Raw genomic sequence first — 52,621 nt, 5'->3', positions numbered from 1 at the left:
AATCCTGCAATTCCAAAGCCACAATCGGCCCGGATCAAAAAGCCAAATCAATGGCTTGCGGATAGTTCACGGCCGACGATTTCTGGCAGCATCACGGTCGATGTCGGCGCCGGCGGGATCAAACCGCCGCGGTAGCCGACATGTCGCGGGCCGTCAGTACCTGCGCGTTCCCCCAAAAGAGCAGCCCCGCCGTGCTTTTAGCAAACAGACGGGGCTTTTCTGGATCTATAATCCAATCTTTCGCCGGGAATGTTTTACCGGCTTTGGATTTCGGATGCTTCGCGGCGTTCAGCCGACGATCCGACCAGTAGTCTCTGATTTTGGTGCATCCGGCAGGGTCACGTCGGAAGGCGCTCGCGTCTCCCTGGCATTCATCCCTGCCGCGGCTCCAGTCACTGCTGGAGCCTCAAGGGACTGTCCGGTGGCGTCATGCTCCACTCCTGTGTCCGTTGCGACAATCGTCGTCAGAAGCACTGATCGCAGTAGCCCGCGGCGTCTCGCAGGCCGCCTTTGGGCGGCGAGGCCATCGAAAGACAGCCGGCTTCATTGACGTGTGGAGTCTGCTCCCCTCAGCCGGGGACGTCAACCGCTCGATGTCCGATCGGAAAAATTGTGATCGAGCGACATATCCCCTGATGGGAACCACGCCGCCTGCTCCACCGCTTTTGTCAGGAGCGTGTTCGGTCTTTGTTCTTTCCGCTTGCCCGTTCGTGCGAAAGACGGTTAAACGATTTGGTCGAGAATTGTGGCGTCTCTCGACGCGGCGGCAAAAATACCTACATAGGGGACGGCCGGGGAAAACCCGCCGATCCCACAAATTCCAGATCTGAGGCGGCGACCGGCAATGGCCGACCATAAATATCTTTCCATTCGCGGGGCGCGCGAACACAATCTGAAGAATGTCGATCTCGACCTGCCGCGTGACAGCCTGATCGTCATGACCGGCCTGTCGGGCTCCGGCAAATCGTCGCTTGCCTTCGACACCATCTATGCCGAAGGCCAGCGCCGCTATGTCGAGAGCCTGTCCGCCTATGCGCGGCAATTCCTCGAAATGATGCAGAAGCCGGATGTCGACCAGATCGACGGCCTTTCGCCGGCCATCTCCATCGAGCAGAAGACCACCTCGAAAAACCCGCGCTCGACGGTCGGCACCGTCACCGAGATATACGATTATATGCGGCTTCTGTTCGCGCGTGTCGGCGTACCCTATTCGCCGGCCACCGGGCTGCCGATCGAGAGCCAGACGGTGTCGCAGATGGTCGATCGCGTGCTGGCGGTCGAGGAAGGCACGCGCCTGTTCATCCTGGCGCCGATCGTGCGCGGCCGCAAAGGCGAGTACCGCAAGGAATTGCTCGAGCTGCAGAAAAAGGGATTTCAGCGCGTCAAGGTCGACGGCGTCTTCTACGAGATCGCGGACGTGCCGCCACTCGACAAGAAATACAAGCACGACATCGACGTGGTCGTGGACCGCATCGTCGTGCGCGGCGACCTCGCAACGCGCCTTGCCGATTCCATGGAGACCGCGCTGAAGCTCGCGGAGGGGCTGGCGGTGGCGGAGTTCGCCGACAAGCCGCTCGATGCCAGTCAGACGGGCGAGGATTCGGTCAACAAATCGAAGAACGAGACGCATGAGCGCATCCTGTTCTCGGAAAAATTCGCCTGTCCGGTCTCCGGTTTCACCATTCCCGAGATCGAGCCCAGGCTGTTCTCGTTCAACAACCCGTTCGGCGCCTGCCCGACCTGCGACGGGCTGGGCAGCCAGCGCGCCATCGATCCCAATCTGGTCGTTCCCGACGAGAACGTCTCGCTGCGCGATGGCGCCGTCAGCCCATGGGCGAAATCGACTTCGCCCTACTACGTGCAGACGCTGGAGGCGCTCGGCAAGGCTTACAGCTTCAAGCTCGGCGACAAGTTCAAGGATTTGAGCAGGGAAGCCCAGGAAGCCATCCTGCGCGGCACCGGCGAGCGCGAGATCACCTTCCAGTATGATGACGGCCTGCGCTCCTACAAGACGACCAAGACCTTCGAGGGCGTCATCCCCAACCTCGAGCGGCGCTGGAAAGAGACCGAATCCGCCTGGATGCGCGAGGAGATCGAGCGCTTCATGTCGGCCACCCCCTGCCCGGCCTGTCGTGGCTACAGGCTGAAGCCGGAAGCGCTGGCGGTGAAGATCGCGGGCAAGCACATCGGCGAAGTGACCGAACAGTCGATCCGCAAGGCCGACCAGTGGTTCACCGACCTGCCGGCGCAGCTCAACGACAAGCAGAACGAGATCGCCGTGCGCGTGCTCAAGGAAATCCGCGAGCGGCTGCGCTTCCTCAACGACGTCGGCCTCGATTATCTCACCCTGTCGCGCAATTCCGGCACGCTGTCGGGCGGCGAGAGCCAGCGCATCCGGCTGGCATCGCAGATCGGCTCCGGCCTCACCGGCGTGCTCTACGTGCTGGACGAACCGTCGATCGGCCTGCACCAGCGTGATAATGCGCGCCTGCTCGACACGCTGAAGCACCTGCGCGACATCGGCAACACGGTCATCGTGGTCGAGCATGACGAGGATGCCATCCTGCATGCCGACTACGTCGTCGACATCGGCCCGGCCGCCGGCATCCATGGCGGCGAAATCATTGCCCAGGGCACGCCTCAGCAGGTGATGGCCAACCCGAATTCGATCACCGGCAAATACCTTTCGGGCGAGCTCGAAGTGGCGACACCTGCGGTTCGCCGCGAGGCGAAGAAGAACCGCCGCCTGAAAGTCGTCGGCGCACGCGGCAACAATCTGAAGAACGTCACCGCCGAAATTCCGCTCGGCACCTTCACCGCCGTCACAGGCGTATCGGGCGGCGGCAAATCGACCTTCCTGATCGAAACGCTGTTCAAGGCGGCCTCGCGCCGCATCATGGGCTCGCGCGAGCATCCGGCCGAGCACGACCGCATCGAGGGCCTGGAGTTCCTCGACAAGGTCATCGACATCGACCAGTCGCCGATCGGACGGACCCCGCGCTCCAACCCCGCCACCTATACCGGCGCCTTCACGCCGATCCGCGACTGGTTCGCGGGCCTGCCGGAAGCCAAGGCGCGCGGCTACCAACCGGGCCGCTTCTCCTTCAACGTCAAGGGCGGCCGCTGCGAGGCCTGCCAGGGCGACGGCGTTATCAAGATCGAGATGCACTTCCTGCCCGACGTCTACGTCACCTGCGACGTCTGCCACGGCAAGCGCTATAACAGAGAGACGCTCGACGTGCTGTTCAAGGGCAAGTCGATCGCCGACGTGCTCGACATGACGGTCGAGGAAGGCGTCGATTTTTTCGCCGCCGTGCCCGGCGTGCGCGACAAGCTCGACACGCTGAAGCAGGTCGGCCTCGGCTACATCCATATCGGCCAGCAGGCGACGACGCTGTCGGGCGGCGAGGCGCAGCGGATAAAACTCGCCAAGGAGCTGTCGCGCAAGGCGACCGGCAAGACGCTCTATATCCTGGACGAGCCGACCACTGGCCTGCACTTTCACGATGTCGCCAAGCTGCTGGAAGTACTGCACGAACTGGTCGACCAGGGCAACACGGTGGTGGTGATCGAGCACAATCTCGAAGTGATCAAGACCGCCGACTGGGTGCTCGACCTCGGCCCCGAGGGTGGCGACGGCGGCGGCGAGCTGGTCGCCTCCGGCACGCCGGAAGCGATCGTGCGCGAAAAACGCAGCTACACCGGCCAATTCCTCAAGGAATTGCTGGAGCGACGCCCCGGAGGCAAGCGCGAAGCAGCGGAGTGATGGCGGGCTGGCGTTGGGAACCTCCGGAATGAAGATCAGGAAAGCCCTCGCCCCGGATGTCACCGCCGTCATGACTCTGACCACGGATGCCTACGCGCCCTACACCGCGCTGTTGGGCGCGCCGCCGATCCCGGTCACCGAAGACTATGCGCCGCGCATCGAACGCGGCGAGGCCTGGCTGCTGGAGAGCGGCGGCGACCTGGCCGGGCTGATCGTCCTGGAGCGGCACGAAGACCACGCGATGATCTTCTCCGTCGCGGTGGCGCCAGGATTTCAGGGCAAGGGCTTCGGCATCGCATTGTTGAAACATGCGGATCAGCAGGCGCGCCTGTGGGGCGTGCCGGAGGTGCGGCTCTACACCAATGCGAAAATGGAGCGCAACATCGCGCTCTATTTGGCCTACGGCTATCGCGAAACGGGTCGCCGGCCCAATCCCTACCGGCCAGGATGGGTGCTCGTCGACATGGCCAAGCCGGTCGACGAGGTCACGGCGGCCTGATTTTTCTGAACGCGGCCAGATTTCTGAAACGGGAGGACGACAATGAGCAAATCGGGAACAATCCGCGCCGGCATGGGCGGCTGGACCTTCGAGCCATGGGACACGTCCTTCTACCCGGAAAAACTCCCCAAGGCCAAGCAGTTGCAATACGCCAGCCGGCAGGTACCGAGCATCGAGGTCAACGGCACCTACTATTCCAGCTTCAAGGAACCGACCTTCGTCAAATGGGCCAATGAGGCCCCCGACGGTTTCGTCTATTCGCTGAAGGGCAACCGCTTCGTCACCAACCGCCGCGTGCTGGGCGAAGCAGGTGAATCGATGATGCGTTTCCTTGGCTCCGGCGTCGCCGCGCTGGGCGACAAGCTTGGACCGATCCTTTGGCAGTTCGCGCCGACCAAGAAATTCGATCCCGACGATTTCGAGGCGTTTCTGAAGTTGTTGCCGGAAAGCCAAGACGGTATCGCGTTGCGCCACGCGCTCGAAGTTCGCAACGACAGTTTCATCGTGCCGGAATTCCCGGCGCTCGCGCGCAAATACAAGGCGGCCATCGTCTATGCCGATCACGCAAAATATCCTGATATCGCCGATATCACCGGCGATTTCATCTATGCGCGGCTGCAGACCGGCTCGGATGACAATCCCGACTGCTACACGCCAAAAGGCCTCGATGAATGGGCGGCGCGGGCCAAGGTTTGGGCGGAAGGCAAGCAGCCGGCCGATTTGCGGCGCGCCGACCCTGCCACCGACGCGCCGGTGCAACCGCGCGACGTGTTCGTCTACTTCATCACCGAGGGCAAGGTGCGCGCGCCCTTCGGCGCCATGGCGCTGATGAAGCGAGTGACAGAAACCAGCTAAGCGGCAAGCCTCTGCGGCTATCTCCATTTGCATGAATTGCCGGCGTCAACAGCCTCTGTCGGAACCTCAAGGCGTCATCATCGTTTTGCCTTGGTGGCGGGTTCCCGCGCGGGAAAACCAGCAGAAAAGCGAGGAAGGATGGCTGTCATCCTTATCGGTGCGTTTCTCATCGTCGCCGGCGTTGTGTATACGGCGGGCGCAGCTCTCAGGCGTGGACGGCTCAGCGATCCGGCACCTGCAGCTTCGGATCGACGGATGCCAAATCTCGCAACGCAGGCCCCGACGCTTGAGCCACGCCGCCGCGGCCTCGGTTTCCTAGGCGTGTCACAGAATTGGCCGGGTCTGCTGATGATGGCGGTCGGTGCCGTTCTGCTCCTGTCGGCGGTAGTCCTCTAACGCCGTGCAAGCTTGGCTTTTTCGCCGCGATCGTAACCTTATCGACACTTCCTTGCGTCATGACTCCAGCAACGTCAGGCTGCAGGGTCGTCGCGGGCAAGGAACGAGGGGCATGTCGCTCGACTACAACTCACTTCTGCTGGCGGTCGGTTTCTCCGCTGCCTGCCTGAGCCTGACGTTGTTCGGCACATGGCTCACCGCCCGCACCGACAAGTTCCTGCTCACCTGGGCGCTCAGCGCCATGCTGGTGGTGGGCGAGGTCTTCACCTATGACGCCTATATCAACGCGCCCAGGCGCGGCCTCGGCATCGCCACCTTCACCTTGCTGCTGGTCGGCTTCTCCATGATGCTGGGCGCCGCATACCAATTCAGAAGCGGCGGCTCGCCGATCCCCAGAGTTTTGATCGGCAGCGGCATTTCGCTGGCGGTGGCGCTGCCGCCCATGGCTCTCGGCTATGACGGGCTCGGCTTCATGTTCGAGAACCTGTTCGCGGCCCTGCTCCTGTTCGCAACCGCCGCCGAATACTGGAAGGGCCGCGCCGAGGCCCCAGCGCTTACCATCGGCGCCGCCGCACTCTATTCGGCGACCGCCATGTCCTTCCTGCTCTGCGCGACGGTTTTGGCATGGGACGGCAAGCTGATCCTGAGCCATGCGCCAAGGAACTGGGCCGAGGATCTCAGCCTCATCGTCGTCATCGCCAGCATGACCGGCATCGGCGCCTTGTCGCTGGCCCTCAACCAGGGGCGTCTGGCGGGGCATCACCGCCGCAACGCGCTGACGGATCAGCTGACCGGCCTGCTCAACCGCCGCGCGCTGTTCGACCTCTTTGGCGATTCTCCCGTCGGCGCCTTTACCGCCGTGGTCGTGTTCGACCTCGATAGCTTCAAGGCCATCAACGACCAGTTCGGCCACGCGACGGGCGATGAGGTGCTGAAAGTGTTCGCCAAGGAGCTTGCCGGCAACCTTCGCCCGACCGATGTCGCCGCGCGCATGGGGGGCGAGGAGTTCGCGGTGGTGCTGAAGCGGACTTTGCCCGAAACAGTGGAAAACACGGCCGAGGCGATACGAACCTCGTTCGCCGCGCGCCGCATCGACACCGAGAACGGTCCCCTGACGTGCACCGTCAGCGCCGGCTTTGCTTTCGGGACCAAAGAGGGCCTGAGCTTCGACAAGGTGCTCAGCGCCGCCGACAAGGCGCTCTATGCCGCCAAGCGCGGCGGCCGCAACCGCGTCACCGCCTCTCCATTCCGGCGCGCTAGCTGACCAAGCGCATCAATGCCGTGCCCATCATTGTTGAATGGCCGAATGCGGCTTTTACGCCGCCATGACAATTTCATTGAAGGCATCGAGGTCGACATAGAAGACCTTGGTGATCTCCTCGATCAGCTCGTCGTGGTCATAGCCCTGGGACTTCAGAATGTTGATGGCTGTGATGATGTCGACGCGCTCTGTGAGCCGCCGCTTCTGGTAGTCCTCGACGTAACGTTCCATGGCTGCCCCTTGGCCTGTATGCCCAAACGCGTTGAACGACAGAGATCGCAGGGAGGATGCTAGGAACGCATGCTTGCGCGGAACTTGCCCGTCGCCCACCTCGATCTGCGACAAACCAGACTGATACGGAAGCGGCCGACTCACAAAGCCATCGGAAGACTAGCATGTAGTATTGAGCCTGCCAGCGGGTGTTGAAGAAAGATTGAGTAATCTTTCATCAGGAGATGGATTTACACCGTCAGGAACTTCCTGACATCCGCCCGGTCGAGATCTTCGGCAGGACCAGTATGGACGATCTGGCCGCGGTCCATGATGTTGACCTCGTCGGCGAGTTCGCGGCAGAAGTCGAGATATTGCTCCACGAGAAGAACCGCAATGCCGGCCTGGTCGCGCAAATAGCGGATGGCGCGGCCGATGTCCTTGATAACGGACGGCTGGATACCTTCCGTCGGCTCATCGAGCACCAGAAGCTTGGGCCGCATCACCAGCGCCCTGCCGATGGCGAGCTGCTGCTGCTGGCCGCCGGAGAGATCGCCGCCGCGGCGGCCAAGCATCTGCTTGAGCACCGGAAACAATTCGAAGACATGCGCCGGCACGTTGCGGTCGGTCCGTTTCAGGGGCGAGAATCCCGATTCGAGGTTTTCCCGCACGCTGAGCAGCGGAAAGATCTCCCTGCCCTGCGGCACGAATGCGATGCCCGACCGGGCGCGGTCATACGCCGCGCTCCGGTCGAGCGCCTTCCCCTCGAAGGCAACGCTTCCGCTCGTCAGCCTGTGGTGGCCGACGATCGATCTCATCAAACTGGTCTTGCCGACGCCATTGCGGCCGAGCACGCAAGTGATCTTGCCGGCGCCCGCCTTCAGCGACACGCCGCGCAGCGCCTGGGCGGCGCCGTAGTGGAGCGTGGCATCGGAAACTTCGAGCATGTCAGCGCCTTCTCCAGAACCGAAGGAAGGCAAGATCGAAGCGATGGAATTGCACCCGCCAAACCATGCTCATCTCCCCAGATAGACTTCGACGACGCGTTCATCGGCAGATACGAAATCGAGCGTGCCTTCTGAAAGCACCGAGCCCTCATGCAGGCAGGTGACCTTGACGCCGAGCTCGCGCACGAAATGCATGTCATGCTCGACGACGATCACTGAATGGTCGCGGGCGATCTCCTTGAGCAGGCGCGCGGTTTCCTCGGTTTCGGCGTCGGTCATGCCGGCGACCGGCTCGTCGACCAGCAGCAGCTTCGGGTCCTGCGCCAGGAGCATGCCGATCTCCAGCCACTGCTTCTGCCCATGGCTGAGATTGGCGGCGAGCTCGTCGCGTTTGTCGCCGAGCCGGATGGTCCCGAGGATGTCATCGATCCGCCGCGTCTCGGCGGGCGAGCGTCGATGGAACAGCGCCGGGAAGATCGAGCGCGGCCCCTTCAGCGCCAGCATCAAATTTTCCTCGATCGTATGGCTTTCGAAAACCGTCGGCTTCTGGAATTTGCGGCCGATGCCCATCATGGCGATCTCGGCCTCGTCATGGCAGGTGAGATCGACCTGGCCGTCGAAGAACACCTCGCCCTCGTCGGGCCGTGTCTTGCCGGTGACGATGTCCATCATCGTGGTCTTGCCGGCGCCGTTGGGGCCGATGATGGCGCGCATCTCGCCCTTGTCGAGCACCAGCGACAGATTGTTGATGGCGCGAAAGCCGTCGAAGGAAACCGAGACGCCGTCGAGATAGAGAATGGTGTTCGACTTCGACATCGCTCGTTACTCCGCAGGCTGTGGTTCGAGGCTGGACGAGGACCATTCGCCGGGTGTTCTGGCCGCCGCCTGCACGACTTTGGATGGCGCGATTTCACCATCGGCGCCGGCCTCCTCGGCCAACGATGCCGCACGCAGCGCCTTGGCGTTGCCGCGCCGGCTATCCCACATGCCGATGATGCCTTTCGGCAAGAGCAGCGTCACGGCGACGAACAGGCCTCCGAGTGCGAACAGCCACAGTTCAGGCAGCACGCCGGTGAACCAGGATTTTCCGGCGTTGACCAGCAGCGCGCCGATGATCGGCCCGATGATGGTGCCGCGCCCGCCGACCGCCGCCCAGATCACCACCTCGATCGAATTGGAGGGTTCGAATTCGCCCGGATTGATGATGCCGACCTGCGGCACGTAAAGCGCGCCCGCGACGCCGGCCATGACAGCTGAAACCGTGAAGGCGAACAACTTCACATTCTCAGCCCGCCAGCCGAGGAAGCGGGTGCGGCTTTCGGCATCGCGCACCGCCATCAGCAGCTTGCCGTATTTGGAGGCGACGATCGCCCAGGTGACGAAGACGCCGAGCGCAAGCATCACCGCGCTGGCCGCGAACAGCGCCGAGCGGGTCGCGTCGGCCTGGACGTTGAAGCCCAGAATGTCCTTGAAATCGGTCAGGCCGTTGTTGCCGCCGAAGCCCATGTCGTTGCGGAAGAAGGCGAGCAGCAGCGCATAGGTCATCGCCTGTGTGATGATCGAGAGATAGACGCCTGTGACGCGGCTGCGGAAGGCGAACCAGCCGAAGACGAAGGCGAGCAGGCCGGGCACCGCGAGCACCATGAGGCCGGCGAACCAGAAATGGTCGAAGCCGGTCCAGAACCAGGGCAGCTCCTTGTAGTTCAGGAATACCATGAAATCAGGCAGGATCGGGTTGCCATAGACGCCGCGCGAGCCGATCTGGCGCATCAGATACATGCCCATCGCGTAGCCGCCGAGCGCGAAGAAGGCGCCGTGGCCGAGCGAGAGGATGCCGCAATAGCCCCAGACAAGATCGAGCGCCAAGGCAAGCAGCGCGTAGCAGAGATATTTGCCGGTCAGCGCCACGATATAGGGCGGGACGTAGAAGGCGCTCGTCGGTGACACAGCAAGATTGAGCAGAGGGCCGACGATCGCGGCCGCGAGCAGGATGAGGATGGTGATGGCGATGCGGCGGTCCGCGCCCGCGGCGAAGAAGCGTCCCGACATCATGCTTCCACCGCCCTGCCCTTGAGCGCGAACAGGCCGCGCGGGCGCTTCTGGATAAACAGGATGATCAGCACCAGCACGACGATCTTGCCGAGCACGGCGCCGGCATAGGGTTCCAGGAACTTGTTGACGATGCCCAGCGAAAAGGCGCCGACCAGCGTGCCCCACAGATTGCCGACGCCGCCGAAGACGACGACCATGAAACTGTCGATGATGTAGCCACGGCCGAGATTGGGCGAGACATTGTCGATCTGGCTGAGCGCCACGCCGGCAATGCCGGCAATGCCGGAGCCGAGCGCGAAGGTCAGCGCGTCGACCCATGGCGTCCTGATGCCCATGGAGGCGGCCATGCGGCGGTTGGCGGTGACGGCGCGCATCTGTAGGCCCCAGGGGGTGCGCTTCATCACATAGAGCAGCACGGCAAAGACGCTAAGCGCGAAGACCAGGATCCAGAGCCGGTTCCAGGTGATGGCAAGCTGGCCGACATCGAACGAACCCGACATCCAGGAGGGATTGCCGACCTCCTGGTTGGTTGGCCCGAAGATCGAGCGCACTGCCTGCTGCAGGATCAGCGAAACGCCCCATGTCGCCAGCAGCGTCTCCAGCGGCCGGCCGTAGAGGAAGCGGATAATGCCGCGCTCGATGGCGAGGCCGACAAGCCCCGCGACCAGGAAGGCAAGTGGCAGCGCGATGACCAGCGACCAGTCGAACAGGCCGGGAAACGACGTGCGGATCACCTGCTGGACGACGAAGGTCGTGTAGGCGCCGAGCATCACCATCTCGCCATGCGCCATGTTGATGACGCCCATGACGCCGAAGGTGATGGCAAGCCCGATCGCTGCCAGCAGCAGCACCGAGCCCAGCGAAATGCCATACCAGATGTTCTGTCCGGCGTCCCACAGGGCCAGCGTCGAATTGATGTTGGCGATAGCCGCCGTCGCGGCTTCCTGCACTGCGCCCAAGGCATTGGCCCCTGCCGAGGTGAGCAGCGATACCGCATCGCGGTCGCCGCGCGCGCCGATCAGGGCGATTGCCGCGAGCTTGTCGGCATCAGGCCGATCCGAGCTCAGAATCGACGCGGCACGAGCCTGTTCCAGCAAGGTCTTGACACTGGCGACCGTCTCATTGGCGATCGCAGCGTCGAGCGGCTCGATGTTTGCGGAATCGGGCGTCTTGAACATGGTGTCGGCGGCGGCGAGCCGCACGGCCGGATCCTTGGCGCCAAGCGTCAGCGTGCCCAGCGCATCGCGGATGGTGCGGCGCAGCGTGTTGTTGACCTTGATCTTGGTGATGTCGTCCTTGGCTGCTTCACCGGATGGCTCACCGCTCAGCGGGTCGAAAAGCTGGACCCGTTCGCCGCCTTCCTTGCCGACGAAGACCAGGGAATCGATCTTGCGGATGTAAAGACTGCCATCGGCGAGTGCCGCAAGAGGCCGCTCCACTGCCGGATCGCCGGTCGCCGCCAGGTCGTGAACGACAGCTCCCGTCTCCGAAAAACCCTTGGCGGCGGCGAACTTGGCGATGATGCCACGCAGATCGGCTTCGCCGGCGCCCGATGACGACAGCGTCGCCAGCAAGAACAGCAGTGTCAGGCCAAGTGCGCGGAAAAGGTTCATCGGCGTCAGGCGACTCTTCAGGGTTGAGTTGGACGTCCGGACGGCGAAGGAACCGTCCGGACGCTCGCGGTCATGGGCATGGACCTGAAGGTCCAGCCCGGGAGGATCAGTTTGTGCCCTTGCCGCCGCATTTGCCGGTGGCGACATTGAAGTTGCCGCAGGACAGAGGCGCCCGCCAATCGGAGATCAAGTCCTTGGAGTCGGGCAGGTAATCCGACCACTCGTCGCCCATCACCAGCCCCGCCGTGCGCGAGACCGTCTCGAACTGGCCGTCGGCCTGGATTTCACCGATCAGCACCGGCTTGGTGATGTGATGGTTCGGCATCATCGTCGAATAGCCGCCGGTCAGGTTCGGCACCGAGACGCCGACCATGGCGTCAATCACCTTGTCCGGATCGGTGGTGCCGGCCTTCTCGACCGCCTTCACCCACATGTTGAAGCCGATATAGTGGGCCTCCATCGGGTCGTTGGTGGTGCGCTTGTCGTTCTTGATGAACTTGTGCCAGTCGGCGATGAACTTCTTGTTCTCGGGCGTGTCGACGCTCTCGAAGTAGTTCCAGGCGGCGAGATGGCCGACCAGCGGCGCCGTGTCGAGACCGGCAAGCTCCTCCTCGCCGACCGAGAAGGCCATGACCGGGATGTCCTCGGCCTTGATGCCCTGGTTGCCCAGTTCCTTGTAGAACGGCACGTTGGCGTCGCCGTTGACGGTGGAGACGACGGCGGTCTTCTTGCCGGCCGAACCGAACTTCTTGATTGCCGAGACTTCGGTCTGCCAGTCCGAGAAACCGAACGGCGTGTAGTTGACCATGATGTCTTCCGCCGCGACGCCCTTGGCCTTCAGATAGGCCTCGAGGATCTTGTTGGTGGTGCGGGGATAGACATAGTCGGTGCCTTCCAGCACCCATCGCTTCACCGAGCCGCCATCCTCGCTCATCAGATAGTCGACGGCCGGAATGGCCTGCTGGTTCGGCGCCGCGCCCGTATAGAACACGTTGCGCTCGCTCTCCTCGCCCTCATACTGGACTGGATAGAACAGGATGTTGTCGAGTTCCGAGAACACCGGCAGCACCGATTTGCGCGACACCGAGGTCCAGCAGCCGAACACCGCCGCGACCTTGTCCTTGGAGATCAGCTCGCGCGCTTTCTCGGCGAAGAGCGGCCAGTTGGACGCCGGATCGACGACGACCGCTTCGAGCTTCTTGCCGAGCAGGCCGCCCTTGGCATTCTGCTCGTCGATGAGCATCAGCATGGCATCCTTCAGCGTCGTCTCCGAAATCGCCATCGTGCCGGACAGCGAATGGAGGATGCCGACCTTGATCGTGTCGTCGGCCGCCTTGGCGGGCGCCGACATCGACAGGCCGGCAGCGACCACGCCCGCCGAAAACATTTTTGTTATTGTCGAGAAATTACCCCTCATGCCTGACACTCCCAAGCTGATTGATTGCAACGCAACACTACGAAGCAACCCCCATGCCAATCGCCGAGGCGGTTTCGTGGAAGGAGTTAATGCTCAATATTATCAGTGGATTGACATATCGTGCTTAGAGAAAGCGTGAGGGCCGGTTAAAAATTGGTTGAGGGAAATTTGCGCAGCGCACACGGTTTTTGCCTAATTTTCGTCCAATTTCTCCAAATGCCTAGATTTTGATCTCCGGACGCAGGCCGCACGCGACAAATATTGCGGTACGGCACACAAATGGGGCAAGTTCGCCCCTTAACCGAGCGACGTCATGGCATCCGGAATTTCACGCATCTCTACCGGCCTATTGTTTCTGGCGGCGGCGACCGGGGCGGCGCGAGCCGACTTCAGCGACGGCAAGATGCCCGACGGCATTTATCATTGCGAGGTCTACCTGCTCGGCATGTTCCTCAACCTCGGCGACATCACCATCAAGGGAAACGTCTATACCGGCCCAGTCACCTTCGGGACCGCCCAGCAGGGCTACAATTACCAGATGGACGCAAATGGGGTGATCTCCTGGCTGGGACCGCTCGGCGGCTACACCGCCGGCGGCAACTCGTTGTCCCTCACTCAGGCAACTCTGGATGGTCAGGGCCCGCCCTCGTTCGACATCATCATGAGACAGCCCGACGGCGCCTTCACCGCCTCGACCTGCACCAAGGGCTGAAAGTCGAGAAAAATGGCGCGGAACCCCGGTCGGGGCTCCGCGCCAGCAGGCAGTCGGGAGGTGGAACTAGATGCTTCTCGCTGACATTTGGCTGGCGATGTAATCGGCCTGCCGGATCGCCAGCGAGACGATCGTCAGCGTCGGGTTCTCGGCCGCGCCTGTCGTGAACTGGCTGCCGTCGGAAACGAACAGGTTCTTGATGTCGTGCGTCTGGCCGTGCTTGTTGACGACGCCTTCGGCCGCCTTCTCGCTCATCCGGTTTGTGCCGAGATTATGGGTGGAAGGATAAGGCGGCGTCGGGAAAGTACGCGTCGCTCCAACCGCATCGTAGAGCGCCGTGGCCTGTTTGTAGGCATGATCGCGCATCGCCGTATCGTTGGGATGATCGTCGAAATGCACATCGGCGATCGGCATGCCGTGCTCGTCCTTTTCGTCGGCATGCAGCGTGATGCGGTTTTCTTCGCGCGGCATGTCCTCGCCGACGATCCACAGCCCTGCCATGTGGTCGTAGTGGTCGAGTGCGGTGGTGAAGGAGCGGCCCCAAGCGCCGGGATCGAGGAAGGCCGCCATAAACGGCAGGCCGAGCGAAAGCGTCTCGAATTCGTAGCCGCCGACGAAACCGCGCGATGGATCATGCCGCGCCTCGTCGCGGATGATGCCGGCCATCGTGGTGCCGCGATACATGTGCACCGGTTTGTCGAAGATGGCATAAACCGAGCCGGTGGTGTGGCGCATGTAGTTCTTGCCCACCTGCCCCGATGAATTGGCGAGGCCGTCAGGGAACTTGCTCGAAGCCGAATTGAGCAGCAGGCGCGGGCTTTCAATCGAATTGCCGGCGACGGCGACGATGCGGGCCTTCTGCTCCTGCAGCTTGCCGTCCTTGTCGGCATAGACGACGCCGGTCACCTTTCCCGAGGCGTCATGGTTGATCTTGACGGCCATGGCGTTCGGCCTCACCTCGAGATGGCCTGTCGCTTCGCCTTTCGGGATCTCGGTGTAGAGCGTCGACCATTTGGCGCCCCATTTGCAGCCCTGGAAGCAGAAGCCGGTCTGCTGGCAGGACATCCGGTCGTCACGCTCGACCGAATTGATCGCCATGTTGCCGGTGTGGCATTCCTTGTAGCCGAGCTTGTCGGCGCCAGCCTTCAACAGCTTGAAATTATTGTTGCCCGGCAGCCTCGGCCAGTCATTGGTGCCGGTGACGCCCATCTTGGCTTCGGCCTTGGCGTAATAAGGCTCCATCTCGGCCAGTGTCACCGGCCAATCGAGCAGGTTCGCGCCCTCCACCTTGCCGTAGGTCGAGGCGGTCTTGAACTCATGCTCCTGGAAGCGCAGCGAAGCGCCGGCCCAGTGCGTGGTCGAGCCGCCGACCGATTTCACGATCCAGGCCGGCAGGTTCGGAAAATCCCTGGCCACGCGCCAGTCGCCCGAAGTCGTGCGCTTGTCTTTCCAGGCGAGTTGGGCAAAGGAGTCCCACTCGTCATTGATGAAGTCGTCGAATTCGTGGCGAGCGCCGGCCTCCAGGATCACGACGTCGATGCCCTTCTGGGCGAGTTCATTGCCGAGTGTGCCGCCGCCGGCTCCCGAGCCGATGATGACGACCAAATTGTCGTTTTTCAGATCAAACGCTGCTGCCATGGTTTCCTCCCATGATTTCGATTTTGCTGGGTGACGAGAGGAGCGGCTCAGAGCCACTCGATGTCGTCGAAGCCGCGCGCGATATAGCCGCCCTTGGAATAGGATTCGCCCTCATAGCCAAAGACTGGCCAGACCTCCTTCTGGTTGTAGAGGCTGACGACGAGGCCCCCGCGCACCGCCTGGAAGAAAGGCGTGGCTTCGACCTGCTTCAGCACTGCGACACGCTGATCCTCCCAACCAAGGTTCCGGTAGCCGCCCTTGCCGGACCTCTTGTCGAGATCGGCGATGCCGTTCTCGATGAGATCCCTATGTGCGGCATCCTTGCCGGCCTGATCGTCATGGCTCTTGACCGCGATGGCGTAATATTTGTCGGGAAGCTGATCGTGCGGGTAGACGTCCCGCGCCATCTGGATCAGCGTCGCCATCGTCTCCGGCTTCAGCGCCGACGTTTCGAGGCCCCAGGCATGTTCGGGGCTGATGACCGCGCTGCCGGAAATGACGAGCAAGGCTCCGACGCCGCCGCGCTTCAGAAGCTCGCGCCGCGAAAGCCCGGGTCTGCTTTCATAGATCGTGACCATATTTTCCTCCCTGCTTGCTGGTTGCATCCATGGGATGCCTTGGCTGGCGCCGCGCACGCGCGGCCGCGATCTCTATTGGAACCTGCCTCCTCGTTGCAGAACCTCGATCCTGTAGCCGTCCGGATCCTCGATGAAGAAGAAGCGTGCGATCAGCGAACCGTCACGGTTGAATTCGACGATCTTCTTCGGGTTGAGGCCGAGCGCGCCGAGCCGATCGTGCTCGCCGTCGAGATCGACGACCGAAACCGCGAGATGGCCGTAGCCATCGCCAAGCGCATAAGGCTCCTGCCGACCCTTGTTCACGGTCAGTTCGACTTCGAATTGCGTCTCGGCATTGCTGAGGTAGATGAGCGTGAACGTGTCGAAATCCAGCCTTTCGGCGACATCGAGGCCGAAGGCATTTCTGTAGAAATCGACGGAGCGGGTCTCGTCGAGAACCCGGATCATGGTGTGGATTGCCTTCGCCAAATCAGTCCTCGCCACTCGATGCTTCGAAGATGATTATGCGCGGCGACGGCAAAAGATGGTGGCAGCCGGTTACCACGCTCCGAAGATCGACTCGCCTGACAATCGCAACGACGAAAGTCCGATTGCTGTTCAGCCGATTTTGCCGGAGAATGCTGTCGGGGACAAAGGCCGCGTCGCCTCTGGCGGCAAAAGCATCTGTCCACCCAAAATCAACGCCAAAAATCAACGAACGTGGGAGGTTGTCGGATGTGCAGGGTATTTGCGGCCCAGGACCCCGAAGGTTATCGTCAGATCAACCGGTCGATCCGCATCGACGGATATTCGACCAGCATCCAGCTTGAGGCGACGTTTTGGGCACTGCTCGACGAAATCGCCGAAAGCCAGGACCTGACGACGCCGAAATTCATCTCGAAACTCTATGACGAGGCCATCGAGATCAATGGCGAGATTCCCAACTTCGCCTCCATGCTGCGCACCACCTGCGCGCTCTATCTGCGCAGCCACCGGCCGGGCATGGAAGACCAGATGCCGCCGAAATGGGAAGCCGCCTGAAGATCCAGAAAAGTGCCCCCCGGCTTTGTGTTCGGAATGCATCAGGAACTGGGGCGGCTCGGCGGGCCTATCACGCACCGGGCCGATCGGCGGCGGCGATTTCCAGCGCCAGCCGCGTCATGTCGGTAAAAAGATCCTGGCGTTCCGCATATTGGGTCTGTTCGCCGCTGTCGATATCGTCGACCACCGTGCAGATCGATAGCGCACGGGCCCCGAAATGCCTGGAAATGCGATAGAGCGCACTGGTCTCCATGTCCACGGCCAGCGCGCCGGCTGCCTGCGCATCGGCAAAACGGGCGCGTCCCTGCGGATGGTGGAAGACGTCGCTGCATGCCGTCAGCCCGGCACGATGGTCGATGCCGAGTTCGGCCGCCTTCGCCAATGCGCGAGCAAACAGCGCCGGGTCCGGCCCGGCTGCAGCGTCATAGAGGCCGAAAACCTGACCGCTTCGGGCGCTTTCGGGCCGCACCGATTGCGAGATGACGAGGCTGCGTAGTTTTACCTCAGCGGTCAGCCCGCCGCAGGTGCCGGTACGGATCAAAGTCCGCACACCATAGCCGTCCAGCAGCTCATGCGCATAGATCAGAAAGGAGGATACGCCGATGCCGGTCGCCTGGATGCTGACCGGCTGACCACGAAACAGGCCAGTGAAGCCAAGGGCACCGCGCCGGCGGTTGATGCAGCGTGGGGCCTCCAGGAATGTCATGGCCATCCATTCGGCGCGCTGGGGGTCGCCCGGCAACAGCACAATGTCGGCGTAGTCACCCTTGCTGGCTTCGATGTGTGGCGTCAACAGCTCGTCCCTGCCGTTTCATCCACAATCATGGCCTTGTCGCGGTATTGCGCAAGAGGCATTCGGGAACGCTAATACACGGAAACTTCGTTTCAGGACGACAATATCACGAAAACAAAGAGTTAAACCGGTCGGCGACTCTATCAAAGTCGTAGCGGTGGCGACACGCCGGAAGTGCTTCAGCTTGGAGGAGAACCGCTCGATCAGGTTGCGCTCGCGATAGAGCCGCCCGCTGAAGCAAGGCTTCACTTGGTTGCTCTTCGGCGGGATGTTCGGCCGGCGGTCAGGCCGAGCCGCCCCAATTGCAGGCTGATGAAAACGCGCGGCGCGTCTTCATCAGCCGACGCACTCCAAGCGCTCATGATGCGAAGCTGGTTGATCGCGAAAGCTCCTCCCACGCGCTGATTTCGCTCCGCATCGCGTCGAGCTTCTGGTCGACCAGCCCCAGCGCATCGTCGCCCAGGAACAGCCGTACCGGCGGGTTCGCGGCATCGACCAGCACGAGCAACGCCTGCGCGGCCTTGGCCGGATCGCCCGGTTGGTTGCCGCTCTTGGCCTGTCGCGCGGCGCGGATCGGGTCCATGACCGCGTCATAGTCGGCAATGCTGCGCGGCGTGCGATCCATCGAGCGTCCGGCCCAATCCGTGCGGAATTGGCCGGGAGCGAGCGCCGTCACCCGAATTCCAAAGCCTGCCACTTCCTTGCCGAGCGCTTCGGAAATGCCTTCGAGCGCGAATTTGCTTCCGCAATAGAAGGTGATCCCGGGCATGGTGATGAAGCCGCCCATGGACGTGACGTTGATGATATGGCCGCGACGCCGCTCGCGCATGCCCGGCAGCACCGCCTTGATCATCGCGACGGGCCCGGAGACGTTGGCGGCGAACTGGCGCTGGAGATCGTCCATGGAGGACTCCTCCAGCACGCCCTCATGGCCGTAACCGGCGTTGTTCACCAGCACGTCGATTGGACCCGCCTGCCGTTCCGCCGCGGTGACAGCCGCCGGGACCGTCTCGAAATCGGTCACGTCCAGCAAGAGCGGGTGGGCGCGATCGGGCGCGAGCGCGGCGAAGATCTCGGCGTCGGCTTCCCGCCGCACGGTGCCGATCACCCGATGGCCCGCTTCAAGCGCGCCTCTTGCAAATGCTCGCCCCAGCCCGGAGCTGACACCGGTGATGAGGAATGTCTTAGGGGTGGAAGTCATGGTTCACTCCGGGCTATGATTGAAAACTATATCATGATATAGATAACAGCATGACACCAAACAAGACCAAGGTTGCTCCGACCGCCACGCGGGGTGAGCCGCTTCGCCGGCGTGTGATCGATGCGGCGGAGCGACTGCTCCGACAGGGTAAGGCCGGTTTCTCGATGCGCGACCTCGCCACCGAAGCCGGAGTCAGTTTCGCGACGCCGTTCAATCAGTTCGGGAGCAAGGCCGCGATCATGCATGCCCTTTCGCGGCGGCGGATCGATACGATGGCCCAACGCTTTGCCGGGATGTCACCGCCTGCCGATGCCGCAGGCCGCGTGCTGTTGGCCATCGATACCGCGGTCGAGGTAATGTTGGAGGAGCCGGAGATAAACCGGGCCGTGATGGGATGGATCGGCACGGCCGGCCCGTCCCCCGGAAAGGTCCTGGCGCACTCCACAACCTTGTGGTCGCTGGCCCTTGGAGCGGGCGAAGGCTTGATCGCGGCCGGCAGGCAGAAGGCGCTGCGCAGTCTGCCGGAACAGCTCGCATTTGCCTTTCGTGGGGTCCTGTCATTCTGGACCGCCGGCGAACTGCCGGATGAGGCGCTTGCCTCGAAGGCGCGAGAGATCGCAAAAACCTTGCTGCTCGGATTTGCTGAACGGCCGCTATTCGGCGATTCCGCCTCCTAAGCTGCCCTCCGGGAACCACCAATCTCGGCCATTTCCCGATTTATGGGTTCACGGCCTAAGACTCCAGCATGTCCTTGACGATCGTTGCCAACTGCTTGAGCGAAAACGGTTTCGGCAGGAATCCGAAATGCGCGTCCGCCGGCAGGTTCCTGGCGAATGCATCCTCGGCATAGCCGGACACGAAGACGAACTTGATGTCCGGCTGGCGCTTGCGCAACTCGCCGAGCAGCGTCGGCCCGTCCATCTCCGGCATCACCACATCCGAAACCACAATGTCGACCTTGCCGCCGAGCGCTTCGAACACTTCCAGCGCCTCGACCCCGGAGGACGCCTCGTGCACGGTATAGCCGCGCGAGGTCAGAGCCCGCATGCCGCCCATGCGCACCGCATCCTCGTCCTCGACCAGCAGCACCGTGGCCGACCCGGACAAATCCTTGCCTGTCTCGGCCGACTTGGCAGGCACCGCTGCCGGTGCTTCCCCAGGTTCGCCTGCCTTCTTTGCCTCGGCAATGTGGCGCGGCAGGAAGATGCGGAAGACCGAACCCTTGCCGACCTCGGAATCGCAGAAGATAAAGCCGCCGGTCTGCTTGATGATGCCGTAGACCATGGACAGGCCAAGGCCGGTGCCCTTGCCGACCTCCTTGGTGGTGAAGAACGGTTCGAATATCTTCTTGAGCACGTCGGGCGCGATGCCGCTGCCGGTGTCCTCGACCTCGGCCACCACATAGTCCGCCGGGGTGAGTTCGCGGTAGGGGAAGGTCTTGCACTCCTCGGCGGTCACATTGCGGGTGCGCACCGTGAGGTCGCCGCCCGCCGGCATTGCATCGCGCGCGTTGACCGCCAGGTTGACCACCACCTGCTCGAACTGGCCGATATCGACCTTGACCGGCCAGAGATCGCGACCGTGGTCGATCTTCAGCTTGATGTCGTTGCCGACCAGACGGGCGAGCAACATCCTGAGATCGGCGAGCACGTCGGTGAGGTTCAGCACTTCCGGCCGCAGCGTCTGCTTGCGCGAAAAGGCCAGCAACTGCCGCACCAGCGAGGCTGCCCGGTTGGCGTTCTGCTTGATGTTCATGATGTCGGGGAAGGATGGGTCCGACGGCCGATGGTTGGTCAGAAGCAGGTCCGACGCCATGATGATGGCGGTCAGCACATTGTTGAAGTCGTGCGCGATGCCGCCGGCAAGCTGGCCGACCGCCTGCATCTTCTGGCTTTGCGCCATCTGCCCTTCGAGCGCCTTCTGCTCCGTCGTCTCGACGGCGTAGACGATGGCCGACTCCTCGGCCCCCTCGCCGCCTGTGCCGTCGGCGACCGCATTGACGTAAAAACGGATGTGGCGCTCCTCATTGCCGGGCAGGAGCGTGTCGATCGGCTCGATATCGGCCTGCCGCTGCCTTGCCTTTTCGAAGGCCGCGGCAAAGGCCGGGCGGTCACGTTCGTGGATGACCGTGTCGAGCCGCATGCGGCGGTCGACGGCGTCCCGATCGACGACCGATGAAAACAGCGAAAGGAACGGCGCATTGGTGCGCAGTATGCGCCCGCTGGCGTCGACGCCGGCGATCGCCATCGGCGTCGAATTGAAGAAACGGGTGAAGCGCACTTCCGAGGCGCGCAGGTCCGCCGAGGCGTCCTCGCCTTGCGTGCGGTTGAGCACGATCGTGCGCGTCGGACCGTTGAGGCCTTCGCGGCTGGCTGAAACGCGATGCATGAAGCGCACCGGCAGCGCCTCGCCCGTCATCGTCGTGAGGTCGAGATCGATGACCGCGTTGCGCGTCGTACCGGGGTCGGCCTTGACCGAGCGCACCAGCGCCATGCCGTCGCCGGCGACGATCTCCGGCAGGGACACGGCGCCGGGCGTGAAGCTGGCAAGGTCGATACCCAGCCATTCGGCGAGCGTGGCGTTGATATAGGTGACGCGGCCTTCCTGGTCGGCGGAAAAGAAGCCGGCGGGCGCGTGGTCGAGATGATCGATCGCCTTCTGCAGGTCCAGGAAGAAACGCTCCTGCTCGGCGCGTTCCTGCGAAATATCGGCAAGTTGCCAGGCGAGCATCGGCAGCCGTTGGCCCGGCACGCTGAAGGTGCGAGCGCGGGCGCGATACCAGCGCGCGCCGGGCTCAGCACCAGGCTTGATCGACTGCGCGAGTCGGAATTCGCCGTCGCCCGGCTGGCCGTCACGCAGGCCGGAGGCCAGTCGGTAGATGGTGACCGAAGCTTCCGGAACATCCGAAAGCAGCCCTTCGACCGTCTTCAGGTCGGCCGCGGAAGAGGCTCCGGTCATGTCGGCATAGGCGCGGTTTGCATAGACCACGCGGCCCTTGGTGTCCGTGACCAGAAGGCCTTGCGACATCGAATCGACGAATGCCTTCGACAGTTCGTCGCCCGTCGAGCGTGGCGTGATCTGCACGAAGCCGATCGCCGTGGCGAACAGGAAGCCGACGCCGATCATCGCCAGCACACCGAGCATGCCGAGCAGGAAAGGGTCGCCGAGCCGCTCGCGAAACAGGCCGAAAACGATCGCGGCCCCCGTCAGGACGGCAATGAAGATGACGAGCCGGGTAACGGCGCCCGGCCGCGTGTTCTGATCGACGATCGGTACCGGATAGAAATCGCCGCGCGTTTCCTTGGCCATGTGCCCCCTGCTCTTGAAGTCCGGTGTTCCGATACTCGCCGCAATGTGTGCCGACGCCCGCCCCTGTCGGGTTGAATCACATTCTCCTGGTCCCGAAAAGGCCCGGGCGGCAAATGTCAGATAAAAATGACGTCGGCCAGCCCTCCAGTGTTTCAAGCTGTTCATGAAGCGTGAAAGGCAACTTGCGGTAGCCCGCCGCAACGGTCTAGTGTCGCGTCACTTCCAAACCGATCAGGGGGAACCAATGCTGCAATGGCTGGATAGCGTAGCGGGCCCCGGCTATGTAGCGGCACTGCTGTGGACCTTCGCGGCGCTGGTCCTGCTGGTCATCGTCCTCATCATCGTCAAACTCGTTCGCAACCTGACCTTCGGCACCTTTGTCGCGGGCGGCCGGAACCGCAAGACGCGGCTTGCGGTCATGGACGCCACCGCCGTCGACAGCCATCGCCGCCTGGTGCTGGTGCGCCGCGACGACATCGAGCATCTGCTTTTGATCGGCGGCCCGACCGATGTCGTCGTCGAGCGTGACATCCGCCTTTCTGCGCCACGCCGTCCCGCGCTGACCGGAGACGGCGGTTCGCAGCAGCCTGTCGCGGTGGCAAAGCCGCGTGCGCCTCAGCCCACCCCGGCGCCGGCGAGACAGGCACCTGCTCCGCAGCCGGTGAGTGCAGCGCCACCCGCCCGCCAGCGCGCTCCGGAGCCGGTGCCGAAGCCGGCGGCGCAGGGTTATCAGCCGACCAATGTCACGCCGCTGCCTTCCTACGGCTCCGCAAACGTCAATGCCGTCCGGCATGCCCCGCCGCCGGCTTCACCACCGCCGGGGCAGGAAAGCATCGATGAAACGCTGATGAAGGAACTCGAGGTTTCGCTCGACCAGCCCCGCTCGAGCAGTCCGGCGAATAAGCCGGTGGCAAAAACACCGCCGTCGCTCGACGACGAGATGACCAGGCTTCTGGGCGAACTCTCCAGCCAGAAAAGATGAGCAGCGCTTGCGCCCGGGCCCGAAAACCGATCGGGGTTTTTGAGCGCATCGCCCGGATCTCAAAAAGAAATGGCCGGAAAACCGGCCATTTCGACAGTGATGTCGCTGAAATCTTCTTGAATGCAGACCGCAGGCTAGTCGTCGCGATAGACCTTCTCGCGGCGCTCGTGGCGCTCCTGCGCTTCGATCGACAAGGTTGCAATCGGGCGGGCATCCAGCCGCTTCAGCGCGATCGGTTCGCCAGTCTCCTCGCAATAGCCGTAAGTGCCTTCCTCGATGCGCTGCAAGGCCGAATCGATCTTTGCGATGAGTTTCCGCTGGCGGTCGCGCGCCCTGAGTTCGATGGCGCGGTCGGTTTCCGAAGAGGCGCGGTCGGCTAGATCGGGATGATTGGCGTTTTCCTGCTGTAGGATTTCGAGGGTTTCGCGCGCTTCGCGCAATATGTCATTCTTCCAGGTGACGAGCTTTGAGCGGAAGTAGGATTTCTGCCGCTCGTTCATGAACGGCTCGTCTTCGGAGGGTACGTAATCGGCGGTAACGGCATCGTTCATTCGACTCACCCAAACAGCCCCAAATTTGGCGCCTATATATTCGCGGTCAAACGCCTGCACAAGCGCAATCGATTACCGATTCACGCAATTGTTAATCTGCCTCGATGAGCGCGATTGAGGTGATTCGGGCTGGTCTTAGGTACCGGATCCTTCGAACTGGCGGCCGCCGGCTGATGATTCGTCATGTCTGAAAAACGACTGCCATTGTGCGCCACGCCGTTCTTATGGCTAATCACAGCACGGTTCGGGCTGTTGGCACGGTGGAGGTTGGGTGAGCAGGCTTTATCTGTTGAGGCACGCCAAAGCCGGATGGGCGCTGCCCGGCATGCGTGATTTCGATCGCCCTCTCGATGCGTCCGGCCGCGCTGATGCGGAGGCGATGGGCATCGCCATGCGGTCGCGCTCCTATGTGCCCGATCTGACGCTTTGCTCCACAGCCCGGCGCGCGAAGGAGACGCTGGAAGGCGTGGCCGGTCGGGCCGACACCGGCCGGGTTCTGTTCGTCGACGCGCTCTACAGCGAGGACGCGGCCGCGTACCTCAGCCTCATCCGGGACAATGGTGGGGTGGGTTCGATGCTGCTCGTCGGCCACAATCCGATGACGGAGGATCTCGCCATGGCGGTGTCCGGCGATGGCGAGGAAAGCGCCCGCGCCATGCTCAATCATGGTTTCCCGACCTCGGGCCTGGCGGTCGTGCGCTTCAGCGGCGATCTTGCCGGGGCCGCCCAGGGTGCCGGCTATCTCGAGGCATTCCTGACGCCGGCTGACCTCTGACGCCATTTCAAACCAGCACGGCAACGCCTATATCGGACCTGTCGCAGCATCGAGAGACAATTTTGGCGTCATCGCTGACCACTTTCACCGACGAGGCGAGAATTGCGCTCGACACGCTTTCGGGCCGCGCCAGCGGGCTATTTTCGCCGTCGCTGCGGCTGGGCGTCACGGGCCTTTCCAGGGCGGGCAAGACGGTTTTCATCTCGGCGCTGGTCCACAACCTTATTCATGGCGGGCGCCTGCCGCTGTTCGAGGCGCAGAAATCCGGGCGCATCGCGCGCGCTTTCCTCGAAGAGCAGCCCGACGACGCGGTGCCGCGATTCCAGTACGAGGACCATATCGCCGCCTTGGTGAACGACCGCGTCTGGCCCGATTCGACACGCGCCATCTCCGAATTGCGGCTGACCATCGAATATGAATCGGCTTCCGGCTGGAACAGGATGTTTTCCTCCGGAAAACTGTCGGTCGACATCGTCGACTATCCCGGCGAATGGCTGCTCGACCTGCCGCTGCTCGGAAAATCCTTCGCCGATTTTTCGCGCGAAGCCCTTGAAATGGCTGCGTTGCCGGTGCGCGAGGATCTGTCGCGGGCCTGGCGGGCGCTATCGGCCGAGATCGACCCGAACGCCGATGCCGAGGAGATGACGGCGCGCCGCCTGGCCGAGGATTTCGCCGCCTATCTCAAAGCCTGCAAGCTCGACGAGCGGGCGCTTTCGACTTTGCCACCGGGCCGTTTCCTGATGCCTGGCGATCTCGAAGGCTCGCCCGCATTGACCTTCGCGCCTCTGGCCGGCCTGGGCGACAAGCGCCCGCGCAGCGGCTCGCTGCACGCGATGATGGAAAGGCGCTACGAGGCCTACAAGACCCATGTCGTCAAACCCTTCTTCCGCGAACACATCACCCGGCTCGACCGCCAGATCGTGCTGATCGACGCCATGCAGGCGCTGAACGCCGGCCCCGGAGCCATGGCCGACCTGGAGCGCGCGGTGACCGAGATCCTCGCCTGTTTCCGTCCTGGACGCGGCAGCTTCCTCACCGATCTTTTCTCGCGGCGCATCGATCGTATCCTGATCGCCGCCACCAAGGCCGACCACCTGCATCACGACAGCCATGACCGCTTGCAGGCGATCGTGCGGCGGCTGGCAGACCGCGCCGTGGCGCGGGCGAATTTCACCGGCGCCGGCGTCGACGTCGTCGCCATGGCGGCGGTGCGCGCAACACGGGAAGGCACCGTCAAACAGGGCCGCGAGACATTGCCGGTCATCATCGGCACACCGCTCGCGGGCGAGACAATCAATGGCGACACCTTTGACGGGAAAGCTGAAACGGCCATATTTCCCGGTGATTTACCGGAGAAAATTGATGCTGTCTTCGAAGCTCCCGGGGGAGCGCACAGGCAGGACAATACCGACCCGGCGATCCGCTTCGTGCGTTTTCGCCCGCCAAAACTCGAGCGCACGGCCGAGGGCGTCATGCTGTCACTGCCGCATATCCGGCTCGACCGTGCCTTGCAGTTCCTGATCGGAGACCATCTGGCATGACCGCGCCCCGCAAGCCGGCGGCATTCCGCATCGAACCGGAGGCCACATCGCAGCAGGACGCGGCGCAGGCGCGCCGTGCCCAGGCCGGGGCGCCGGAGGCGCGCCGTGTCCAGACCGACACACAGCGCAAGCCCCGCGCGGTGAAGAGCGATGTCGCGCTGGTCATCCCGTCGGAGATCGACGTGTTCGACGAGCCGGACATCGTCGCTGCCGAACCGCCGCCGGCGGTCGCTCGCAGGAAACGTTCATTGCTTGGCTCCATCTTCTTCGGCGCGTTCGGGGTGCTGGTTTCGCTGGCCATCGGCCTGTGGACCGATCAGCTCATTCGCGATCTGTTCGCGCGCGCCGAGTGGCTGGGTTGGCTGGCCGCCGGCATGGCTGCCGTCGCCGTGCTGGCGCTGGTGGTGATCCTGATTCGCGAGTTCCTGGCGATCGCCCGGCTTGCCGAGGTCGAAAAGCTGCAGAAACGTGCGCTCGATGCGATTGCACGCGACGATCCCAAGGCGGCGCGATTGGTGGTCGACGAGCTGTCGGCCTTCGTCGCGGCCAAACCCGAAACGGCCGCGGGCAGGCGCGCGCTGGCCGATCTGCGCGACGAGATCATCGATGGCGCCAATCTGGTGCGTCTCGCTGAGGCGGAGATCCTTGGCCCTCTCGACGCCAGGGCCAAGATCATGATCCTGGAAGCCGCCAAACGCGTGTCGCTGGTGACGGCCGTCAGTCCGCGTGCGCTCGTCGACGTAGCCTATGTCGTGTTCGAGGCCGGGCGCCTCATCCGGCGCCTTTCGGAACTCTATGGCGGGCGGCCGGGAACACTGGGTTTCTTTCGCCTGGCGCGCAGCGTGCTGGCGCATCTGGCGGTCACCGGTTCGATCGCCGTCGGCGACAGTTTCGTCCAGCAGATCGTCGGCCACGGCCTGGCTGCGCGCCTCTCCGCCAAGCTCGGCGAAGGCGTCGTCAACGGCATGATGACGGCGCGCATCGGCATCGCCGCGATGGAGACGGCGCGCCCCCTGCCCTTCAGTGCGGCAAAACGGCCGGGACTGGGTGATTTCCTCTCCGCGCTGACATCGTTCGCAAGCAGGAAGGAAAGCGAGAACACCCCGCCTGGCAAGTGAACGACGACCTTGGCAGTGACGAAGCATTAACCAATCTTGTTCATGGTCGCACTGGTTCCAAAACAGCCTCTTTGTTGCCGGGTGTCGTCGATGAAAAGCGTAATTCTGTCCAGCCTGTTGCCCCTGGCGGTTGCGATCACCACTGTCGCCGGCATTGCCGCACAGGCGTCCGCGGCGGAGCCGGACAAGCAGTTCTTCCGGTCCGCCGAAGGCAAGTGGGTGGGCCCGGGCGAGATCGTCGCCGGCAAATACAAGGGCACGAAGTTCAATTGCAGCTTCACCGGCTCGACGCCCGACGGCAAGATGGGCATGACGCTCGACGGCGGCTGCCGTGTGGGCATGTTCACCCAGCCGATGTCGGCCAAGATCGAGCGCAAGGGGCGCGATTACAAGGGCTCCTTCATGGGCGGCGCGGCCGGTGCCGGCCTCGATATCATCGGCGGCAATGTGGTCGATGCCCGCAAGGTGGTGTTCACCATCAACCGCAACCAGCTGCGCGGCGTCATGCAGGCACGCATCCCCGACGACAATTCGATGACGGTGACGGTTGCAGTGCGCGTCGCGGACCAGCTGGTGCCGGTGATCGGCATGAGCCTGAAGCGGGTCGACGCGATCGAAGTCGGCTCCATCGCGCCGAACTGAGCGCGTATCAACCGCCTGTAACCAAACACAAAAAGAGACGGCGGCCCATCGCCACCGCCTCCTTTTGAAGACGTCGATAGGAACGATCAGCCCTTGATCGCCGCCGTCACCTCATCATAGGCCTTGCAGGCGTCGGCCAGGGTCGTGGTGCCCTGATATTTGGTCGTCACCTCTTGCACCTTGGCCGTCAGATCGGCCGCCTTGGACGGATCCTTGGTAACCGCCTCCTGCAGCGCGGCGGCCATGTCCTGCGCCTTCTTGGTGGCGACCTCGGCCGTGCACTCAGGCGCCTTGGAGCAAGCCGAGCCGGCGAGCACCGCCAGGCCGACGGCAACGAGCAAAAACTTCTTCATGTCAGTCATCTCCTCAAAAAGGGCGCGGCTTGATCGCCACACCCTCCACTGGCCGAAGCCGAGCGTGCTTAACCTCCGATTGCAGCCAGACGCAACGCGGCCTCGCGCTCAACTTGTGTAACGTGCCTGCAACATTGCCCGCCGCAGGATTCGGGCTGTTACATGCCCGCCGAAGCCCCTATCCTTGGGGCGCTGGCGCCTGATCCGAGGCGTCTTGACCCGACCGCACAGGCTGCGGTCCTCAAACGAGCGGAATGGCGGGAATGGCGGCAGAGGCAGCGGGCAGCGAGCTTGTTCAGGTGGTGGCGCTGCTCGCCGCGGGTGTTGTCGCCGTTCCGATCTTCAAACGTATGGGCCTGGGTTCGATTCTCGGCTATCTGGCCGCGGGCGTGGTGATCGGCCCGTTCGGCATCGGTGTGTTTTCCGAATCGGGAGCCATCCTCCACGTCGCCGAGCTCGGCGTCGTGATGTTCCTGTTCATTATCGGGCTGGAGATGCAGCCGTCGCGGCTCTGGGGCTTGCGCCGCGAGATCTTCGGCCTGGGCGCGCTTCAGGTCGGGGTCTGCGCGGTCTTGCTGACCGGTGTGGGAATAGCCGGAGGCTTTTCCATCGCGCAATCCTTCGTCGCCGGAGCCGGCTTCGTGCTGACCTCGACGGCGATCGTCATGCAGCTTCTGGAAGAGCGCGGCGAAATCGCCTCGCCCAAGGGCCAGCGCATCGTCTCCATCCTGCTGCTGGAGGATCTGGCGATCGTGCCGCTGCTGGCCCTGATCGCGTTCCTGGCGCCAGGCGGCACCGACACCAGCCTGTCGGAGCGGCTGGCCGAGGTCGGTATCGGCCTTGCCGCGATCATCGGCCTGGTGCTGGCCGGACGTTTTCTGCTCAACCCTTTCTTCCGTATCCTGGCGGATGCCCGCGCTCGCGAGGTGATGACGGCGGCCGCCCTTCTGGTCGTTCTCGGATCCGCCCTTGCCATGCAGCTCAGCGGCCTGTCGATGGCGATGGGCGCGTTCCTGGCCGGCGTGCTGCTGTCCGAATCGACCTTCCGCCACCAGCTCGAAGCCGATATCGAACCGTTTCGCGGCATCCTGCTCGGCCTGTTCTTTCTCGCCGTGGGCATGTCGCTCGACCTGCATGTGGTGGTTCAGAACTGGCGGCTGATCGCCGTCTATGTCGTTGCCTACATGGTCATGAAGGCGCTCGGCATCTACATCGTCGCCCGCATCCTGAAGTCGGGCCATCGCGAGGCGCTGGAACGCGCCGTCTTCATGGCGCAAGGCGGCGAATTCGCCTTCGTCCTCTATTCGGCCGCCGCTTCCGTCGGCATCATCGACGGCCAGGCCAACGCGACGCTGACGGCCATCGTCATCATCTCCATGGTGCTGACGCCGCTGGCGATCGTCGCGTTGCGGTATCTGACGCCGCGCGACGAGCTGTCGCTGGATGGCGTCGACGTCGCCGAAGGGCTGACCGGCAGCGTGCTGATCATCGGATTCGGTCGCTTCGGCCAGATCGCCAGCCAGCCATTGCTGCTGCGCGGCATCGACGTGTCGATCATCGACAACGATGTCGAGATGATCCAGGCAGCGGCCGATTTCGGCTTCAAGGTCTATTACGGCGACGGCACGCGGCTGGACATCCTGCACGCCGCCGGCGCCGGGCGCGCACGCGCCGTGCTCATCTGCGTCGACAAACCCGATGCCGCCGTGCGCATCGCCGAGCTCGTCAAAGCCGAGTTTCCCTTGCTTACCGTGCTGGCGCGCGCCTTCGACCGAGGCACCGCGCTGCAGCTCATCCGTACAGGCGTCGACTATCAGCTGCGTGAAACATTCGAATCGGCGCTGGTTTTTGGCGGTTCGACGCTGGAGGCCCTGGGCGTCGACCCGGAAGACGTCGCCGAGGTGGTCGAAGACGTCCGCCGCCGCGACACCGCCCGTTTCGAGACGCAACTCGCCGAAGGCATCCGCTCCGGACAGCGCTTCCTGAAGGGCAATATCGGCACGCCGATCCCGACGCCGCTCTCCACGCCGCGCCGCCCCGGCCAGGCGCTCAACGAGGAAACGGCCGGCGTTCTGCACAAGTCCGAGCCGGCGGGCTGATAGGAGAAAAGCATGGATTTGGACAGCAGAGCCCTGTCGGTCACCAGATTCTGGCGTGATGCCGGAGCGGACGCATGGTTCGAAAAGAGCGATGTTTTCGACGGCGATTTCCGCAACCGCTTTCTTGAGCTGCACTACGCGGCCGCACGGCGCGAATGCGACGGCTGGTCGGAGCATGCCGAAGGCTCGCTGGCGCTGATGATCCTGCTCGACCAGTTTCCGCGCAACTGCTTTCGCGGCACCGGCCACATGTACGCCACGGACCCGCTGGCGAAGCATTTTGCCCAAAAAGCCGTAACGTCAGGCCAGGATCTGGCGCTCGAACCGGAATTGCGGGTGTTCCTGTATCTGCCGTTCGAACATTCGGAATTGCTCGCCGACCAGGAACGGTCGGTCGAGCTCACCGCGGCCAACGCGCCGGACTACCTCAAATACGCCGAAGAACACCTCGACATCATCCGGCGCTTCGGCCGTTTTCCGCATCGCAACAAGATGCTCGGTCGTGAGACCACGCCGGAGGAAAAAGTCTTTCTGGACGATGGCGGGTTCTCAGGCTGACCCTGGTCTATCCAGCCACCAGTCGCGGCCCGACGGCAGGCGTTCGATACCGGCCGCATCGACGGCGGCCAGCCGCTCCGAGACGCTTCGTCCGCTTACGGCAAGATCGGGCGCGATCTCGGCCAGCGGCGCCAGCACGAAGGCACGTTCAAGCATGCGCGGATGCGGCACTTCCAGGCCGGTTTCGTGGATGACGCGGTCGCCGAAAACCAGGATGTCGATATCGATCAGGCGCGGCCCCCAGCGCTCCTCGCGCACGCGCTTCAGCTTGCGCTCTGCATCGAGGCACAGGTCGAGCAATGCCCGCGGCGAGAGCCGTGTCGAGAGTTCGGCGGCGGCGTTCAGGAAGTCGGGCTGGTCGAGCTTGCCCCAGGGCGGCGTGCGGTAGAGCGAGGACACCGCGGCCACGCGAGTGGCGGCATCGGCGTCGAGCAGGCGCAGCGCCGCCGCCATCGAACTCGCCGGATCGCCGAGATTGCCGCCAAGGCTGAGATAGACGGTGTTACTGCGGCCAGACAACGGTCACCTCGACGTAATCGAGCACGCCGGGCACCGGCGCATTCGGCTTGCGGACCGTGATTTCGGCTTTCCTGATCTGCGGGAAGCGTTCCGTCAGGGCTTTTGCGACTTCCAGGGCCAGCGCCTCGATCAGGAAGCGCCTGTGTCCGGTGATGATCTCCTCGATCACCGTGAAGGCAACACCGTAATTGACGGTTTCCCCGATGGCATCGTCGACCAGCGCGCGCCCGGGCTCCACGGTGAGCGAGGCGTCGACATAGAAGCGCTGGCCGAGCGCCTCCTCCTCGTCCAGCACCCCGTGCCGGGCAAAGAAGGCGCAGTTCTTCAGGCGGATGACATACATGGTTCAGCGTTCCGAAGCGGCGGTTTCGCGCGCCAGCATAGCATCCGCCACGGCCAGCGCGTCCACGTTGATTGCGACATCGTGGACACGAAACAGGTCGGCGCCCTTCAATCTCAGTATGACGCTCGTCGCCGCAGTCCCAGCCCCTCTTTCGGCGGCATCGCGGCCCGTGACGGTGCCGATGAAGCGTTTTCGCGAGGTTCCGGCCATCAGCGGAAATCCGAGGGCGTTGAGCTCGGAAAACCGCGCCATCAGGTCGAGGTTATCCTCGGCCGTCTCCTTGGCGAAGCCGAAGCCGGCATCGAGAACGATATGATCGTCGGCGATGCCGTGTCGGCGGGCGATTTCCAGTGATTTTTCGAGGAACGCGAACTGGTCGGCGATGACGTCGGGCAGTTTCCGGCGATCCCGCCCGGTATGCATGATGATGAGCCCCGCGCCGGTTTCGGCTGCGACACGCGCAATGTCCGGCTCCCGCTGCAAGCCCCAGACGTCGTTGACGATATGCGCCCCGGCCGCGACGGCCAGCCGCGCGGTCTCGGCGCGATAGGTGTCGACCGAAATCAGCACCTCGCCGGAACCCGCCAGCGCCTCGATCACCGGCAGGATCCGCGCCTGCTCCTCGCCTGCCGTGATCGCGGACGCGCCCGGCCTGGTCGATTCACCGCCGACATCGACGACCAGGGCGCCTTCGCCCAGCATGCGACGCGCCTGGACCAGCGCGTTCTCGGCGGCATCGAACAGACCGCCGTCGGAAAAACTGTCGGGCGTGACATTGAGAATGCCGACCACCACGGCCTTGTCGCCAAGGTCGAGATGGCGTCCGTGCGCCAACTGCCATCGCCTCGCCGTCATTGCTCATCAACCATGGGGCTCATCAACCGTGTGGCTCATCAACCGTGGGGCTCATCAACCATGTGTGATCCGCACCAGATCAATTCCGTTGCGCCGGCAATGGCCGTAAAGCAAGGTAGGACGAGAGGCAACCTGATGAAACGAACCCTGCTTTGCGCATTGCTGCTTGCCGCCACCGCCGTTCCGGCGGGCGCGGCCAATCTCGTCAAGACATATAGCTACTTCGCCGTCGGCGGCAGGACGCTAGAAGACATCGAGGCACAGCTTTCCAAACGTGGTCCGCAGGTGAAGAGCACGGGCTCGCGGCATCCCGGCGCCACACAGATGGCCTTCACCACGCGCATCAGCTATGCTGGGCAGTCCGGCTCCTGCCGGATCGCCGACGCCGCCGTGACCGTCAAGGTCAAGGTTATCCTTCCCGAATGGAGCCGCCCACGCAAGGCCGACGCGAATGTGCGGCTGTTCTGGGACACGCTGTCGGCCGACATCAAGCGCCATGAGGAACGCCATGTCGAGATCGCCAAGAATCACGCCCGCGAACTGGAAGACGCGCTGAAAGCCGCTTACCCGCAGAAGGACTGCGATGCGGCGAAGGCCAAGGCCGCCCAGATCACCGCCGCCATTCTCGCCAGACACGACCGTGCCCAGGTGCAGTTCGATCGCGTCGAAAGCGTCAATTTCGAAAGCCGCATCCTGCGGCTCCTACGCTATCGCGTCGAGCGCATCGGCAACGGCCGGTTGCCGCCGACGTGAACGTCCTGATGTATGTCGCCTAAGGGGCGGCGGTGCGAGCCAACCGGGCCGAAGCGTAGTGCCAGCTTCGAAAAATTTCCGGGCAACGGTCGAAATCGGCCTATACGGGACGACATATCAGGGGTTGGCAAGGGCACGAACTTTCAAACACGAGCATCACGACCGATCGCGCCGCGGATGCAACGGCTAGCCCGGCCGACGCACCGTACGGCGCGCAAGCATATGGACGAAAGACTATGGACCAGGCTGTCGACAAGCAGGCCGTGGCGGCCGCGAGCGCGCCGCTGACGGAAAGCGAAAGAACGCCATTATCGGCGGCGTTCTCCTGTCGATGCTGCTGGCAGCACTTGACCAGACCATTGTGGCACCGGCCATGCCGACCATCGCGCGAGCGCTCGGCCACGCCGAGTACCTGCCCTGGATAGTGACCGGATATCTCCTGACCGCAACCGCCATGGCGCCGCTCTACGGCAAGATCTCCGACGTCTACGGCCGCCGGCCGACCGTCTATGGCGCGATCCTCATCTTCCTCGCCGGCTCGCTGGTCAGTGCGATGGCGCCCAACATGTTCGTGCTGGTGATCGGCCGCGCGATCCAGGGCGCCGGCGGCGGCGGGCTTTTCGCCCTGGCGCAGACCGTCATCGGCGACCTCGTGCCGCCACGCGAGCGGGCACGCTATGCGGCCTGGATCTCGGGCACCTGGGCAGTCGCCAGCATCGCCGGGCCCTTGCTCGGCGGCACGTTCGCCGAACATCTCCATTGGTCGCTGATCTTCTGGATCAACATTCCGCTCGGCATCCTGGCCATGGCCATCATCAACAAGCCGCTGCGCAAGCTGCCGGTCGCGGCAAGACGGCATCGCATCGACGGGCTCGGCGCGCTGCTTCTCGTCGCCGCCACGGCCCTGCTGCTTCTGGCGCTGAACTGGGGTGGCAGCGAATACCCCTGGCTATCGACGGAGATCCTCGGGCTGATCGCCAGTTCCCTGGTCCTGTGGGGCGCCTTTGCGCTGCGGCTGCTGCGCGCAACCGAGCCGCTGATTTCGCTCGAGGTACTGAGCAACCCGATCGTCCTTGCCGGCACGCTCTCCATGTTCCTTCTGCAGGCGGCCAATATCGGCCTGTCTGTCTACTTGCCGGTCTATCTCCAGTCGGTCATCGGCCTGTCGGCAAGCGAATCCGGCACCGCCCTCCTGGGGCTGATGCTTGGCACGGTGGCCGGCGCGACATTCAGCGGGCGCACCATTCCGCGTTTCGTCCATTACAAGCGGATCGCCATCTTCGGATTGGCCTTCGCCGTTCTATGCCTCGGCGTCCTCAGCCTGGTGGCGGGGCACGCCTCGCTGCTGGTTGTCGAGATCCTGACGACGTGCGTCGGGCTCGGCAGCGGAACCACCTTTCCGGTGGCCACGGTGTCTGTCCAGAACGCCGTCGACCCCAGGCACCTTGGCGTCGCCACCGGCGTGCTGACGTTCCTGCGCTCGCTGGGCAGCGCGCTCGGCGTTGCTATCCTCGGTGCGGTCGCCCTGGGCAACGGGCTGCCGCTGGCGGGCGAAGGCGCGCAGGCGACCGGCGCCGGTGCCGAAGCTGCCGCCTTCGGGCTGATCTTCGTCGCCGCCGTGGTGATGTTGATCATGGCGCTGCTGACGCTCAGCCTGATGCCCGAAAAACCGCTGCGCGGCCATCCCGAGGCCCCCGTGCTGGCGGACTGAAGCGATACGCGTCAGGAGGCCTCCGCCACACCGAGCTTCTTCTGCAGGCTGGAGGAGGAGGTCGTGTATTGGAAGACGATGCGTTCGCCCGGGCTGACGATGCGCTTGGCGGCCTGGGCCATCAGCGCGACCTCGTGAAAGCCCGACAGGATGAGCTTCAGCTTGCCGGGATACCAATTGATGTCGCCGACCGCGAAGATGCCCGGGACCGACGTCTGGAACTTCTCGGTGTCGACCGGAATCAGGTTCTCGTGAAGGTTGATCCCCCATTCCGCAATCGGTCCGAGCTTCATGGTCAGGCCGAAGAAGGGCAGCATCCGCGTGCAAGGAATTTCGATGTCGCCCTCCGGCCCCTTGATCAGGGCGGACGACAGTTGGCCGGCGGCGCCGGTCAAGCCGGTCACTTGCCCGACCTGGAAATCCAGCTGCTTCATCTCCTGCATGGCGTACATCTTGTTGACGCTGTCGGGGGCGGCGCGGAACTCCGGGCGCCGGTGGACCAGGGTCACGCTTTTTGCCACCGGCTGCAAATTGAGCGTCCAGTCCAGCGCCGAATCGCCGCCGCCAACGATAACGAGGTCGTGGCCGCGAAAGTCTTCCATCCGGCGCACCGAATAGAAGACGCTCTTGCCCTCATAGGGTTCGATGCCCGGGATGGGCGGGCGTTTTGGCTGGAAGGAGCCGCCGCCGGCGGCGATCACCACCACCTTGGCCTCGAACACCTCATTCTCGTCGGTGGTGACGCGAAAGCCGCCGTCCTCCAGTCTCTCGAGACTGGAGACCATGCGATTGTAGGTGAAATCAGGCTTGAACGGCGCGATCTGCTCGAGCAGCTTGTCGACCAGGCCTTGCGCCGAGATCGAAGGCCAGCCGGGAATGTCATAGATCGGCTTCTCCGGATAGAGTTCCGCGCATTGGCCGCCGGGCCGGTCGAGAATGTCGATCAGGTGGCACTTCATGTCGAACAGGCCGAGCTCAAACACGGCGAACAGCCCGACCGGCCCTGCCCCGACAATGAGTACGTCTGTCCTGGTGATGCCGGTCATGATGCGCCTCGCTGCTGGATTGGCGTGAGACTGCATGACCATCGGCTTGCTGCCAAGCGGTGGCGGCAAAAATCAGAGCTGCGAACTGAATTAAGAAAGGCTGGACGACCGCCAGTCCGGCTGCGCCGGCAATTTTTTATGGCCGGCATCTCCCAAGATAGGAATTTTTTCTTGAGGGGGTGCCCGCAACTATGGTAGATATTTGGTTATGGTGTTGAGTTGCGCCGGAGGCCCGCCGCACAGGCGGGTTTTCCATTCAAGGCGACGTCAACAGCCGGCCCCCAAGGACCCCCCTGCCCGGATTCATTGCCTCGGGCAAAAATCGGCTTTTAGCCTTGGCGCTCGGGCACCCGCACCACCAGTCCGTCGAGCGCGTCGCGCACCTTGATCTGGCACGATAGCCGCGAATTCGGCTGGACGTCGTAGGCAAAGTCCAGCATGTCCTCTTCCATTGCTTCCGGCTCGCCGACTTCCGCCGTCCAGGCCTCGTCGACATAGACGTGGCAGGTTGCACAGGCGCAGGCGCCGCCGCACTCCGCTTCGATACCCGGCACGGCATTGCGGATGGCGTTTTCCATGACCGTCGAGCCGTTCTCGGCATCCACGTCGAAATGTGTGCCGTCATGGGCAATGAAGGTCAGTTTGGTCATTTGTCACCTGAGGGAGTTTCCGCCGAGATAATCACTCGGGCACACAAGTCAACTGCGGCGAGAAAGCGCCGCTCGGTGACGTTTTTCCGCAAACGGGTCTAGCGGTTGATGGCGGCGATGAAATCGCGCACTTCGTCGATCAGTTTGCCGAGCCGCGTAAGCGTCTGGCTGTCTTCCGGCTGCCGTTCTATCTCGGTGGCGCAATCGGCAATGGCAAAGGCCCCGACACCACGCGCCGAACCCTTCAGGCCGTGCGCCAGGAGCAGCCGGTCTTTGATGTCCGCATCGACTATCCTGTCGCGCACCGACAGCGCCTGTTGTACAAAGAGCGCCAGCACCTCCTGTTCGAGGCCGCGGTCGCCCATCGTCTGCCGCGCAAGGTGTGCCAAATCGACCGGTCGGGACCGCCTCGTTCCCGATACATCGCCCCCGGGCATTGAGAAGGCAATGCCGCTTTCGCCACGCATGAACTCGAACTCCGCTTCTTCGGCCGCCTGAAAAACTAGGCGAATCCAATGGACAACGGGTTAATGGATGGCCGGAAAAAATGTTGCGAAAGCGGCGCCGGAATCACGCTTCCGTTAACCTTATATTTAAAGTTTTACGTATCCCGCGGAATGCATGTTTTCTTTACCCCCCTGTGTCATTACGATACGAGGGGTCCATTTTCAGCCTCCTGCGCGTGGGTGCGACAACCAAAATCATAAGTCCGCGGCAGCTAGTACAGGGTAGCGAAGGCATGGCGAAGAAAACAACGACGACCAGATCTCTGGACAACGATGTGGCCAGGGAACTCGAGAAGGCACTCGATCTCGACCTCAGCGGCGACACCGGCAGCGGCGACCTCGATATAGCGGCCTCGATGGAAGATCTGGAAGCGCAGATATCCCAGGCCGCCGACGAATTGGCGCGCGAGGGACGCAATCAGACGCAGGCACCCGTCGTCAACCAAGCCCAGGCCGCGAATCCCGCGCCAAAGACCAGACCCGCCGAACTGCGCCCCGTCGAAACACGCAATGGCGGTCAGCCCGCCGGCTTCTCGCCGGCCAATGACGATCGTCAGAAGGATTACAAGACGCTTCTGCACAGCCTCAACCGGCGCGCCTCGAACACGATCTACTGGGTTATCGCCTTCGTTTCGCTGGCCTGGATCGCCGGCGCGGGCGGATTGGCCAACCTCCTCTTCGGGCCGAGCATCTGGAGGATCCGCACGCTCGACCAGTTCTTCGCCCGTCCCGAACTGATCGGCCTTGCTGTCGCGGCCATCGTGCCGGTCATCCTGTTCTGGGCCTTCGCCGCCATGATTCGCCGCGCGCAGGACATGCGCATCGCCGCCCAGTCGATGACGGAAGTGGCCTTCCGCCTCACCGAGCCGGAAAACATGGCCCAGGATCGCGTCATGATGATCGGCCAAGCCGTCCGCCGCGAGGTGGCCGCCATGGGCGAAGGCATCGAACGCACGCTGGCCCGCGCCGTCGAACTGGAAACGCTGGTCCACAGCGAGGTCAACCAGATCGAGCGCTCCTATTCGGAAAACGAAACCCGCATCCGCTCGCTCGTCGACGGGCTCGGCAGCGAGCGCGAGGCGGTCGTCAGCCATGCGGAGCGGGTTCGCGCTTCGATCGCCGGCGCGCACGACACCCTCAAGGACGAAATCGGCGCTGCCAGCGACCTCATCCGCGACAGCATTCTCAATGCATCGACCAAACTGTCGATGACCATCACCAATTCCGGCGACACGCTTATCGACCGCATCAACGAAAGTTCGCTGTCGATCTTCGATTCGGTGGAAGGACGGCTCGACACCATAACCGACAAGCTTTCGACTTCCGGCGAGGCTTTCGCCAGCCTGCTCGACACGCGCATCGCCAAGCTGACGGACACGACAGACGGCCTGACCCGGTCGTTGACCGACCTGCTCGACGATCGCACCAACGGCATGGTGTCGCTGCTTGGTGGCGCCGCGCGCACACTCAATTCGGAATTCGAGGCCAGCCTCAACGGCATCGAGCGCACGCTCGCCGAGCGCGGCCAGGCGCTGATCAGCGAGTTCCAGACCCGCGCCGAGGCCCTCGATACCGGCACGCAGAAGCTCAACGCAGCACTCGAAGCCCGCGCCCGGCAGATCAACGAAACGCTGGTCGAACGCGCGCGCGAAATCGCCCACACCTTCGCCGAGAGCAAGGACACGCTGACGGCGATGATCGACCAGGGCAAGACCCAGATCGGCGCCGACATGGCCGATATCGTCACGTCGACCTCGTCCATGCTCGAAGCGCGCGCCAGCGATTTCGCCGGGCGCATGGAAGCGGCGCGCCACGTCGTCTCGCGCTCGTTCGATGCCGATATCCAGCGGCTTGCCGATGCCCGCGTGGGCATAGAGGAAGCGGTCGAAAATCACAGCCGCAGCCTTTCCGAGAGCCGCGAGCGCATGGCGGCCGCGATGCAGGCCGATCTGGCCAAGTTCGCCGAGAGCCGTGCCGGCATCGATGCTGCGGTAACCGACCAGGTGCAGAAGCTGGCCGAAGGCCGCAGCCTGATCGCGCGCGCTCTCGAAGAAGATCTGCGCAAGGTCAACGAATCGCGCGCTGCCATCGACGCTTCGCTCGGCAGCCACCTCGAAAGGCTGGAAGAAGGCCGCAACCGGCTCTCCCAGGCTCTCAACGAAGACTCCGGAAAGCTGGTGCAAGCCCGTACAATCATTGACGAAATGGTTGCTGGACATGTTGGCAAGCTGGCCGAGGGCCGCAACATTCTCTCGCGCGCGCTCGAAACCGACCTCGGCAAGCTCGTGGACACGCGCGCCGATATTGATGGCCTTGTCGCCGGTCAGGTCGAGAAGATCGCCGAGGGCCGCGCGGTACTCGCCAGGGCGCTGGAGAACGACATCGCCGGCATCAAGGACCTCATCGAGGCGCATTCGGCGAAACTGGCGGAAGACCGCTCGCAGCTCGGCCGTTCGCTGGAGGACGATCTGTCCAGCATACGCGGGCTGATCGAGGACCATTCGGGCCGCCTGGCCGAGGATCGCAGCCTGCTGTCGCAGACCCTTGAAGCCGACCTTGCCAAGCTCGCCGAGAGCCGCTCGAGCATCGACGGCCTGGTCGCCGGTCAGGTCGAGAAACTGGCCGAAGGCCGCGATATTCTCAGGCGGGCGCTGGAATCCGACCTCAACGCGATCAAGGGCGTCATATCGAGCCAGTCCGAGAGGCTGGCCGAGGACCGCGGGCAGCTGTCGCGGGTTCTCGAGGCGGACTTGCAGAACGTGAACAGCGTCATTGCCGACCACATGAACAAGCTGGTCCAGGACCGTTCGACCTTGTCGAAAGCGCTTGAGGAGGACCTCGCCAAGCTGGCCGAGAGCCGCTCGAGCATCGACGGGCTGGTGGCCGGCCAGGTCGAGAAGCTGGCGGAAGGCCGCGACATCCTGCGCCGTGCGCTGGAAGCCGATCTCAATACGATCAAGAACACCGTCGCCGACCAGTCCCAGAAACTGGTCGAAGATCGGGGACAATTCGCCCGGGCGCTCGAAGCCGACCTCGAAAACGTCAACAGTCTCGTTAACAGCCACTCGGAAAGGCTTGTCCAGGACCGTTCGGCGCTGTCGAAGGCACTCGAAGACGATCTCGAAAACGTCAACGGACTGGTCAACAGCCACTCCGAGAGGCTTGTCCAGGAGCGTTCGGTGCTGTCGAAGGCCCTCGAGGACGATCTCGCCAAGCTGGCCGAAAGCCGCTCGAGCATCGATGGCCTTGTCGCCGGCCAGGTCGAAAAGCTGGCCGAAGGCCGCGACATCCTCAAGCGCGCGCTGGAGGCCGATCTGCAGAGGCTGTCGGAGAGCCGTGGCGATCTCGACGGCATCATCGCCGGACATGTCGGCAAGCTGGCCGAAGGCCGCGACGTGCTGAGCCGCGCGCTGGAAGACGATCTCGGCAGGCTCGCCGAGACCCGCAAGGACATCGATCGTTCGCTGTCGGGTCACATCGACCAGATCGCGGCGAGGAGCACCGACATCTCCGCTGCGATCGCCGCCGACGTGGACAAGATCGAGCAGGCGTTCAGTCGCCAGACCGGCATCATCGAGGAGCGTGCGGGCACCATGGAGCGTGCGCTGTCGACAGGCGTCGACAATGTGCGCAACGTGCTCGAGAAGAGCGCCGTCTTCGTGGCCGGCGCCTTGCGCGAGAAGGTCCTGGAAGTCACCAGCGTCCTGCATGAGCAGGCGGGCCAGGCCTTCTCCGATGCGGATCGCAAGATCGCCGAGCGCGCCGAGCAGACCTCGGCCGCCCTGCTGGCTCGAGCCGAAGACATCGCCCGCACCTTCGAGGAGGCGGATCGCCGTCTCCACGCCCGTGCGGAAGACACGTCGAGCGCCTTGCTTGCCCGCGCGGACGATGCGTCCAGTTCCTTGCTGGCGCGAGCCCATGAAACCGCCGATCAGCTTGCCGCCCGTGCAAGCGAAATCGCCGGCACGTTCGACGCGGCCGACCAGAAGCTGGCCGCCCGCGCCCAGGAGACCGCCGACCAGTTGGCGGCTCGGGTGAGCGAGATTGCCGGCACCTTCGACGCGGCCGACCAGAAGCTGGTTGCCCGGGCCGTCGAAACGGCACAGTCGCTGGCCGCCCGCGCCGGCGATATCCTGCGCAATTTCGAAGGCGCCGATCAGCGGCTCGGCATGCGCATCGGCGAATCGGCCGAAGCTCTTGCCGCGCGTGCAGCGGATCTCGGCCGCATCTTCGACGCCGCCGACCAGCACCTGGTCTCGCGCATCGCCGAAGGTTCGGAAGCGCTGTCAGGCCGCGCCTCCGAAATCGCCCGCATCTTCGATGATGCGGACAACCGACTGGTTTCCCGCATCGCCGCCAGCACCTCGACCATCGGCGAACATGCTGAGAGCATCGTTGGCGCCTTCACCAGCACAGAGCAGAGGGTCGCCGACCGTGCGCGCCAGACCGGCCAGGAGCTGGCCGCGCATGCCCGTGAAATCGAGCAGGCGCTCGCCGGCGCCGACGAGCGGCTCGCATCGACCGCGGCAACGGCTGCCGCCCGCGTCGAAGAGCAGATCGCCAGCGTCGAGAACCGGCTCGCCCATACCGCCGAGACGATGGGCCAGAAGCTCAACGAGCAGGTGTCGAGCGCCGAAGCGCAACTCGTGTCGCGCGCCAATGTCATCGCGGAGACTTTCACCGCGGTCGGCCAGCATATCGGCCAGAGCACCAACGACGCCGCCAAGACGATCGGCGCCAACACCCGCGAGCTCAACACCATGCTCGCGGCACGGTCGGCGGAGATGTCGAAGATCCTCGACGAGACCGCGCGGCCGCTGGTCGAGCGTTTCGCCCAGGGCGGCTCGGAACTGCAAAAGAGCATGGAAGAGGTCACCGAACGTGCCGCCGAGAAGCTGCGCAGCGAAAACGCAGCCCTCGTCAACGCGCTCGCCAGCCGCACCGCTGAGACCCTTTCGGCGGTCGAAGGTGCCCGCTCGTCGCTATCCGACAGTGTCGCCGACCTGATCGGCCGAATGACCACGTCGAGCGCGCAGCTCGGTCAGCTGATCGAACAGGCCGCGGCCAATCTTGGCCAGGTCGACGAACGCCTGACCGGCAGCACGCAAAGCTTCGCGGCAACCACCGAGAAAGCGGCGCAGACCTTCGCCAGCTCGGCAAGGCTGGTCGATTCGAACACGACAAGGCTGACGGAACTGTCGTCGTCGACCTTGCGCGAGGTCGCGTCGATCGCCACCAAGTTCGATGAACACAGCCGCCTGCTCGCCGGTGCTTCGGACCTCCTGAGCTCGGCCCAGAGCAACCTCGAACACACGCTAGAAAGGCAGTCTTCACTCGAGGATCTCGCTGTCGGCCTGGTCAAGAAGTCGGAGGATCTCGAAAGGGTCATGCGCTCGTTCGAGAATCTGGTCGGCCAGACGCTGCAAAATGCGGAAGGCAGGACGCTGGAATCGGCCGACAAGATCCGCAACGCCATCACCGACGTCGTCGATTCGGCAACCAAGCGCTTCTCCGACGCGACCGAGGAGATGCGCCGCACCGCCGGCGCCATCAAGAGCGAGCTCGACCTCACCCGCGCCGAGCTCAAGAAAGGCGTCATCGAGATGCCGGAAGAGGCCAAGGAATCGACATCGGCCATCCGCCGCGCGGTTTCCGAGCAGATCAACGCCCTGAAGGAGCTTTCGGACATCGTTGCGAAGTCCGGCCGCAGTGGTGGAGAGCCCTTGGAATCGCGCAATCTGCGCCCGGCGCCGCAAGCCCCGGCAGCGTCCCGCGCGGCAGAGCCGCCGCGCCGCGCTCCCGCGCCACAGCCGGAACTTCGCGCGCCGCAGGCGCCGTCGGGCGGCACGGCGCTACGCGGCACGCTTGACCTGGAGCGCCCCGCCGACACGGCGCCGCGCCAGCGTCCCGACGCCGGCGCCCGCGCGCAACAGGGCGGCTGGGTGCGCGATCTCCTGAGCGGGGCGTCACGCGAGGACGAAGCCAAGCCGGCAACACCCGCCGACGCGCCGCGCGCCGCCCCTGCCCAGCGCTCGCCGCTTCATGTCGTGGAATCACTGAACTCGCTGTCCGTCGACATCGCACGGGCCATCGATCACGATGCGTCGATCGAACTGTGGAACCGGTACCGGCGCGGCGAGCGTGACGTGTTCACGCGGCGGCTCTATACGCTGAAGGGGCAGCAGACGTTCGACGAGATCCGTCGCAAGTACCAGACGGAGGCAGAGTTCCGCGCCGCCGTCGACCGCTATTGCGATGATTTCGAGAAGCTGCTGAAGGACGTGTCGCGCAACGACCGCGACAACATCATGGCGCAGACCTACCTGACCTCGGATACAGGCAAGGTCTACACCATGCTGGCCCACGCCAGCGGCCGCCTGCACTAGGCAGCGGCAGACAGCCAATGAAAAAAGGCGGGGGACTTGTCTCCCGCCTTTTGGCTTGGAAGGGTGGACGTCGCATCCGGAACTGGATCTCTGACTTGTGAAGACGGCGATCATACTCGACTGCGAGTTTCTTTGTCTTGAGGGCTCGCAACGTCGATTCTGGTGCGCGGCTCACGATCCGGATCCGGTCATCGCGCAGATCGGCGCGGTCAGGCTTGGGCTCGAAGACGACTTTCCCGTCCTGGGCACGCACAAGGCCTATGTCAGACCGATCGACCGGTTTGGCAGGAGATACGCGCTCGACCCTTTCTTCACCGAACTGACTGGCATCACAGAAGAAAAGCTGGAGATCGAGGGGGTCGCGCTAGGAGAAGCCCTTGTTGACGTCGATCGTTTCTCCAATGGGGCGCGATTTTGGTCCTGGGGCAAGGACGAACTGAACATGATAGCCATCAGCTGCTATATCGCAGGCATCCCCGCTTCCATCCCGGCGGCCCGCTTTGACAATGCCGTAAAGCTGCTGATCTCGGCCGGGATGCCGATCGAGGACCTGGCAAGGACGCCGAGCAACAAGCTTGCCGACTATTATGGCGTTCAACACCCGCCATTGCAGGGACACGATGCGCTCGATGACGCGCTGTCCGTAACCTACACCCTGCAGCACCTGATGAAGACTGGAAAGCTGCGGCCGGACGCCTTCGACCGCTTGTAGCCTGGTGGCTGGCGCCCGCCCGGGCTCGCCGCTTAGATCGCCGAATCGGTCCAGCGCACGATCTGTTTGGCCGCGTCGCCGAAGGCAGCATCGAGCGCGCCGACATAGCCTTGGTTGCCGCTGCCCGAGACGGGCGCGGTCGCCGTAAAGCTCTTGGACGCACGCACCTCGCCGTTGCGGTCGTTGAGGATGCGCACGAACAGGTCGACCTCGGCATGATCGCCGCCGTCGACACGGACTTCGAACGAACGGATCTCGACGATGACCTGGTAGTCGATCGCCAGCCCCTCGCCCGGCTTGCCCACGCCGGCGAAGCTGCCCGAGCGCTGGAACGTCTCGGCCAGGCGTGCCTGCACGATCAGCGGCAGCCGGTCCGCCCATTGCGCGCCCTTGAGGTACTGGATCGAGCGTGGGGACGGCTTTATGACGATGTTCTGGCTGTCCAGCGCCTTGAGCGCGGACGGCTGGGCGATCAGGATCTGGCGACGGCTGTGGCCATGCGCCTCGACCGACGGCGCCGACAGTTCGAACGTGTCAAGCGGCGCAGGCCCGCCGCCCGGCAGCGCGGCACAACCGGCAAGGGTCAAGGCAAGCAAGGCCACGCCCGATCTGAACACAATCGTCGACTTCACGCGCGATCCCTGCTGTCCCCGGCCTCACTATCCCTGGATTGTAAAAACAACCCGCGGATGCAGACACTGTTTCTGGGGCGAGCCGAGACCGAAGTCAACGCCGCGCCCTGCCATCATACTGCCGAACCTCGCCCTCGCCGCCCGACAGGATGCGCTGCGGATTGCGGCTGAGGTCGGTAACCGCCTCCTCGATGCGGCTGATCGAACGGCGGCTGTCCTGAACCAGCGCCTCGACATTCGAAAGGCCCTGGCCGGAAAACCGGGCTATATTGTCTGTGATGACGCCAAGCCGCGAATTCAGCGTATCGGCAACCTGCTTGAACGACCTCAGCGTGTCCCTGGCGTCCGCCATCACGCCGTCCGCCTGCCCCGAACCGAGCAGCTTGTCGACCTTGGCCAGGATGCCGTCGACGCGCACCGAGGCGTCGTTGAGCCGCTGCGCGAGCTGCCTCGCATCCTTGATCGTCTCGTCGATGTCGTCCGCCCTGTTCGCGAATTTGCCGGTCACCTTGGCGATGTCCGAGGCCGCCTTGTCGGCGCTTTCGCTTGCCTTCTGGATGTTGGCCAGAGCCGTGCGCACTTGCGCCGGATCGATGCCGTCGAGCACGCTGTCGACCTTGGCCAGCGTACCTTGCGTCTGCTTGGCGAAATCATTGACCGATCCCACGGCCGTATCGACATTCCTGATCACGCCATCGAGCTGTTTGGACGTTTCCTTGAGGTTGCCGGTCACCGTATCGACGTTGGCGACGATGCTCTTGATCTTGTCCTTGTCGACCGCATTGAGCAGCCCTTCGGCCGCCTTCAGCGTGCCGTCGAGCTTGCCCGAGACGCCCTTCAGCTCATCGGACAGCGCGCTGACCGCGGACAGGAACTTGTCGACGCCGTCGGAATTCCTGGCCAGCGCGTCGGAGAACGTCTGCACATTCTGCACGGTCTGCGTCAGCGGCCCGCGCACATCCTTGGTGAACCCCTCCAGCTGCGTCAGTACCGTGTCGGCGCGCGTGAAGATGTTCTGCGCCGTCTGCAAAAGATTGGTCACCGCCGACGGGTTGGCCACGATCTCGGCGACCTTGCCTTCCTTCTCGGCCTGGTCGAGAAGTTTTACTTCCTTGGGGTCGGCGCCCTTGAGTTCGATATTGGCCTGTCCGGTCAGGCCCGCCAGGCCGATATCGGCCTGCGTCGATTTGGTGATCGGCGTCATGCGATCGATCTCGGTGTCGGCGATGGCGACCGTCGGATTGTCGACATCGATATAGACGCGCCTGACGTCGCCGACCTTGACGCCGTTGAACAGCACGAAGCTGCCGCGGCCAAGTCCGGAAGCCGAGCCAGGGATGCGCACGCGCAACAATGTGGTCTCGCCTTTGTCGCCGATCGCCGCCGTCCAATAGACGAAGCCGAACGCCGCCAGGATCGCCACCAGCGTGAAGATGCCGACAATAACGTAGTTGGCTCTGGTTTCCATTGCTTCACTTATGGCTATGCGCGCGCGGCAAGATCAAGTTGCCGGGCTCGTTTTCCGCGGAAATACGATTTTACCCACGGTTCTTCACTCTTCAGCATGTCGTCTATGGTGCCTTCGACCAGCACTTTCTTCTTGCCGAGCACGGCGACGCGGTCGCAGGCGGTGAAAAGCGTGTCGAGATCGTGGGTCACCATGTAGACGGTCAGGTCCATCGTATCGCGCAGCTTGACCACCAGCTCGTCGAATTCCGCCGCGCTGATCGGATCGAGGCCCGAGGTCGGCTCGTCGAGGAAGACGATGTCGGGATCGAGCGCCAGCGCGCGAGCGAGTGCCGCGCGCTTGATCATGCCGCCCGACAGCTCGGACGGGAATTTCTGCGCCGCGTCCGGCGGCAGCCCGACCAGTTCGACCTTGAGCATCGCCAGTTCGTCCATCAGCTTGCGCGGCAGGTCGAGATATTCGCGCATCGGCACCTGGACGTTTTCCAGCACCGTCAGCGCCGAGAACAGCGCGCCGTGCTGGAACAGCACCCCAAGGCGCATGTCGATGCGCAGCCGTTCGGCATCGTCGGCCTTTTCGATATCCACGCCGAACAGCTTGATCGTGCCGGACTGCTTGCGCGTCAAACCAAGGATGGTGCGCAGCAGAACTGATTTGCCGGCGCCCGAAGCGCCGACGAAACCGAGGATCTCGCCGCGCCAGATATCGAGCGACAGTTTGTCGAGGATCAGATTGTCGCCGAAGGAAACGGTGATGTCATGCGCCGAAAGCACGATCTCGCTGTCATCCGCGCCCTCCTTGGCCCTGGTCTCGATGCCGTTTCCCATCGCCATTTCAGAACTCGATCGCTGCATAGAACATGGCGAAAAGCCCGTCGAGGATGATGACGACGAAGATCGATTTCACCACCGAGGCGGTCACGTGCTGACCAAGCGATTCGGCGCTGCCGCCGACCTTCATGCCCTCGACCGAGGCGATGGTGCCGATGATCATAGCCATGAACGGCGCCTTGATCAGGCCGGCGAAAATGGTGCTGAGGTCGATGGCGACGCGCAGCCGGTCGATGAAGGCGGCGGGTGCGATGTCGGAATAGAGCCAAGCCGCGAGGATACCGCCACCGAGTGCGGCAAAATTGGCGATGATGGTCAGGCAAGGCAGGGCGATCACCAGCGCAACCAGGCGCGGAAAGACCAGCACGCCGATGGGGTTGAGCCCGATGACCTTCAGCGCATCCACTTCCTCGCGCATCTTCATCGAGCCAATTTCGGCGGTGATGGCGCTGCCCGAGCGGCCGGCGATCATGATTGCCGTCATCAGCACGCCGAGTTCGCGCAGGATCAGCACGCCGACGAGGTCGACGACGAAGATGTCGGCGCCGAAATAGCTGAGCTGGTAGGCGCCCTGCTGGGCAACGATGGCGCCGACGATCGCCGACATCAGCACCACCACCGGAATGGCTCCGACGCCCATGCGGTCGATCTGGTTGAAGATCGCCGCCGGATTGACGGCATGGCCGCGGCCGAGCTTCATCTGCGCGCCACGGATCGTGGCGCCCAGTATGTTCATCGAGGCGAGAAAATCGTCGCGCATTTCGTAGACGCGGCGGCCAACCGCCTCCAGCGCGCGAATGACGATGTTGGGCGGCCCGACCGGCCCCGATTCGGGCTCGCGCCGCACCGCGTCGCCGACCGCGCCGAGCAGGATCGAGGCAACGTCGCTTTGGCCCTGCAGCCTGACCTCGACGCCCTTCTTCTCGAAAGCGCTGACCAGGCGGTCGATCAGCCACGCGCCGGCGGTGTCGATCTTCTCGATGTGCGAAAGATCGAGCGCCAAAGTCTTGAAACCGCTCCGTTTCTCGATTTTGCGCATCTCTGCGTCGATCGCGGCCACGGTGCGCGTCGTCCAGATTCCCGAGAAGGCGCACCCGAGAACGCCTGCTTCCTCACCGACAGACACGCGCGGTTCGTGGTCAGCCTCCGAGGCGGTCTTGCCGCTTGCGTCGCGCTTGCCGATGGTCAACATGGCGTCCTGTTTAGCCTGACGGGTCCGGCCTTGTCGATTTGCCGACGACCCTTCTCGCACAGCCGGAGCAGAAAATTATGGCGCGTGTCATTTCGGTCGAGGCCGAGCGTTTTCCAATCGCCGGCACCTTCACCATTTCGCGTGGTTCGAAGACCGAAGCCGAAGTGATCACCTGCACGATCAGCGAAGGCGATTACACGGGCCGTGGCGAATGCGTGCCGTACAAACGCTATGGCGAGACTATGGATGGGGTTCGCGCCGCGATAGAGGCCATGCGCGGGCAAATCTCTGCTGGCATGGACCGGACAGCCCTGCTCGGCGCCATGCCGGCAGGCGCGGCGCGCAACGCTATCGATTGCGCCTTGTGGGACCTGGAAGCCAAGATCAGCGGCAAGGCGGTGGCTGACGCGGTCTGGCCGGCTCCTTTGCATCAGCTCGAGACGGCCTACACGCTGTCGCTGGGCGAACCCGGGGCGATGGCGGCGCAGGCCCGTGCCAACGCGGCGCGCCCGCTGCTCAAAGTCAAGATCGGCGGCGACAACGACATTGCGCGCATCCGCGCCGTCCGGCAGGCCGCGCCCGACAGCCGCATCATCCTCGACGCCAACGAGGGCTGGAACGACGACACCATCGCCGCGAACCTCGCCTTTGCCGCCGAGCAAGGCATCGCGCTTATCGAACAGCCGCTGCCGGCGGGCCATGACGGCATCCTGCGCCACATCGCGCATCCGGTGCCGATCTGCGCGGACGAGAGCGTGCATGAGGCGAGGGATCTGGCCGCGCTCGCCGGTCTCTACGATGCCGTCAACATCAAGCTCGACAAGTCGGGCGGGCTGACGGCGGCGCTCGTGCTGCGCGACCGCGCCCGCGAACTGGGTTTCGGCGTCATGGTCGGCTGCATGGTCGGCACGTCGCTGGCGATGGCGCCGGCGGTGCTGCTCGCCCAGGACGCCGATTTCGTCGACCTCGACGGACCGCTGCTGCTTGCGCGGGATCGTGTGCCCGGCCTCGCCTATGAGGGATCCTTGGTTTCACCGCCCGATCCGGCGCTTTGGGGCTGAGCGCGCCGCGAGTCCGACCAGCACCAGGCCGATGATCGCGATCGGGATCATGGCCAGGAAGCCGTCGACCCCGAAACGGTCGTAGAGCGGGCCGGAGGCGAGCGTCACGGCGGCCATGAAGAAGCCGTTGAAGAAATAGGCGACGCCCTGTGCGGCACCGGTGCGCTCTTCCGAGACCGTTTCGCCGATCATTTTCTGCAGGCCGATCAGCACCATGGCCACCGACACCGAATGCAGGGTCTGGACGCCGAAAAACCCGGCGACGCCGAGGCCAAGCGGCCAGATCAGCGGAAAGGCGATCCAGCGCACGACCGCGCCGATGCCGGCAATCACCATCACCCTGACGACCGACACGGAGGCGAATATGCGGTTGAAAAACACGAACATGCAGACTTCGGCCACCACGCCCCACGCCCACAGAAGCCCGACGACGGTGTCGCCGATGCCGATCGACTTCCAGTAGATCGACACGAAGCCGTAAAGGAAGGCGTGGCTGGCGGTGAGGATGCCGACACCCAGGGTGAAATAGACGAAATAGGCATTGAAGAGACTTGGTGCCGAGTGCTGGATCTCCGCGGCCGAAAGCGGTGAGGCAAGGCGCGGCCGGCCAAGACGCGGCGCAAGCAGCGCGGCAAAGAGCGCGGCACCCAGTGCCGCGAAAATGATCGCCGGGACGGCTTGCGCCCCTGCCGCGGTCAGGATGAAACCACCGGCCACGTTGGCGCAGAGATACGAGATCGAACCCCACTTGCGCATGCTGGTGTAGTTGGAGCCGAAGCGGCGCACGCCCGAAAGCGCGAGCGAATCGGCCATCGGCGAATGCGGTGTCCATACGATCGTCAGCGCCAGCGACACCGCAAGCACGACGGCGTAGGAGGCCGGCAGAAAATAGCCGGCGGAAATGATCATCGATGCCGCGACGAGCGCGATATAGACGTCGGCGCGGTCCCTCGCCCGGTCCGCGAGCGCGGTGAGCAGCGGCGTCGTCACGACGCGCAGGAACATCGGAGCCGCCAGGATGACGGCGATCTGCTCGGCGTGAAAACCTTTCGCCTGCAGCCACAGCGGGAAGTAGGGCAGATGCGTGCCCTGCGACACGAACAATGTCGCGAAGATCAGGCTCATGCGCAGTTCGAAATGGCGAGGCTTGACGAGCTGTTCGGGTGAAAGCGGCGGCAGCGGCATGAATCGATCCAATAACGCTGCCGTCCACGAACGGCGAGCAGTGTGGATTGACCCTTAACATGAGGAAAAACCGGACGAAACCGATTGGCCTAATCGATTAACACCGGAATCTGTGCCTGGCACCCGCAGTCAGGCGGCCTGCACCACCCGGTCCTCGATCAGCATCGGGATGAATGGTTCGTCCGGCGCCTCGGGCAAGACATGCGCCCAGGTCAGGATTTCCATCCGGCCGTCGAAATGTTCGACCACCGCCGTGCAGCTTTCCACCCAGTCGCCGGTGTTGATGTACTGAACGTCGCCATAGCTTTCGATCGCGGCATGATGGATATGGCCGCATATGACGCCGTCGACATGCGAGCGCCGCGCCTCGTCGCTGAGTACCGTCTGGAACGAGCCGATGAAGTTAACGGCCTTCTTGACCTTGACCTTGGCCCAGGACGAAAACGACCAGTAAGGCAGGCCGAGCAGCTGGCGCAGCCGCGTGATCACACGGTTGACCTGCATGGCGGCGTCGTAGGCATGGTCGCCGAGATAGGCGAGCCAGCGCTGATTGTGCACGACCGTGTCGAACTGGTCGCCATGGATGACGAGCAGCCGCCTGCCGTCGGCGGTTTCGTGAATGGCGCGGTCGGCGACGACGATGCCGCCGAAATGCACGCCCTGGAACTGGCGGGCGAATTCGTCGTGGTTGCCGGCGATGTAGGTGATGGTGGCGCCCTTTCGCGCCTTGCGCAGCAATTTCTGCACGACGTCATTGTGGCTCTGCGGCCAGTGCCAACTGCGCCTCAGGCGCCAGCCATCGACGATATCGCCGACGAGATAAATGATGTCGGCATCGTGATGTCTAAGGAAATCGATCAGGAAATCGGCCTTTGCCGCCTTCGACCCGAGATGGACGTCGGAGATGAACATGCTGCGGAACGTGCGGGGCTCTTGGCCGGACATCGCGAATTCACCGTTGCTTTCGCGAGCCTATGCCCCGATTCATGCAACAACCGTATGACGGTTGCGATTGGTCCAGCCCAAGAGCTAGCCTGCCGGCGAATCACAGGAGAAATCGTCATGGATCTCGGTATCCGCGGAAAGAAGGCCATCGTCTGCGCTTCGAGCAAAGGGCTCGGAAAAGGCTGCGCCATGGCTCTGGCCGAGGCCGGCTGTGACATTGTCGTCAACGGGCGCAACGCCGAGCTGGTGGCCAAAACCGCTGCGGAGCTGCGCGAGCGTTACGGCGTGACCGTCACGGAAGTCGTCGGCGACGTATCGAAGCCCGAGGTGCAGAAGGCGCTTCTCGCCGCCTGTCCCCAACCCGACATCCTCGTCAACAACAATGGCGGCCCGCCGCTGCGCGATTTCCGCGAGCTCGATCGTGCCAAGATGCTCGAAGGCGTGACCCAGAACATGGTGACGCCGATCGAGCTGGTGCAGGCGGTGATCGACGGCATGGCCGTGCGCGGTTTTGGCCGCATCGTCAACATCACTTCGCTATCGGTCTATGTCCCCATCCCCGGCCTTGATCTGTCGTCCGGCGCGCGCGCCGGCCTGACCTCCTTTCTTGCCGGCGTGGCGCGCACGGTGGTCGACCGCAACGTGACCATCAACAGCCTGCTGCCCGGCAAGCTCGATACCGACCGACTGCGCGGTCCGCACGAGGCCGGCAGCGTTGAAGACCCGGCCGCGGCAGCCGCCCGCAAGGCGCGCATCAGTGCCGACGTGCCGGCCAAGCGGCTCGGCACGCCGGAAGAATTCGGCCAGATCTGTGCCTTCCTGTGCTCGGTCCATGCCGGCTACCTGACCGGCCAGAACATACCGGTGGACGGCGGCCTCTATGTCAGCGCCTTCTGAGACCCGGTAGCGCCGGCGCCGAAGAAATTCCGATCAAGCCATTG

46 protein-coding genes and 2 pseudogenes are annotated in these 52,621 nt (G+C 63.7%); 21 read left to right on the top strand and 27 right to left on the bottom strand.

Going from position 1 to position 52,621, the window contains the following annotated elements; genetic code table 11:
• Positions 1–844: 844 nt before the first annotated feature.
• From uvrA to FJ942_RS18340, 5 genes are all read left to right on the top strand, one after another.
• Positions 845–3,766, top strand: a complete 2,922-nt coding sequence (gene uvrA, locus FJ942_RS18360) for an excinuclease ABC subunit UvrA (protein WP_140898494.1) — start codon at positions 845–847, stop codon at positions 3,764–3,766.
• A gap of 28 nt (positions 3,767–3,794) precedes the next feature.
• Positions 3,795–4,265 carry a GNAT family N-acetyltransferase gene (locus FJ942_RS18355; protein WP_140498852.1) on the top strand — a complete coding sequence of 157 codons (471 nt, stop codon included), beginning with the start codon at positions 3,795–3,797 and terminating at the stop codon, positions 4,263–4,265.
• 42 nt (positions 4,266–4,307) lie between these two features.
• Entirely contained in the window at positions 4,308–5,120 is an 813-nt protein-coding gene (locus FJ942_RS18350; RefSeq protein WP_140525358.1) for a DUF72 domain-containing protein, read from the top strand.
• Positions 5,121–5,258: 138 nt separating this feature from the next.
• A complete protein-coding gene (locus FJ942_RS28855; protein WP_140498856.1) occupies positions 5,259–5,516 on the top strand; it encodes a hypothetical protein in 258 nt (85 codons plus the stop codon).
• Between the two features lie 112 nt (positions 5,517–5,628).
• Entirely contained in the window at positions 5,629–6,780 is a 1,152-nt protein-coding gene (locus FJ942_RS18340; protein ID WP_140898492.1) for a GGDEF domain-containing protein, read from the top strand.
• Positions 6,781–6,831: 51 nt separating this feature from the next.
• Here FJ942_RS18340 and FJ942_RS18335 read toward each other — a convergent pair whose 3' ends face one another.
• From FJ942_RS18335 to urtA, 6 genes are all read right to left on the bottom strand, one after another.
• Positions 6,832–7,008, bottom strand: coding sequence for a hypothetical protein (locus tag FJ942_RS18335; RefSeq protein WP_140498860.1), 177 nt, complete (start codon positions 7,006–7,008; stop codon positions 6,832–6,834).
• A 230-nt stretch (positions 7,009–7,238) separates the two neighbouring features.
• Positions 7,239–7,934: an urea ABC transporter ATP-binding subunit UrtE gene (gene urtE, locus FJ942_RS18330; RefSeq protein WP_140898490.1), complete on the bottom strand. Its 696-nt coding sequence runs from the start codon at positions 7,932–7,934 to the stop codon at positions 7,239–7,241.
• A 69-nt stretch (positions 7,935–8,003) separates the two neighbouring features.
• Positions 8,004–8,750 carry an urea ABC transporter ATP-binding protein UrtD gene (gene urtD, locus FJ942_RS18325; protein WP_140564487.1) on the bottom strand — a complete coding sequence of 249 codons (747 nt, stop codon included), beginning with the start codon at positions 8,748–8,750 and terminating at the stop codon, positions 8,004–8,006.
• 6 nt (positions 8,751–8,756) lie between these two features.
• Positions 8,757–9,986, bottom strand: a complete 1,230-nt coding sequence (gene urtC / locus FJ942_RS18320; RefSeq protein ID WP_140898488.1) for an urea ABC transporter permease subunit UrtC — start codon at positions 9,984–9,986, stop codon at positions 8,757–8,759.
• Positions 9,983–11,599 (bottom strand): urea ABC transporter permease subunit UrtB, encoded by a 1,617-nt coding sequence (gene urtB, locus FJ942_RS18315; RefSeq protein WP_140898486.1) that lies wholly within the window; start codon positions 11,597–11,599, stop codon positions 9,983–9,985. The genes urtC and urtB overlap by 4 nt, the downstream gene beginning before the upstream one ends.
• Before the next feature lie 106 nt (positions 11,600–11,705).
• Complete coding sequence (gene urtA, locus FJ942_RS18310) at positions 11,706–13,016, bottom strand: urea ABC transporter substrate-binding protein (protein WP_140515298.1); 1,311 nt, start codon at positions 13,014–13,016, stop codon at positions 11,706–11,708.
• A gap of 313 nt (positions 13,017–13,329) precedes the next feature.
• On the opposite strand from urtA, the gene FJ942_RS18305 reads away from it, so the two are divergent.
• Complete coding sequence (locus FJ942_RS18305; RefSeq protein ID WP_140498872.1) at positions 13,330–13,728, top strand: hypothetical protein; 399 nt, start codon at positions 13,330–13,332, stop codon at positions 13,726–13,728.
• A gap of 66 nt (positions 13,729–13,794) precedes the next feature.
• On the opposite strand, the gene FJ942_RS18300 is transcribed toward FJ942_RS18305, so the two are convergent.
• The 3 genes from FJ942_RS18300 to FJ942_RS18290 form a co-directional block, all read right to left on the bottom strand.
• A complete protein-coding gene (locus tag FJ942_RS18300) occupies positions 13,795–15,366 on the bottom strand; it encodes a GMC family oxidoreductase (RefSeq protein WP_140515297.1) in 1,572 nt (523 codons plus the stop codon).
• Between the two features lie 47 nt (positions 15,367–15,413).
• Entirely contained in the window at positions 15,414–15,944 is a 531-nt protein-coding gene (locus tag FJ942_RS18295; protein WP_140557776.1) for a gluconate 2-dehydrogenase subunit 3 family protein, read from the bottom strand.
• Between the two features lie 72 nt (positions 15,945–16,016).
• Positions 16,017–16,412, bottom strand: coding sequence for a VOC family protein (locus tag FJ942_RS18290; RefSeq protein WP_140498876.1), 396 nt, complete (start codon positions 16,410–16,412; stop codon positions 16,017–16,019).
• A 246-nt stretch (positions 16,413–16,658) separates the two neighbouring features.
• Between FJ942_RS18290 and FJ942_RS18285 the strand changes: the two genes are divergently transcribed.
• On the top strand, positions 16,659–16,964 hold the full coding sequence (locus FJ942_RS18285; protein WP_140498878.1) for a ribbon-helix-helix domain-containing protein: 306 nt from the start codon (positions 16,659–16,661) through the stop codon (positions 16,962–16,964).
• A gap of 70 nt (positions 16,965–17,034) precedes the next feature.
• Here the strand turns inward: FJ942_RS18285 and FJ942_RS18280 are convergent, their stop codons facing one another.
• The 3 genes and pseudogenes from FJ942_RS18280 to FJ942_RS18270 all read right to left on the bottom strand — a co-directional run bounded on the left by FJ942_RS18280 (position 17,035) and on the right by FJ942_RS18270 (position 18,958).
• Positions 17,035–17,757 (bottom strand): DeoD-type purine-nucleoside phosphorylase, encoded by a 723-nt coding sequence (locus FJ942_RS18280; RefSeq protein ID WP_140515295.1) that lies wholly within the window; start codon positions 17,755–17,757, stop codon positions 17,035–17,037.
• A 156-nt stretch (positions 17,758–17,913) separates the two neighbouring features.
• Positions 17,914–18,033, bottom strand: a pseudogene (locus tag FJ942_RS18275) (IS5/IS1182 family transposase); the annotation flags it as partial.
• Positions 18,034–18,115: 82 nt separating this feature from the next.
• Positions 18,116–18,958 carry an oxidoreductase gene (locus tag FJ942_RS18270; protein WP_140898484.1) on the bottom strand — a complete coding sequence of 281 codons (843 nt, stop codon included), beginning with the start codon at positions 18,956–18,958 and terminating at the stop codon, positions 18,116–18,118.
• 50 nt (positions 18,959–19,008) lie between these two features.
• On the opposite strand from FJ942_RS18270, the gene FJ942_RS18265 reads away from it, so the two are divergent.
• Entirely contained in the window at positions 19,009–19,635 is a 627-nt protein-coding gene (locus FJ942_RS18265) for a TetR/AcrR family transcriptional regulator (protein ID WP_140674552.1), read from the top strand.
• Positions 19,636–19,690: 55 nt separating this feature from the next.
• Here the strand turns inward: FJ942_RS18265 and FJ942_RS18260 are convergent, their stop codons facing one another.
• Entirely contained in the window at positions 19,691–22,267 is a 2,577-nt protein-coding gene (locus FJ942_RS18260) for a response regulator (protein ID WP_140898481.1), read from the bottom strand.
• Between the two features lie 244 nt (positions 22,268–22,511).
• Here FJ942_RS18260 and FJ942_RS18255 point away from each other — a divergent pair, with 244 nt between their 5' ends.
• The gene (locus FJ942_RS18255; RefSeq protein WP_181169945.1) at positions 22,512–23,249 is read left to right on the top strand and encodes a flagellar biosynthetic protein FliO; all 738 of its coding nucleotides are present in this window, start codon (positions 22,512–22,514) and stop codon (positions 23,247–23,249) included.
• A 134-nt stretch (positions 23,250–23,383) separates the two neighbouring features.
• Here the strand turns inward: FJ942_RS18255 and dksA are convergent, their stop codons facing one another.
• Positions 23,384–23,800: an RNA polymerase-binding protein DksA gene (gene dksA / locus FJ942_RS18250; protein WP_140498888.1), complete on the bottom strand. Its 417-nt coding sequence runs from the start codon at positions 23,798–23,800 to the stop codon at positions 23,384–23,386.
• A gap of 271 nt (positions 23,801–24,071) precedes the next feature.
• Here dksA and FJ942_RS18245 point away from each other — a divergent pair, with 271 nt between their 5' ends.
• The 4 genes from FJ942_RS18245 (at position 24,072) to FJ942_RS18230 (ending at position 27,876) form a co-directional block, all read left to right on the top strand.
• The gene (locus FJ942_RS18245) at positions 24,072–24,575 is read left to right on the top strand and encodes a histidine phosphatase family protein (protein ID WP_140498890.1); all 504 of its coding nucleotides are present in this window, start codon (positions 24,072–24,074) and stop codon (positions 24,573–24,575) included.
• Positions 24,576–24,637: 62 nt separating this feature from the next.
• Positions 24,638–26,116 carry a YcjX family protein gene (locus FJ942_RS18240; RefSeq protein WP_140898478.1) on the top strand — a complete coding sequence of 493 codons (1,479 nt, stop codon included), beginning with the start codon at positions 24,638–24,640 and terminating at the stop codon, positions 26,114–26,116.
• On the top strand, positions 26,113–27,234 hold the full coding sequence (locus FJ942_RS18235) for a YcjF family protein (RefSeq protein WP_140498894.1): 1,122 nt from the start codon (positions 26,113–26,115) through the stop codon (positions 27,232–27,234). Before FJ942_RS18240 ends, FJ942_RS18235 begins: the two co-directional genes overlap by 4 nt.
• A gap of 90 nt (positions 27,235–27,324) precedes the next feature.
• Positions 27,325–27,876, top strand: coding sequence for a hypothetical protein (locus FJ942_RS18230; RefSeq protein ID WP_140498896.1), 552 nt, complete (start codon positions 27,325–27,327; stop codon positions 27,874–27,876).
• Positions 27,877–27,962: 86 nt separating this feature from the next.
• Here FJ942_RS18230 and FJ942_RS18225 read toward each other — a convergent pair whose 3' ends face one another.
• Complete coding sequence (locus tag FJ942_RS18225; RefSeq protein WP_140547541.1) at positions 27,963–28,229, bottom strand: hypothetical protein; 267 nt, start codon at positions 28,227–28,229, stop codon at positions 27,963–27,965.
• Positions 28,230–28,492: 263 nt separating this feature from the next.
• On the opposite strand from FJ942_RS18225, the gene FJ942_RS18220 reads away from it, so the two are divergent.
• Positions 28,493–30,328 carry a monovalent cation:proton antiporter-2 (CPA2) family protein gene (locus FJ942_RS18220; protein WP_140525371.1) on the top strand — a complete coding sequence of 612 codons (1,836 nt, stop codon included), beginning with the start codon at positions 28,493–28,495 and terminating at the stop codon, positions 30,326–30,328.
• A 12-nt stretch (positions 30,329–30,340) separates the two neighbouring features.
• Positions 30,341–30,886: a DUF924 family protein gene (locus tag FJ942_RS18215; RefSeq protein ID WP_140560913.1), complete on the top strand. Its 546-nt coding sequence runs from the start codon at positions 30,341–30,343 to the stop codon at positions 30,884–30,886.
• On the opposite strand, the gene folK is transcribed toward FJ942_RS18215, so the two are convergent.
• The 3 genes from folK to folP are packed head-to-tail and all read right to left on the bottom strand — an operon-like array spanning position 30,878 to position 32,603.
• On the bottom strand, positions 30,878–31,405 hold the full coding sequence (folK, locus tag FJ942_RS18210) for a 2-amino-4-hydroxy-6-hydroxymethyldihydropteridine diphosphokinase (protein WP_140560912.1): 528 nt from the start codon (positions 31,403–31,405) through the stop codon (positions 30,878–30,880). The two genes, FJ942_RS18215 and folK, sit on opposite strands and share 9 nt — an antisense overlap.
• Positions 31,389–31,748, bottom strand: coding sequence for a dihydroneopterin aldolase (folB, locus tag FJ942_RS18205; protein ID WP_140498905.1), 360 nt, complete (start codon positions 31,746–31,748; stop codon positions 31,389–31,391). Before folB ends, folK begins: the two co-directional genes overlap by 17 nt.
• 3 nt (positions 31,749–31,751) lie before the next feature.
• Positions 31,752–32,603 (bottom strand): dihydropteroate synthase, encoded by an 852-nt coding sequence (gene folP / locus FJ942_RS18200; RefSeq protein ID WP_140898475.1) that lies wholly within the window; start codon positions 32,601–32,603, stop codon positions 31,752–31,754.
• Positions 32,604–32,738: 135 nt separating this feature from the next.
• On the opposite strand from folP, the gene FJ942_RS18195 reads away from it, so the two are divergent.
• Positions 32,739–33,356: a DUF922 domain-containing protein gene (locus tag FJ942_RS18195; RefSeq protein ID WP_181169943.1), complete on the top strand. Its 618-nt coding sequence runs from the start codon at positions 32,739–32,741 to the stop codon at positions 33,354–33,356.
• 236 nt (positions 33,357–33,592) lie between these two features.
• Positions 33,593–35,067: pseudogene (locus tag FJ942_RS18190) on the top strand (MDR family MFS transporter).
• 11 nt (positions 35,068–35,078) lie between these two features.
• On the opposite strand, the gene FJ942_RS18185 reads toward FJ942_RS18190, so the two are convergent.
• The 3 genes from FJ942_RS18185 to FJ942_RS18175 all read right to left on the bottom strand — a co-directional run bounded on the left by FJ942_RS18185 (position 35,079) and on the right by FJ942_RS18175 (position 37,230).
• A complete protein-coding gene (locus FJ942_RS18185) occupies positions 35,079–36,113 on the bottom strand; it encodes an NAD(P)/FAD-dependent oxidoreductase (protein WP_140898470.1) in 1,035 nt (344 codons plus the stop codon).
• 329 nt (positions 36,114–36,442) lie between these two features.
• The gene (locus FJ942_RS18180) at positions 36,443–36,763 is read right to left on the bottom strand and encodes a 2Fe-2S iron-sulfur cluster-binding protein (RefSeq protein WP_137931040.1); all 321 of its coding nucleotides are present in this window, start codon (positions 36,761–36,763) and stop codon (positions 36,443–36,445) included.
• Between the two features lie 98 nt (positions 36,764–36,861).
• Positions 36,862–37,230: an Hpt domain-containing protein gene (locus FJ942_RS18175; RefSeq protein ID WP_140525377.1), complete on the bottom strand. Its 369-nt coding sequence runs from the start codon at positions 37,228–37,230 to the stop codon at positions 36,862–36,864.
• A 272-nt stretch (positions 37,231–37,502) separates the two neighbouring features.
• On the opposite strand from FJ942_RS18175, the gene FJ942_RS18170 reads away from it, so the two are divergent.
• Both FJ942_RS18170 and FJ942_RS18165 read left to right on the top strand, forming a co-directional pair.
• Positions 37,503–43,655 carry a kinesin gene (locus FJ942_RS18170; protein ID WP_140898468.1) on the top strand — a complete coding sequence of 2,051 codons (6,153 nt, stop codon included), beginning with the start codon at positions 37,503–37,505 and terminating at the stop codon, positions 43,653–43,655.
• Between the two features lie 97 nt (positions 43,656–43,752).
• Positions 43,753–44,367 carry a 3'-5' exonuclease gene (locus FJ942_RS18165; protein ID WP_140898466.1) on the top strand — a complete coding sequence of 205 codons (615 nt, stop codon included), beginning with the start codon at positions 43,753–43,755 and terminating at the stop codon, positions 44,365–44,367.
• Between the two features lie 32 nt (positions 44,368–44,399).
• Here FJ942_RS18165 and FJ942_RS18160 read toward each other — a convergent pair whose 3' ends face one another.
• The 4 genes from FJ942_RS18160 to FJ942_RS18145 all read right to left on the bottom strand — a co-directional run bounded on the left by FJ942_RS18160 (position 44,400) and on the right by FJ942_RS18145 (position 48,489).
• Positions 44,400–44,999 (bottom strand): ABC-type transport auxiliary lipoprotein family protein, encoded by a 600-nt coding sequence (locus FJ942_RS18160; protein ID WP_224518948.1) that lies wholly within the window; start codon positions 44,997–44,999, stop codon positions 44,400–44,402.
• 94 nt (positions 45,000–45,093) lie between these two features.
• Positions 45,094–46,467 (bottom strand): MlaD family protein, encoded by a 1,374-nt coding sequence (locus tag FJ942_RS18155; protein ID WP_140515279.1) that lies wholly within the window; start codon positions 46,465–46,467, stop codon positions 45,094–45,096.
• A gap of 14 nt (positions 46,468–46,481) precedes the next feature.
• Positions 46,482–47,300: an ABC transporter ATP-binding protein gene (locus tag FJ942_RS18150; protein WP_140515278.1), complete on the bottom strand. Its 819-nt coding sequence runs from the start codon at positions 47,298–47,300 to the stop codon at positions 46,482–46,484.
• A gap of 1 nt (position 47,301) precedes the next feature.
• On the bottom strand, positions 47,302–48,489 hold the full coding sequence (locus FJ942_RS18145) for an ABC transporter permease (protein WP_140633128.1): 1,188 nt from the start codon (positions 48,487–48,489) through the stop codon (positions 47,302–47,304).
• Positions 48,490–48,566: 77 nt separating this feature from the next.
• Here FJ942_RS18145 and dgcA point away from each other — a divergent pair, with 77 nt between their 5' ends.
• Positions 48,567–49,550 (top strand): N-acetyl-D-Glu racemase DgcA, encoded by a 984-nt coding sequence (dgcA, locus tag FJ942_RS18140; protein WP_140898464.1) that lies wholly within the window; start codon positions 48,567–48,569, stop codon positions 49,548–49,550.
• On the opposite strand, the gene FJ942_RS18135 is transcribed toward dgcA, so the two are convergent.
• Together FJ942_RS18135 and FJ942_RS18130 are read right to left on the bottom strand one after the other, a co-directional pair.
• Entirely contained in the window at positions 49,521–50,735 is a 1,215-nt protein-coding gene (locus FJ942_RS18135; RefSeq protein ID WP_140498927.1) for an MFS transporter, read from the bottom strand. The genes dgcA and FJ942_RS18135 overlap by 30 nt on opposite strands.
• A 129-nt stretch (positions 50,736–50,864) precedes the next feature.
• On the bottom strand, positions 50,865–51,680 hold the full coding sequence (locus FJ942_RS18130) for a UDP-2,3-diacylglucosamine diphosphatase (protein WP_140498929.1): 816 nt from the start codon (positions 51,678–51,680) through the stop codon (positions 50,865–50,867).
• Between the two features lie 117 nt (positions 51,681–51,797).
• Between FJ942_RS18130 and FJ942_RS18125 the strand changes: the two genes are divergently transcribed.
• Positions 51,798–52,577, top strand: a complete 780-nt coding sequence (locus FJ942_RS18125) for an SDR family oxidoreductase (RefSeq protein WP_140664268.1) — start codon at positions 51,798–51,800, stop codon at positions 52,575–52,577.
• Positions 52,578–52,621 lie beyond the last annotated feature (44 nt).

The sequence above is a fragment of the Mesorhizobium sp. B2-4-2 genome, from assembly GCF_006442845.1.
GTDB lineage: Bacteria > Pseudomonadota > Alphaproteobacteria > Rhizobiales > Rhizobiaceae > Mesorhizobium.
This window is presented reverse-complemented; position numbering and strand designations above follow the sequence as displayed.

Excerpts from the sequence above, each read along its gene's own strand:
- FJ942_RS18130 (WP_140498929.1), bottom strand. The coding sequence starts at position 51,680 with ATGTCCGGCCAAGAGCCCCGCACGTTCCGCAGCATGTTCATCTCCGAC.
- dksA (WP_140498888.1), bottom strand. The coding sequence starts at position 23,800 with ATGAACGATGCCGTTACCGCCGATTACGTACCCTCCGAAGACGAGCCG.
- FJ942_RS18185 (WP_140898470.1), bottom strand. The coding sequence starts at position 36,113 with ATGACCGGCATCACCAGGACAGACGTACTCATTGTCGGGGCAGGGCCG.
- folB (WP_140498905.1), bottom strand. The coding sequence starts at position 31,748 with ATGTATGTCATCCGCCTGAAGAACTGCGCCTTCTTTGCCCGGCACGGG.
- FJ942_RS18155 (WP_140515279.1), bottom strand. The coding sequence starts at position 46,467 with ATGGAAACCAGAGCCAACTACGTTATTGTCGGCATCTTCACGCTGGTG.
- urtB (WP_140898486.1), bottom strand. The coding sequence starts at position 11,599 with ATGAACCTTTTCCGCGCACTTGGCCTGACACTGCTGTTCTTGCTGGCG.
- FJ942_RS18305 (WP_140498872.1), top strand. The coding sequence starts at position 13,330 with ATGGCATCCGGAATTTCACGCATCTCTACCGGCCTATTGTTTCTGGCG.
- FJ942_RS18175 (WP_140525377.1), bottom strand. The coding sequence starts at position 37,230 with ATGCGTGGCGAAAGCGGCATTGCCTTCTCAATGCCCGGGGGCGATGTA.
- FJ942_RS18255 (WP_181169945.1), top strand. The coding sequence starts at position 22,512 with ATGCTGCAATGGCTGGATAGCGTAGCGGGCCCCGGCTATGTAGCGGCA.
- FJ942_RS18135 (WP_140498927.1), bottom strand. The coding sequence starts at position 50,735 with ATGCCGCTGCCGCCGCTTTCACCCGAACAGCTCGTCAAGCCTCGCCAT.
- FJ942_RS28855 (WP_140498856.1), top strand. The coding sequence starts at position 5,259 with ATGGCTGTCATCCTTATCGGTGCGTTTCTCATCGTCGCCGGCGTTGTG.
- urtA (WP_140515298.1), bottom strand. The coding sequence starts at position 13,016 with ATGAGGGGTAATTTCTCGACAATAACAAAAATGTTTTCGGCGGGCGTG.
- FJ942_RS18295 (WP_140557776.1), bottom strand. The coding sequence starts at position 15,944 with ATGGTCACGATCTATGAAAGCAGACCCGGGCTTTCGCGGCGCGAGCTT.
- FJ942_RS18220 (WP_140525371.1), top strand. The coding sequence starts at position 28,493 with ATGGCGGCAGAGGCAGCGGGCAGCGAGCTTGTTCAGGTGGTGGCGCTG.
- uvrA (WP_140898494.1), top strand. The coding sequence starts at position 845 with ATGGCCGACCATAAATATCTTTCCATTCGCGGGGCGCGCGAACACAAT.
- urtD (WP_140564487.1), bottom strand. The coding sequence starts at position 8,750 with ATGTCGAAGTCGAACACCATTCTCTATCTCGACGGCGTCTCGGTTTCC.
- FJ942_RS18125 (WP_140664268.1), top strand. The coding sequence starts at position 51,798 with ATGGATCTCGGTATCCGCGGAAAGAAGGCCATCGTCTGCGCTTCGAGC.
- urtC (WP_140898488.1), bottom strand. The coding sequence starts at position 9,986 with ATGATGTCGGGACGCTTCTTCGCCGCGGGCGCGGACCGCCGCATCGCC.
- folP (WP_140898475.1), bottom strand. The coding sequence starts at position 32,603 with ATGACGGCGAGGCGATGGCAGTTGGCGCACGGACGCCATCTCGACCTT.
- FJ942_RS18180 (WP_137931040.1), bottom strand. The coding sequence starts at position 36,763 with ATGACCAAACTGACCTTCATTGCCCATGACGGCACACATTTCGACGTG.
- FJ942_RS18195 (WP_181169943.1), top strand. The coding sequence starts at position 32,739 with ATGAAACGAACCCTGCTTTGCGCATTGCTGCTTGCCGCCACCGCCGTT.
- FJ942_RS18270 (WP_140898484.1), bottom strand. The coding sequence starts at position 18,958 with ATGACTTCCACCCCTAAGACATTCCTCATCACCGGTGTCAGCTCCGGG.
- FJ942_RS18355 (WP_140498852.1), top strand. The coding sequence starts at position 3,795 with ATGAAGATCAGGAAAGCCCTCGCCCCGGATGTCACCGCCGTCATGACT.
- FJ942_RS18350 (WP_140525358.1), top strand. The coding sequence starts at position 4,308 with ATGAGCAAATCGGGAACAATCCGCGCCGGCATGGGCGGCTGGACCTTC.
- dgcA (WP_140898464.1), top strand. The coding sequence starts at position 48,567 with ATGGCGCGTGTCATTTCGGTCGAGGCCGAGCGTTTTCCAATCGCCGGC.
- FJ942_RS18335 (WP_140498860.1), bottom strand. The coding sequence starts at position 7,008 with ATGGAACGTTACGTCGAGGACTACCAGAAGCGGCGGCTCACAGAGCGC.
- FJ942_RS18340 (WP_140898492.1), top strand. The coding sequence starts at position 5,629 with ATGTCGCTCGACTACAACTCACTTCTGCTGGCGGTCGGTTTCTCCGCT.
- urtE (WP_140898490.1), bottom strand. The coding sequence starts at position 7,934 with ATGCTCGAAGTTTCCGATGCCACGCTCCACTACGGCGCCGCCCAGGCG.
- FJ942_RS18300 (WP_140515297.1), bottom strand. The coding sequence starts at position 15,366 with ATGGCAGCAGCGTTTGATCTGAAAAACGACAATTTGGTCGTCATCATC.
- FJ942_RS18215 (WP_140560913.1), top strand. The coding sequence starts at position 30,341 with ATGGATTTGGACAGCAGAGCCCTGTCGGTCACCAGATTCTGGCGTGAT.
- FJ942_RS18225 (WP_140547541.1), bottom strand. The coding sequence starts at position 28,229 with ATGAAGAAGTTTTTGCTCGTTGCCGTCGGCCTGGCGGTGCTCGCCGGC.
- FJ942_RS18285 (WP_140498878.1), top strand. The coding sequence starts at position 16,659 with ATGTGCAGGGTATTTGCGGCCCAGGACCCCGAAGGTTATCGTCAGATC.
- FJ942_RS18265 (WP_140674552.1), top strand. The coding sequence starts at position 19,009 with ATGACACCAAACAAGACCAAGGTTGCTCCGACCGCCACGCGGGGTGAG.
- FJ942_RS18145 (WP_140633128.1), bottom strand. The coding sequence starts at position 48,489 with ATGTTGACCATCGGCAAGCGCGACGCAAGCGGCAAGACCGCCTCGGAG.
- FJ942_RS18230 (WP_140498896.1), top strand. The coding sequence starts at position 27,325 with ATGAAAAGCGTAATTCTGTCCAGCCTGTTGCCCCTGGCGGTTGCGATC.
- FJ942_RS18170 (WP_140898468.1), top strand. The coding sequence starts at position 37,503 with ATGGCGAAGAAAACAACGACGACCAGATCTCTGGACAACGATGTGGCC.
- FJ942_RS18235 (WP_140498894.1), top strand. The coding sequence starts at position 26,113 with ATGACCGCGCCCCGCAAGCCGGCGGCATTCCGCATCGAACCGGAGGCC.
- FJ942_RS18150 (WP_140515278.1), bottom strand. The coding sequence starts at position 47,300 with ATGGCGATGGGAAACGGCATCGAGACCAGGGCCAAGGAGGGCGCGGAT.
- FJ942_RS18260 (WP_140898481.1), bottom strand. The coding sequence starts at position 22,267 with ATGGCCAAGGAAACGCGCGGCGATTTCTATCCGGTACCGATCGTCGAT.